The organism is Arcicella sp. BE140 (genome assembly GCF_031456255.1).
GTDB lineage: Bacteria > Bacteroidota > Bacteroidia > Cytophagales > Spirosomataceae > Arcicella > Arcicella aquatica.
Genome location: NZ_JAVDUE010000012.1, coordinates 115,344 through 173,014, shown reverse-complemented (window position 1 = coordinate 173,014; position 57,671 = coordinate 115,344). Strand labels below are relative to the sequence as shown.

Genomic DNA, 57,671 nt, shown 5'->3' with positions numbered 1-57,671 from the left:
GAAAAGCTGCTTTATCTGATTTCCCTTTGTTGAGATATAGTTTATTCGAAACCATATTTCCTGAAAAATAAATATCAGGTAGTCCATCATTATTTACATCGCCGATAGCAACTCCACTACCATTGTATAAATACTGATATTCTAATACATTTAATTGTTCATTTTCTTGAATTTCATTCACAAACGTTATTCCCGAATCTTCGGGTTTTATCAGATGAAACAAGGCTTCGTCTGAGGACGATTTGCAAGCATAAAAAAGAAAAAGTACTGACAAAAGAAGTAGTCGCTGTATCATGATGAAAAAGCCAGAATATTGAAAGAGGTTATCAAGAATTAACTTTATAGCATGTTAGTCCTTAATAACCTCTTTGATTAAATAAATTCAACTATTAAAACATTGAAGCTGTTTAAACTTTCCCTTTCGGGTTAAACTAAGTCTTTTAGAATAGCTTGTTTCAACATTTTCTCAGCGTAGCGATGCTATGCCTCGCAAATTTTGAAAAAATCAATTCAAAAATACAATACTTTCACCTCAGAAACGGAAAATTCAAACAGCTTCATTGAAATAATTACCAACCAGCTATTTGTTTAGCCGCTGGGTTTTTATCTATTTCAGATTGTGGAATCGGTAACACATATAATTTAGATGGGAAACTTCGTGTTTCAAAAGCATACTTTGTATAAGTAAGGGTATTACCAGTTTTAGTTACTTTCATCCCATACAAAGGCCCATTCAATAAGCTTTCAGCTATTTTCCATCGACGAATATCAAAGAATCTGTGTTCTTCGAAGGCTAGCTCTATTCTACGCTCATTTCTGATTTTAGCACGCATTTGTTCTTTTGAAAGTCCTGTTTCTAAATCTGGCATACCTGCTCTTTTTCTGATAGCGTTGATGGCATTATATACCGTAGCATCAGGACCAGACGCTTCATTTTTAGCTTCTGCATAATTTAACAAAACCTCTGCATATCTCATAAAAATCCAATCTTGGTCACTACTTTTTGTATAAATAACATATTGTTCCTCATGAAATTTACGCAGGATATACCCTGTTTTTGTATCTTCAGGCTTACCAGTCACATCTCCTCCACCAGGGAACAATTCTATTACTTTTCCACGGAAAGTAGAACCATTATGTACTACTGTTGCTTCAAAACGAGGGTCAAGATTTGTATAAGGATCAGTTGGTTTATATAAAGGAGAAGTAGTTTGAGACTTTCCATCAATCATCTCGTAAGAGTCTACGAAATTCTGAGTAGGTACATTACCACCCCATCCCGCATCACTACCTCCTTTGAATGAAGGCGGTGTATTCACAACGTCAAATCCGTTATTCAGTCCATAATGAACTTTATCAGGTGCTTGAAATTTCTTCGCAAATATTACTTCGTTATTGTTCTTTACAAGAAATAATGTTCTATAATCACTAAACAACGTATAGTCTGTATTAATTACTTTATTAGCAGCATCTGCCGCAGCAGCCCAACGTTCGGCATATAATAACACACGACTTTTTAACGCATTCGCCGCCCCTGATGTTGCTCTACCTGCTTCAATAGCTCCTTTTTTAGGTAATAATGAAGCCGCCTTATCCATATCGCTTAAGATAAAATCAACCACTTGGTCATAAGTAGCTCTCGGTAATTGAAAATTATCATTAAGTGTCAAGCTTTTACTGATTAATGGCACTCCTGTTGGTTCGCTACCTGTAGATTTCTGTCCGTATAATCTCAAAAGTTCATGATAAATAAATCCTCTTAAAAAATAGGTTTCACCCATAAGACGATTCCTAAGGGTTTCATCTTTTAGTCTACCAAGGTTCTCTAAGGCAACATTTGTTTTTCTGACTAAGGCATAATAATCACCCCATGTTTCACCCCAAGGAGTTCCAGAAGGCAAAAAATTACCCGATTGTAACTCGTTAGAATGCGTCCAAGGCATACACACTTCGCCATCATCCGAAACACCATCTAATAAATAAAGCCCCTTAGCCCAGCCTTGGTAGTTGCGGTCAAAGCCTGAAGGCATTCGCCCGTAAATGGCATTAACAAACTGTGTTGCTCCTTGTGGGTCAGTCCAAACGGTTTCTTCTGTAAGCGAATCTTTAGGCACTTGGTCTAAGATACCGCTATCACAACCTAAAAGTATTGAGATGCACGCCACTAGCGTACATTGACGTAATATTGTATTTTTAATAATTATATTCATCTTGATGTCTTCTAAAATTTAAAGTTTACTCCTGCATTCCATATTCTGAATTGTGGGTAATCCCACCCTCTACCACTTGCATTTTCAGGGTCATAATTTTTTATCTTCGACCACGTAGCTATGTTATTGGCATTGACATAAATGCGTAAGCCTTTAATGAATTTTTGCTTTAATTTATCTACAGGAAGATTATACGCCAATTCTATATTTTTAAGACGTATATACGAGGCATCTTTCATCCAGAATGAAGATTCACTGTGGTTAAGGTTGCTCACATCAATTAGTACACGTGGCTCACTGGCATTAGGGTTTGTTGGCGTCCAACGATCCAAATTTGATTGCAAAGCACCCGCCCCTACAAAAAATGGCCATGCACCTTCGCCTGCATAATATTGGTTAACATTGGTAGCTCCTTGAAATAGGAATGAAAATTCAAAGTTTTTGTATTGCACGTTACCGTTATACCCAAAAATAATTTCTGGCGTATTAGATTTTCCGATAGGTACTCTATCTAGGTCGTTTATTTTACCATCTTTGTTGATGTCTTCAAAACGAATATCGCCAGGGGCCGTCTTTCCTATTTGGGTTGGTGCATTGTCAACTTCTTGTTGCGTTTGGAATATTCCTATCGCTCTAAGTCCAAATTGCGTATTAAGCGGCTGACCTGTTCTCTTGATGTTTGGATTTTCTGAATCAGCTTCATCAATGAAAATAATTTTATTTTTCACAAAAGTGAAGTTTCCACTCATCGAATAACGCAAATCTTTGTTTACTCTATTCTTATGACCTACGGTTATTTCAATCCCTCCATTATTAACTTTAGCGAGGTTTTCAATCGGTAATCCAATACCCAAAAGACCCGGCACTGAAAGGTTTCTATCTGCTAGAATATCACTTCTTTTATCAAAGAAATAGTCGACACTGGTCGTCAATTTACCTTTCCAAAACGTTCCGTCAACACCAATATTAAGTTTTTTAACAGTTTCCCATGTTACATCTGGATTAGACAAACGACCTTCATCAATACCCGGTTGTACGCTTCCATTACCAAAAACGGCTGAACTATTTACATAGTAAGATTGTAAATAAAGGAATCTTTGGCTACCCAAACGGTCGTTTCCTAAAATACCGTAAGAACCACGAATCTTTAAGTAATCAATTGTTGAAGATTCTTTCAAGAATGACTCTTGCGATATTACATACCCTAGCGAAACTGAAGGGAAAAAGCCCCAACGTTTTCCTTTAGCAAACTGCTCTGAACCATCGGCTCTAAAACTACCTTCAATCGTATATTTGTCGTCATAAGACCAGTTAAATCTACCTACAATCCCTTGTCTTCCACTACTTCCCGAATAACCACTATTGTTACGGTTGGCGGCTGCACCAAAATTCAGCTCATCAATCCCTAAATTATAGCCATCTCTGGATGCCCATAATGAATTCCATGATTGTTTTGTTTGTGTATATAATAATAACCCTGATAATGCACTTAATCCAATCGTCTTTTTGTAGTTCAAGTGTGTTTCTAATGTTACCGATTGGTCATCATAATTTCTTTGTTCCAACAAACTAGCACCCTTTGCTCCTTCTACAAAAGTTCCGTCTGGGTTTCTGCTATAAAATGGAATTTTAGTAAAAGTCCAGTTTTTATCTGCCGTAAAAGTTTTGTCATAAGCTGCTATTCCTTTTATTGATAGACCAGGTATAAATGGCAATTGTTGCTCTAATTCTATTCTGCCTCTGAACGACTGTATGCCAGTTTTTCTGTATCCATTATCAGGTAATGTTAAATAAGACGGACCATTAGAATACTGTCCGTTCGACCATTGAATGGGTGCTCTATTGGGTGGCGTTCCAGACATCCAACGAAATACCTCTGTTGATGCCACATTATTAGTTTTTTCATCTCTACCAGAAATATCAAATGATAGCTTGGTAGTACTGGTAACATTAGCATCAATATTAGTTCTAAAATTGTATCTATCGAATACGTTTGAAGGAATGATACCCTCTTGTTTTAAATAACCAAAGGAAGTAGCATAGCGTATTTTATCCGACCCGCCTGAAGCTGATAGGTTGTAACTACGCATTAAAGCACTTTTTTTCAATACAGAAAACCAATCGGAATCTGGATGTGTATCAGGACTTGAATGCGTGCGATACTTTTGTAAGTCGTCTTCGGTATAAAGTGGAGATTTTCCTTCATTAGCCAAAGCTTCATTATATAATGATGCAAATTCGTATGAATTCAGAAATTGAGGGTTTCTGGTTCTTTCTTGTACCCCTATGTTAGAAGAAAAATTGATTTGCATTTTTCCTTCCGCACCTCTTTTGGTAGTCACAAGAATTACACCGTTACCCGCACGAATCCCAAAAACAGCAGCACTTGCGGCATCTTTCAAGATAGAGAAAGACTGTATTTCACTAGAATTTAACTGAGCAAAGTCGCTAGAAGAACGCACAATTCCATCAATAACAAAGATTGGTGAAGCATCTCCTGTAGTACCAATACCCCTGATATAAATATTAGAAGCATCTTTGCCCGGTTCCCCTGAACGTTGCGTAGCGATAAGCCCTGCGGTTTGTCCAACTAATGAATTACTAAGGTTTGGGGAAGGATTCTGACTTATTTCTTTGGGTGTTACGACAGATACTGCCCCAGAAATTTCACTTTTCTTTTGTGTACCATAACCTACTACAATTACTTCATCAAGATTGCCAATATCTGCCTTTAAAACTACATTCAGTGAAGTTTGCTTGCCAACAACAACTTCGCTTTTTAAATATCCCACAGAAGTAAATACCAAAACGGCTTGTTCATTGGGAATCGACAATTTGAATTTTCCACTTGGGTCGGTAGTAGTTCCTCTGCTTGTTCCTTTTATTAAAATACTTACTCCAACAAGTGCTTCCCCCTTATCATCCGTGACAGTACCCGTTATTACATCCTCAATTTTTTCGGACTCTTGGGCGGTACTGATTTTGTTTTCTGAGGGAACTTCGTTTTTTCTTTTTAAAAGAATTTGCTGTCCTGATACTTCATAATTAATACTTAATGGAGATAAAAAGTCAGTCAAAACCTCAGAAAGTGGTTTTCCTTCTGCATCAATTGAAACCTTTCTTTTTGATTCAATCAACTCGGGACTATACATAAAATTGATTCCCACTAACTTTTCAATTTTTTGTAAAACATCCTCTACTTCATTCTTTTTCAAATGGAGTGTCACTTTCTTGTTCAACAAATCTTGAGCTTTAGTATCATGAGCAAATGAGAAGCTCATGCACAAAACAGATAAAGCGATTTGCAGTAAACTGATTTTCATGATTTTTCGTAAAATTTGATACGATGGCAACTTTTTTTTCATACTTTTGAATAATTTGTTAGTTGGAAAGAATTGGCAAAGGAATCCCCTCATCCATTTCTGGATGTTTGTGTCGAAGCAAAGCGAAGGGGACATTTTAGGTGAACGATGCGTCAACATTGTTCACCTTTTTTATTGATTATGTAGTACTCATATTAAATTACTTGCAAGATTTACCAGAAATAATAATTTGCCCATCTGAAACCTCATAGCTAGCCTCCGTAATCGAACAAATCCATTTTAGTTTTTCAAAAAGAGGTTCATCACCAAGTTTTGCTGTAATGCTACATTTAGACATTACTTCTTCATCATAAACAATATCTACACCATACGATTTTTCAAGGATGCTAAATACCTCTGAAATAGGGGTTGCATTAAATTCAAACTTTTGGTTTTCAATAGGCAATGTTAATATCACAGGATTATCCACAATAGCTTTCACTAGCCTGATTTCCTGACGTTGGTAGATAGCCTGTTGATTAGCCGTTAAAACCATTCCCGTTAGTTCTCTATTGTTTTTAAGCTGTGAAGCGCTTTCATCATGTTGGGTAAAAACAGATACTTTCCCCGTTTTTACAATGACTCTTATATCTTGGTCTTTCCCAAAAGCCTTTATGGTAAAGCTTGTCCCTAGCACCTTGGTAATCAACTCATTGGCATATACAAAAAAGGGACGTTCAGGATTTTTGGCTACTTCAAAAAAGGCTTCCCCTATTAAATAAACTTCTCTTTTGGTACCATTAAATGTTTTCTGATAGCTTAATCGACTATCTTTTTGTAGCACAATGGAGCTCCCATCGGGCAACTGTACCAGCTTGCTTTTTTCTCCATCATTAATCACCTCCACAAGTTCACTATTCGCCTTTGCATCAGAGGTCTGTTTTTGATAGAGGGCATATTCTTGTTTTCCTTCATTTTTATTCAAGAAAAACCAACTTATGCCTATCAATACGATAATAGATGCTGCTACTGCCCAATATCTTCTCCAAAGCGGAACCACTTCGGTTATTTCTACTTCTTCTTCTGGTAAATGCTCTTGTTTTTTAGCTTCTGTGATTGCTTTCTGAATCTGAGAATCGATATACTGGTCTTCCAAATCAACAGCTTCCCCTTGAATCGACATTAAGAAATCTCGGGCATGTTCTACTAGTTCCTTTCTATCTATATCTGCTGCTATCCAAGATGTCCAGTAAGCACCATCTTGTGAATTTCTATCAAATACCCAAGTCCTGAAACTTGGATTTTCCAATAGCTCTTGAAATTCTTTATTAGTTATCATAAAATGCTTGAAATAGCTGTTCTAATGCTAACATCCCAAAAGAGGGCATTGGATACTCACAAAAAAGACAATTTTTTAATAAAATTATACAAATCTCTTTTTTGGATTCATATTTCGCTAATTATCAAGCCTTTCGGTTTGCTAAAAACCTATTTTAAATGCTATTACAATGAGATATAATGAGGGAGGAAATAAAATATTAGAAAGTCAACCAGCAGAATAGTAGCAATACAAGTTCCCAGTTTTCGCGAATAGTGGCTAAAGCTCTCTGGATGGTATTACTGACAGACTGTGGTTTTATTTGAAGTAATTGAGCGATTTCCTCCACCCGAAGGTCTTGGTAAAATCGAAGGTACAGGATTTCGCGTTGCCTTTCTGGCAACTGTTTTAAGGAAGACGATACTTTGCTATTGATACTTTTTGAGGACTCTTCGGCAATAAAAGATATTTCGGAAGAATCCTCCACATGAATATCGTTAAAATCATCTTCTAAAGGCACAGCCTTGAAGAGTTGTAAGGTTTTGAAAAGTTGGTTTCTGAAAGCCCTCAATAAATAAAACTTTACAGATTCTACTTCGTTAAGTGAAGCACGGCGAATCCATAGTTTTATCAATAGGTCTTGAATAGCATCTTCAATGATTTGATTGTTAGATGTAAACTTTCTGCCATAATGCACCAACGTTTTATAATACTGCTTAGATAATTGTGTAAAAGCCACTTCATCACCTGCTCTGAAATGATTCCAGAGCAATTGTTCTTGCGATAGTTGTGTACTTTTAATGGGGTTGGTCATTTTTCAAGCAATATTTACACGAAATAACCAACAATATCTAAAAATAACAATACTTTGTGTTATTATGTAGTTGGTTTTACGAATATTAAAGGTATTGTGGTAGCAGAAAATACTCTTGAAAAAATACTTCAATCTTTAATTCAGATGTCCTTCAAACCATTTTACTCTTGTCTTTAATTCCTCAATTGTTTCTCTGTATTCCTCACCTGCTTTCAAATACTCGTTTGGATATTCATCTTTTAAATATTCCATCGTTAAAAAGTAAATTGGTTTTAAGCGGTCTTTAAAATTAGCTTCTCTCGAACTTTCACTAAAGAATTGGTAGGCTGAGTGATATTGTTTTTTTGATAGGAGAATTAGAAAAAACTCTTGCAAAAATTCATCTGAAAGATTATTCTCTATATTTTTTTTATTAAACAACTTTAATGATTCATCTATTTTGTTTTCGACCAAATACATTAAAATATTTATTAAATCCTCATCAGCATACTTTTCAAATAGTTTTTTATATTCTTGTTTATTTTGATTAAGTATTTTATTATTAGAATATAGCCAAATCAAAATCAGACCAATTATAATAATTGTAGCAACACTTTTATTAACTGGTTCTAAAAAAATACTTGTCTTGCTTTCCTCACTTTTGTCTATCTGACTTGTTAATTCTTTTTCTTTACTTTTGAGGAATGTTTTTATTTCTTCATTTTGTTTTTCATCTGCAATCATATAACCAAACCCAAGTACTAATAACTTATCATCTGTTGATAAAAACTCATCTTTTAACATTAGAAAAGAGTTAAACCAATCATAAGCACTATTATCTGAAATAGTACCATTCCTAAATTTTTCAAAAAAGCTACCTAAAATCGTTAAAATCCTTTCTTTTCCACAACTGTCCTCTAAAAATTTAACAAACCAAACTATTCTGTTTTTTTGTTTTCTAGCAAATCTCATCAAATACCAAATATTAAAAAAACGTTCTTGCAAACGGTATAAATTTATACGCCCTTTGGTGCGTGGCTCAATTTCAATAATTTGGTTATCAACCAATTGCTTTAATTGGGCAGATATTTGGTTGGTTTTTAAGCCTTGTCTATCAGCACGAGCTATCTCAGCAATTTCACTTACCGTTACGGCATCCCAAGCTTTTGCTACTGCATCTACAATGAGTTGTTGCTGCGGTTTCAAATCGTCCATGCGATGCTTATAAAGAGGTGTTACTCTATCTAAAATCGCTTCTAAATCTTTAAAACTATCCTGCTTTTCATTATCAATAAAAACATCAAAAAGCATTACCATCGTACGAATAACCCCACCTGACAGCTTTCGCATCACATCTATGCGTGCACGTTCAGTTTTCAGTATTTCAGCAAATATTGCTGTTTTCCCTTCGTTTTCAGCTAGCCTTTCAAAGAGCAAAATTGTTTCATCAACATTCATTCCTTTAAGGCGAATTTGATAAAAGAAATCATAAAAAGGCTTATTGTAATTAGACGTATGTTCAAGCAAAGTTGCCGATGCTCCCACTAAGCGAATTTCTGATGAATTCATCAAAATATTCCGCAAACGATGGGTCGAAATCTTACCTATTTTCTCCAAAAACTGCCCGAAATTATCATGGAAAACAATGATTTTTTGCTGATTTTCTTTTAAACATGCTACAAGAATCTCGTATGCTTTTTGCTCATAATCCTCCTCGTATTCGTGTACTCGCATAGTATCCAACAGTTTTTCATACTGAGGATGGTCTTCGGCAAGAAGCTTTGCTATATGCTCAAAAAAGGAAGCCAAATCGGGCATAGAATATTGTTCCTCATTAAAAACAATGGGTAAAAGCCATGTGTTGAGGGTTGCGTCATCTTCAATAGCATACTTTAACCTTAAAAGCATGGTAGTTTTGCCCATGCCTCTTTGCCCCAAAAGCATATAATGCTGGGGTGGTTTCTGCATGGTATCCGACTGAATATCAGCAAAGATTTGCTCAAAAATAGCCGTCCTAACCACAAATTCTGCTTTCAGTATTTTGGGGTCTTTCTGTGGAGGGTTAAATAAGTAAGTATGTTTTCTATCAGACATTTTTCGACCACCATTGTTTAAGAATTGGAGAATAAAACCGCCATTTTTTTCCTACAAGCTCTACGATATATCCATCGTATTCAAGTGTAAGCAAGATATTTTTAAAGGAGCTTTCAAGATGATTTTTTACCGCTAAATCATACAATTCCAATTCATTAACAGATTGATTTTCGGTTAATTTCTTTAAAATTTCATGGACTAACGTTAATTCATTTCGATTGAAAACCTTGCTCAAGCGTCCTCGATAATGGTCTAGATAAATACCCCCATTCAAAATAAGTTCGTTGAAGGCTTGATCTATAAAAGCTTTATTCACCTCTTTGGCTTCTAGGCGATACAAATCACGAATTTCTTTGATAGATAGTTGAATATGAAAAGGAATAAGCCACTCTATTTTTTGTTGAAGCAGGTATTTTAAATTTTCTTCGTTGGCTTGTATTTGGTAAGTATTAAGGAGTTTTTGAGCTAATTCTAAACCTTCTCCTAAAGAAAGTGGACGAAGTTTATACGATAAAATATCATTAATATCTGCGGTTGCATCCAGTTTTTTAACAACCGAAAGCAACCCGATTGAACCTGTGTAGATAAACTTTATTTTTTGATTGTATTTATTATTTTGTCTGATTGCACGGTTTTGTTTTAGAAAGTTTCTAGCAGCGTTTTCTCCTTGTTCATCTTTGATATGCTCAATCGTTACTGGAAACTCATCAACCATCAATAATATTTTACGATTATCCAAATCAACTTTTTCTAAAAAGTCTTTAAACTTCTCATAATAATCAATGCTTTCATTGGCTTTTTCATTGAAATCTATTGAAAAGAAACCACCAACATCAATGTTATCAATACTACTCAAAAATCCCTTGATTTTCTTTCCTGCTTTTTCAATACTTTTTTGGTAACGACTTTTGTTTTCAATATCAAAAATAGCTTTCAGCAATACCTTAAAAAAGGTTTGACTATCTGTAACATCTTCTGTATCAACATACACACAATAATATTCCTCTGTGGGATTATCTTTAATATGGTGGATAATAGAAGTTTTACCCACACGCCTAGGAGCAGAAAGCAATAGGCTATCACTTTCGTTAAGGGCTTCGTAAATTTCGGCTACAATATCATCTCTTAAGAAGAAATCATCACCAGTTGCAGTTTTGCCAATGCTTAATTTCATTTTGCATTTTTTTTATTGCAAATATATATTGCATTTTTTTTATTGCAAAATAAAAACACTATATTTAAAGGAAAATTAAGTATTTGAAGAGTTAGATAACTAACGCTTCAAATATCGCTCATCAATAATCTGCAAATGATGCGTACAATGTCCTAAAATAGCATAACCTAAACCACGTACGGAAATAGTAAAACTACTAGCTACGCCCCTCTCTTCAAGCATTTTTCCATTGAAACTTTTGAACAAAGTAATAGTAGCTTTGCGGACAGCCGTAAATTCTTCTAGTAAATCTTGAATGGTTCTTTGACCAGCATTAGAAGTATCACCATATAATACTTCATCATAACCAGCCAAAGGAGTATTGTCTTGACGGGCAAAGCGTAAAGCACGGTAAGCAAAGATTCTTTCTGTATCAATCACGTGTCCTACCACTTCTTTGATAGTCCATTTGTTAGGCTGATATTGATAATTTAAGGTTGCTTCATCTAAAGAAAGCATCTTTTGAATCAGTATTGATTGGTTGTCTTCTAGTCCTTTTAGTAATTCGAGGGTATTTACTTTATTGATATAATTACTAAAAAGACCAAAATTTTCTTCGGGTGATGGAGGTAGGATTTGCATGTTACTAGTTGTGATTGAGTGAATGAGTGAGTTAGTGATTGTGAAATAAATATAGTGTTAACCTTAGCTTTGTCAACTCTTAAAGAATTGACAAAGCTAAAAAATTAATGAATTGTGATTAAGTAAATCAATTTTTAATAAATAATACTAAAGTTAATTGACTCAATATTTAATCACTCAATCACAACTCACTAATTCACAATTTAAAAACTCACTAACTCACAACTAATTTACTGATGTATTCTGGAACTGGTAAATCAAATTGCATTTTTGGATCGGGAATAGGATTTTGTGCCTGTAATTTTAAAGGTAAAACCCCTGCCCAAACAGGAAAATCATAATCTTCATCATCATCATTGGGTGGTCCTGTTCTTGTTTTTGCTGAAGCTTCTTCTAAAGGAAATGAAATAATCATTGTTTTCTGCATTTCACTTTTAGTGGGCAGACGAACATTATCCCAACGCCCTGCAATAAATTGTTCTGTAATAGCTACTAATGCATCCCATCGCTCGGTTTCGTCTGTAACCACCGTTCCTGGGGCAAACATAATTACAGAACGATAATTGACGGAGTGGCTAAAAGCTGACCTTGCTAATACTAATCCATCAATCAAAGATACACTAATACAAACGGTTCTGCCATCGGCAATGGCACGCATAAAATGGCTTCCCACTGAACCATGAATATATAATGTATTGCCGATACGACCATAGCCTGTCGGAATACACATGGGTGTTTCTCTTTCTACATAAGATACATGGCAGAAAAGCCCTTCATCTAAAATACTATGGATAGTTTCTTCTGTATAATCGCCTTTTTTTGCTGCACGACTAATTTTTGTTCTTTCGGTAATTGGTAATGTTGCCATATTTTTAATTGGGTTTACGGTCAATAATCTTTACAAATTTCTATCTTTGCTGGATTAGTTTAATGCTCCACAATTTCGCATACAAGTAGTCCAGATGGAAATACCTTATAAAACCTTACTTGACATCAGGAAGGATTCTTCTTTGCCTGTTTATGTGCAAATAGCCAATGAAATCATCAAGAATATCCAATCGGGAATATTGAAGACAGGTACAAAACTGTTGAGCTCCCGACAAATGGCAGAGCTACTGGCACTGCATCGAAAAACAGTTGTAGCAGCCTACGATGAATTGTATTCGCAAGGTTGGATTGAGGTATTGCCTAAAAAAGGCACTTTCATTGCTCAACATCTGCCTCATGTAAAGCCTATTCTATTATCGCAAAAAGACTTTCAGGAAGAAGGTAAAGATAATTTTTCGATGGATTTTCCTAAGAATAGCCACGTAAGAATTCCTATTGTTATTACACAACGACTAGCCTTTAATGACGGGCTACCTGATGTACGGTTAGCACCTAGAGACGAACTAGCTCGTTTATATGCGCATTATATTAAGTTTGGGGAACCCTCAGTACTTAATTACACCTCTGTATATGGCACATGGCGACTTCGTGAAACTTTTTCAAAAGTGTTAAATGAAACACGTGGCATGAATACAACCCCTGAACAGATTATTACTACTAGAGGAAGCCAGATGGCTATTTATTTGGTTGGCTTAGCTCTATTTGAAAAAGGAGATGAGGTAATTGTGGGTGCTTTAAATTACCCTGCTACTAATATGACCTTTGCTACGTTAGGAGCAAAACTCAATATTATTCCCATTGATGATGATGGTATTGTTGTGGATGCCATCGAGGATATTTGCCTACAAAAACCTATTAAGGCAATTTATGTTACATCACATCATTATCACCCTACTACGGTGACACTCACGCCTGAACGTAGAATTAAACTATTGGCTTTGGCAGAAAAGTATCGTTTTTATATTCTTGAAGACGACTATGATTATTATTTTCATTATGCGAATAGACCCGTATTACCCTTAGCAAGTGCAGACCGACATGGCTTAGTAGTATATATTGGTTCGTTTACTAAAAAAATTGCACCTACTTTTCGGGTAGGTTATGTTGTAGCAAACCAAGAAATCATTGAAGAATTAGCTAAGCTTCGCCGTATTATAGACCGACAAGGTGATACGATTCTGGAATTATCCTTAGCAGATATGTTAGAAAACGGCACACTAAAACGCCATGCCGCAAAAGTGTTGAAAATCTACAGAGAACGACGAGACTTTACTTGTGACTTATTGAAAAGGGAATTGGGGAATGTTATCGACTTTAAAATTCCTGATGGCGGTATGGCTATCTGGACAAAGTTCGACAAAAGTATTTCTTTGATAGACCTCGCTAAGAAGGTTGCCAAAAATGGACTTTATATCTCGGATGGGTCAGCATATCCGTCTGAGAATGCTTGTAGAATAGGTTTTGCTTCCATGAATTTTAAAGAAACTGAGGATGCAGTGAAGATTTTAAAAAATGCTATTTAAATATCTATTTGCTGTCACCAAACATTTGTTAATTAATTTCATTTTTATACAGTAGATTATCTAATAATTTAAGTATTTTGGATTATTCTTTTCACATCGTATTCACAAACTCGACAAACAAATGATTTATAAAAAATTACTATTCCTCTGCCTTTTTCTTTGTTCATTAGGTAGCTATCAAATAAAAGCACAAAATGAGGACGAACGCTTAAAAAATATTAAAGCTACTTTACCTCAAATAGACCAAATTTTCAAAGCTTATGCTGAAAAAAACCATTATCCTGCTTTTACGTATGGCTTGGTAGTAGATGGTAAATTAATACATTCGGGGGCTGTGGGGTATAGCAACCTTGAGAAAAAAATACCAGCCTCCATACAGTCAGATTTTAGAATTGCCAGCATGTCGAAAAGCTTTACGGCTATGGCTATTTTGAAATTAAGGGATGAAGGCAAACTAAAGTTGGATAATCCTGCGTATTTGTACATCCCTGAATTAAAAGGACAACATTTGTTAACAAAAGATGCCCCAGAAATTACTGTCCGTAATTTATTGACACACTCGGCAGGTTTTCCAGAAGATAACCCTTGGGGCGACCGTCAGTTGGCTATCAGCGACGAGGCTATGTTGAAAATGTTCAAAAAGGGAATCACGTTCTCTAATAATCCAAGTACTGCTTATGAATACAGCAACATGGGTTTTGCAATGTTGGGATATATCATCAAAAAAGTTTCTGGAAAGTCGTATCAACAATACATCAACGAGAATATTCTAAAGCCTTTAGGGATGAACCACACCTATTGGGAATATAGCAAAGTGCCTGCCGAGCAATTGGCACATGGTTACCGTTGGTTGAACGAAGAATGGGTAGAACAACCATTATTACACGACGGTGCTTATGGGGCAATGGGCGGGATGATTACAACGATAGAAGATTTTAGTAAATATGTAGCTTTTCATCAATCTGTGTGGCCAGCTAGCGACGGTATTGAAAAAGGACCTGTAAAAAGAAGTTCCGTTCGAGAAATGCAACAACCTTGGCAATTTATTGGTGTAAACCAAAATTATAAATATCCTACTGGTCGTAAAGTGGCAATAGCAAGTGCTTATGGTTATGGTTTAGGGCAATCTACTGATGCCGAAGGTAGGCGTTCGGTTGGGCATAGCGGTGGTTTACCGGGCTTTGGTAGTAACTGGCGTATCCTGCAAGATTATGGGATTGGAGTCATTTCATTTAGCAATCTTACCTATGCCAATGCTGGTTATTTTAATATACAAGTATTGGATACCTTGGTAGCATTAGCCAAACTAAAGCCTACACCAATTCCTGTTTCACCGATTCTGAAACAACGAATTAATGAGCTAACGGCACTATTGCCTACTTGGAAAAATGCAGAAACCAGCGGCATTTTCGCTGAGAACTTCTTCCTTGATTATTTCGTGCCAAGCTTGCAGAAAGAAGCAACACCCATTTTTGAAAATACAGGAAAGATTGTAGGAATAAAAGAAATTAAACCAGAGAATAACCTGAGGGGCACTTTTGTATTAGAAGGAGAAAAAGTCAATATTGAAATTAGCTTCACGTTGACGCCAGAGAATCCAGCTTTGATACAGGAATATCATATTAAACAGGTATCTAAATAAGTTTTTTACCCGCTAATTTTGCAGATAAAAAACGCTGATTTTCGCAGATATGATATATTCTGCGAAAATCAGCGATAAAAATCTCTGTAAATCTGCGGGTAAAGAAAGATAAAATTTACAATCAAAAACTGAGTTTATATTTACCCGCTGATTTGGCTGATTAAAAAAACGCTGATTTTCACAGACATATACTATCTGCGAAAATCAGCGATAAAAATCTCTGTAAATCTGCGGGTAAAATATTTAAATCTCTATCTCATTCTATCAGAAGATTTCACTAACATTTCATCCCTACGAATAAAACGGTTAGCAATCATGTTGGCTAACATTGCTACTACTGACGCTACAAAACCAGCACCATAGTTTCCTTGGGCTTCAGGCTCAAACATCGGTACACCTACTCTAAACACTTCATAAAAAGTAATTCCTAGCGTTATGGCAATCAATAGCGAATTGATTAAACCCAACGTCATTTGTAATACCCTTTTTTTGTATTGCGTAATAGAAAAAATCGCAATCGAAACAGCGATAATGGCTAAAATACCAATAACTGCCGTACTAGCAGTGCTGATACAAGCATTCTCTTTCCAATGTTCAAGGTTAAAAGCAGTTAACACTACCCTTTCATTCAACAAAGCACTATTTTTTTCCCAGATAGGTAAAACTGTTACTGATGCCATTGCTACGGCAACGACAAGTAATAATAAGGTTTGAATTCTTTGAAGCATCTCTTTATGTAATTCGTAAATTTTAAATTTGATAAGGCAAAGTTCTAAAACTTTACGAATGTACGCAAGATTACAATTTCAAATCCGCATTTTTATAATATTCATACTCTACCCGAAGGAAAGGAATTGGCTTCTGATTTTCAAATTTTACCCAATCAGCCATGATTAAGCGGTTTTTAGCATCATAAAATAATTGTTGACGACGCACCAATGCATTTTTCCAATAAACGCTTAGTTCAATAAGTTTTCCTATGTTATTATACACGGGGAACAATCTTTCGGTATGCCACATGGACGAAGAGGCATAATTTTGATTGATATCGTCTACATCTAAAACCTGCGGAATCTTACTATTGCTATCCACATAATTCAGCGTTACCTTTTTTACTACGATTCCGTTATTGTTTTTTAGTTTTCGTTTTTCAATTCGATTATAGATGTCGGCGGTTTCTTGCCAACGGGAAGACTTATCGCTTATCAGAAAATCAAAATCATAGTTCAGAATATTATCTTCAAAATAATTAATCAGTTCTTTGCTCTGGTTAGGCTTAATCGTCCCATCAATATCAAATTGAATATCACCACTGCCTTTGTTGTTATTAATAGGCACTACTCTGATGGTTTTTAAAAAAGCCATGGTAGAATCAATAGCAGCCATGTTTTTTTTGTACTTAGCTCCGATGCTTATCAGGTGTCCTCTGTCGTAATTAAGGATAATTACAGCATCAGCCCCTAATAACTGTGCCTTTTGTTTGAGCTGTACAAGGGCATCATTATAATCATTGCCATCAGTTTCAATCATCAATGTTTTGAAATAAGGCTCTTTAATGGGCAATTCATGCAAGAAAAAAATATCAACCTCATGCGTATGGGGTAAAGTCGGAACTTTCGTAAAAACGTTTTGTGCCGAAACCCTCACACAAGAAATCATCAAAACCAGTATAGCGATTAGTCTTTTCATATTTTATAAAGCTTTAGTTTTAAGCAAGACAAATGATACATTAAAAACCCCTAATTGATACGATTATTATTCTAAGCGTCGATATATTTACAAGCAATCTTAGCCGAGGAAATTGCCAAAGGAATACCTCCACCGGGGTGTACGCTTCCCCCTACAAAATATAGATTTTGTATCTTGGACGAAAAATTTGCGTGTCTTAAAAAAGCCGCATAACGATTATTGGATGAATTGCCATACAAAGCTCCTTGTGCCGACGACGTTTTCGATTCAATAGTTCGTGGGTCAAGAATTTCTTCGCATACTATTAAGTCGGAAATATCTACTTTTAATATCCTCGATACTTTCTTAATCACATTTTGGCGAGTATCAGCTATGATTTTATCCCAGTCTTGTCCTTCATTAGCTGGTGCATTGATGAGTACAAACCAGTTTTCACAGCCTGCGGGAGCATCATCCTTTTTTAATTTGGAAGTAATATTAATATAAACCGTAGGGTCGGATGTAATGGTTTTATCATTAAACATTGTCTGAAACTCTTTACGATAGTCGTCACTAAAGAAAATATTGTGTAGTCCTAATTCAGCAAATTGTTGTTTGATACCCCAATAAAAAATTACCCCCGAACTGCTCTTCGGCTGATTTAATAACCGTTCAGGATGCTGTTGGGTGGGCATAAGTTTGCGGTAGGTATGGGTTACATCCATGTTCGAAACCACTATGTCAACATCTTTCTCAATATGTTGCTGTAATGAATTACTAAACCGAATGCCCGACGCTTTTTTGTTGGTTACTAATATTTCTTCTACTTTGCTTTCATAGTTGAATGTTACACCCAAGTCTTCGGCTAGTTTCACCAATGAATCTGTGATAGAAACCATACCTTTTTTAGGAAAGAAAGCTCCGATATTATATTCTAAATGAGGAATAATATTGAGGGTAGCAGGGGTTTGATAAGGGTCTGACCCATTATAAGTAGCATAACGATTGAATAGTTGTACAATCTTAGGGTTCTTAAATAATTTTTCGTTTGCCTCGTTCATCGTTCCGAAAATACCAAGTTTAGGTAAATTCAGATAACCCTTCAAGGCTTTCAGCGATGTCCATGTAGAAAGTTTATGCAATGAGTCTTGTAAAAAGAGCCCGTCTAATACTTCATATTTAAAAGCACTGTCTTTCAAGAAATCCAGAATTTTCTGTGCAGACTCGCCCGTAATTTGCTCAACTTCCTTTGCAAATCGCTCAGTTTCAGCCCAAGCAGTAAGTTTTGTGTCATCTTCCCAAAAATAATGACAAATATCTGGCAACTTTACATAATCAAAATATTGGTTAGGATTTTTGCCTGTTAACTCAAAAAGTTCGTCTACCAAATGTGGCAAGGTAAACAAAGAGGGCCCCGCATCAAAACGATAGCCTTCGCGCTCAAAACTGCTCAATTTGCCTCCAGCATAAGTATTTGCTTCAAAAACAGCTACTTCAAAACCTTTATGAGCCAACCGAATGGCGGTTGAAATTCCCGCAATTCCTGCTCCAATTATTGCTACTTTTTTCATAAATCATAGCACGATTTTATAGAATCGTACCTAAAAATATTTAATTTATTCAATCTATTTTATCAATCATTCTATAAATACCAATCTTTAAACTCATCAAATAGTTTTCAAAACGTCTAATTTCTGTAATTTTGCAAAAAATAAAAACTTACCACAAGTTTCTGCCTATCTGGAATTGGAAAATTCCTATTGATTTTCGCAACAAAGCCTGTGGCAGGATATAAATTCTTTATGCTCAGAACACATAATAATGGCGAACTCCGCCTCACAAATGTAAACCAAACGGTTACCCTCTGTGGATGGGTACAGAAAACTCGTGACAAAGGCGGTATGATCTGGATTGATCTCCGTGACCGCTACGGTATCACGCAGTTGATGCTTGAAGAAGGCAAAACGCCTAAAGAAGTGTTAGATTTGGCTCGTACCTTCGGTCGTGAATTTGTAATTGCTGCGACAGGTAATGTAGTTGAACGTCTTTCTAAAAATGATAAAATTCCGACTGGTGATGTTGAAGTAAAAGTTACTTCTTTGGAAGTACTCAACCCAGCAAAATTGCCTCCGTTTTTGATTGAAGACGACACAGATGGCGGTGATGATATTCGTATGAAATATCGTTATCTAGATTTACGTCGTAATCCTGTAAGAGCTAACTTACAGTTGCGTCATCAAGTGGCACGTTTTACAAGAGATTATCTCGACAAACAAGATTTTATAGAAGTAGAAACTCCTGTATTGATAAAGTCTACTCCTGAAGGAGCAAGAGACTTTGTCGTTCCTTCAAGAATGAACCCAGGTGAGTTTTATGCTTTACCACAATCACCACAAACATTCAAACAATTATTGATGGTTTCGGGCTTTGACCGTTACTACCAAATCGTAAAATGTTTCCGTGATGAAGATTTACGTGCTGACCGTCAGCCAGAGTTTACTCAGATTGACTGCGAAATGTCGTTCATCGAGCAAGAAGACGTATTGAATATGTTTGAAGGCTTAATTCGCCATTTGTTCTTGAACGTAAAAAATATGGAATTGGGCGAAGTATCACGTATGACGTATGCACACGCCATGAAATATTATGGTTCTGACAAACCAGACATTCGTTTTGATATGAAGTTTGTGGAATTGAAAAGCGACGAAATCGACTTGACTTCTGGCAAAGATTTTCCAGTATTCGATGCTGCCGATGTCGTAGTGGGTATCAATGCCAAAGGTTGTGCGGAATATACACGTAAGCAAGTTGACGAGTTGACTGACTTTGTAAAGCGTCCGCAAATTGGTGCGAAAGGTATGATTTACCTTCGTTACAATGCTGATGGAAGCTTAAAATCGTCGGTAGATAAATTCTATGCAGAAGAAGATTTGAAGAAATGGGCTGAAGCATTCGGTGCTGAAAAAGGGGATTTAATCTTGATTCTTTCGGGTACTGGTGATAAAGTACGTAAGCAATTGAATGAATTACGCCTTGAAATGGGTAATCGTTTAGGTTTGCGTGACCCTAAAAAATATGCTGCTCACTGGGTTGTAGATTTTCCATTATTAGAATATGGCGAAGATGAAAACCGCTGGTTTGCGATGCACCACCCTTTCACTAGCCCTAAACCAGAGGATTTACAGTATCTGGAAACAGGAGAATTAGGAAAAATTCGTGCAAATGCTTACGATTTAGTAATCAATGGCGTTGAAGTAGGCGGTGGTTCTATCCGTATTTTCCAAAAAGAACTACAAGCAAAAATGTTTGAAGTACTCGGATTCTCGGATGAAGAAGCAAAACATCAATTCGGTTTCTTGATGGATGCTTTTGAATACGGAGCGCCTCCACATGGTGGATTAGCATTCGGTTTCGACCGTCTTTGTTCTTTATTTGGTGGTTCAGATTCAATTCGTGATTTCATTGCCTTCCCGAAAAACAATTCAGGACGTGATATCATGATTGACTCACCTTCAACAATCGATCAAAAACAATTAGATGAATTAAAAATTCGTACTGTGGTTTAGTATTCGGTCATGCAGAATGACATAAGGTCTAAATAACAATATAAAAGCGTTTTAAACAGTAGCAAACCTTCAAGGCTTGCTACTGTTTTTTTTTGCTCTTTTTGATAGTAAAGCCGATACTCTAAATAATTATATTGTACTTTTTGTGTATAATACATAAAAATATCGTTAATTTCGATATATAAAATGTCAAGATAATTTCATCTGGCAGATTGTTCTCCCTTTGATTTCAACAGGTGTTTTTTAGTAAAAAAAATGAAAAATATAGCTAACTAAAATATCATTTAATAATTTCTCATTGTTATTCGGCTAGATTGACAACATCGATTCACGCTTAAAATAAATACTTCTTACTATTCAATAAATACATGAATAATCAATTCATTGCCTCAATTAATCGCCTTTTTCTTTCCGTTTTAATCTTAACGGGATTGTATTCCTGTATAGACCCTTATGATGTTAATTTTAATCAGGAAAATAAAATACTGGTTGTTCAGGGACTGCTTACCAATGACATTGAAAACCCTGATACCATCAAAATTCAGTATTCTGTCTATACTAATGGTTACACTCGTGCAAAACCTGCTTGGCCTTTTGATGTCTATTTTTATCTGATTAATTCAAAACAAAAAATAGAACTGGTACAAACTGGAATAGGCATTTTCGTTCCACCTCCAAATTTCAGTATTGAACCTTCTGAAAAATATACGTTGAATTTTACTTTATATGATGCTGAAAAAGGTGAACAAAAGTATCAATCATCTCCTCAGCAGGCATCTATAACACCGCCAATCCTAAATATTCATGATAGTTTTAACCCTCAAAGTAGGCTTTCAGAAGATGGCAAAAAATTTGTCTCTTCCAACGATGTTTTTATAGACTTCCAAGACCCTGCTTCACAAAAAAACTATTACCTATGGAGATATATCCACTTTGAAAAGCTAGAAGAGTGTATTACCTGTTATTCTAGTATTTACAGCCCTTATACTGAAAGCTGTATTCCCATGCCAGGCTCAAGACAACCCTATTATGACTATACCTGTATGACCATGTGTTATGGGATTATGAAAAGTGACAAAGTAAATGTATTCTCAGATTTGGCATCAGACGGTCGCTTAATTACTGGTAAACGTGTGGCTCAAATACCTTTTTATTTTGTCTCTGGATGTTTGGTTGAAATTCAGCAGATGTGTATTTCTCCTGATGCTTATACTTTCTATAAAAACCTTGAATCGCAAACACAAACTAATGGTGGGCTTGCCGATACTCCTCCTACGGCAATTGTTGGTAATATTAGTAATATCACCAATCCCGAAGAAAAAATAGTCGGATATTTTAGTGTAGTTAATATTCAAAAGAAACGCCATTGGATAGACAGAGCAACCGCTACAGGTGAACGTTCTAATATCTTAGGGCACGTAGTAGTGCATGACCCTAGCCCGATGGCACCTTTAGCTACTTGTAAAAAAAGTGCAACCCGTACTCCTTTTAAACCTGAAGGCTGGCAATAACCTCTAAACGAATGAAAACAAAAATACTAATATTAATAACCATCTTTCTATTATTCCATTTCAACGGCTTAGCACAGGAAGCTGAAAAACAGCGTTTTGTAACAATAAAAATAACCGTTAGAGACTCAAGCGATAACAGTATTTTGAAAGAAGCTGCTGTAAGAGTTGATTTTCAAAAAGTCTATTTTTCTTCAGACAGTACGGGGGTGCATACTTTATATTTACGAAAGGGTAATTATTCTCTTTCTATCAATCACTTAGGGTATAGAGCTTTTAATGTGAAGTTATCTGTCAATACCCAAAATATCAATTTAAATGTCAACTTAGTAAATGTCTCTCGTGAGTTAGATGAAGTGGTAGTGAATAGCCAAGGGGGAAATAATAATGTAGCCAGACCATTATTAGGCGTAAACCCTTTGAGTATAAAGATGATTAAGCGAATTCCTGCTATGATGGGAGAAACCGATGTTCTACGAGGGTTACAAATGTTACCAGGGGTTACTTCTGTTGGTGAAGCCGCCAATGGCGTAAATATCAGAGGGGGTACAACAGACCAAAACCTTATTCTTTTAGACGATACTCCCATTTTTAATCCAACGCATCTTTTTGGGTTATTCTCAATTTTTCCTCCAGATGCCGTATCTGGTTTGGATTTATATAAAGGTGGAATTCCTGCTCGATTCAGTGGTAGAGCTTCGTCGGTGATTGATATTTTTATGATAAATCCATCTTTAGAAAAATTCAAAATGACAGGTGGTATTAGTCTGGTATCTAATCGATTGACAGTAGAACAACCTTTGATAAAAAATAAATTAGGAATAATGGTTTCTGGAAGAGCGTCTTTCAATGACTTTATGTTCAGATTGGGGCCACCCAGACTAGAGAATATCAAAGCAAATTTTTATGACCTTGCCACAAAAATATACTATAAAATAAACACTAAAAACACATTATCTTTTTCTGGATATTTAAGCAAAGACTTCTTTCAAACCGATTTATTAGGGACTATTGGAAACGTGAATGCTACCTCCACCCAGTATGATTATAGTACAATCAATGCTTCTCTGAAATGGTTTTATGCTTTCAATAATAAGCTAAATCTTCAAACTGTGGCAGTGTCTACCAACTATCAACCTAAAACTTTGTTGCCAGAATTAAATAGTAATAATAAAGTATCCATCGAATCAGGCATTAAATATCACCAGCTAAAATCAAGCTTAAGCTATAATACAGACCTACATAAAATAGAAGTAGGCATCAGTAGTATTTTATACAATATTAATCCGGGGACACTTAATCCTGGCACTTCCCAAAGTGTTAATTACATCTCTGCACCCGAAGAAAAAAGTATAGAATCGGGTATTTATATAGAAGATGAATATGCCTTGAGCAAGCGTCTTAATTTATCCTTCGGGCTTAGGTATTCTCAATACTGGGCAATGGGACCAACAACAGTCAGAGACTATGACCCATCATTACCTAAATCTGATTTTAGTGTTATTGATTCAACCTTTTACCAATCTGGCCAGTCTTCTGCAAATTACGGAGGCTTTGAACCACGCCTTGCCTTAAAATATACCCTTAGTGAACTAAGTTCTATTAAGTTTGGCTACAGTTTAATGAGGCAGTACCTACAGGTAGTATCTAATACAACAACACCCCTGCCCACCTCACGTTGGGCAACAAGTAATAAATATATTAAGCCACAAGTAAGTCAATTGTTTTCTATAGGTTACTTTAAAAATGCTAAAGACAATATTTATGAATTTTCATTAGAAGCATATTATCGTAATACTGAAAATATTATTGATTTTAAACCCGGAGCAGATTTCCTGTTTCAGCCTTATATAGAAACTCAAACATTACAAGGCAAAGGTAAAGCTTATGGTATCGAACTAATGCTTAGTAAGAAAAAAGGAGCAGCCACAGGTTGGATAAACTATACGTATTCTAGGGCCTTGAACCAAATAAAAATAGGGGAACGATTTGAAGAGCAAATCAATAATGGTAATTGGTATGCAACAAACTTTGACAGACCCCATAGTTTTAATGCTACCATCAGTATTGCCCAAGGCAAACACCATGAATTTGGTTTTACTTTTGTGTATAATACTGGTCGACCTTTTACCTTACCAAATGGATTTGTTGAATATAATGATGTGAAATATCCTTTTTATCTGGATAGAAATAATGAACGAATCAAAGACTACCATCGGCTCGACTTCTCTTGGACTATCCATAACCCTAGTCTAAAGAAAAAACGCTGGGAAGGCTCGTGGACTTTTGCAGTCTATAACTTGTACGGGCGTGCAAATGCATACTCAGTATACCTCAGACCAGAGAACGGTCTAAGAGCGTATCAACTAACTATCTTTGGCTCTCCTATCCCTTCACTGACATACAATTTTAAATTTTTGTAATGAGTCCCTAATTTTATCATCATCAAAATACAACAAAAAAAGACGAACAAAGCTGCTCGTCTTTTTTTCTATCTAGTCCCACCATCAGTGGCGTGGTAAAGATATAACATTTATTGCTATTAACAAATGATAATTTTTTACAATCTAGCATCTACTAAATTTTTATTCCATAAAGACTTAATATCGTACACTACTGCGTCTGGATTTTTAAGTTTTTCTAAATCCAATTGTTGAAATTCGTCATGCGAAACAGCTAGTAAAATACCATCATATTTTTCGGAAATTGTATCGATAAGTGTGATGCCATATTCTTCATGAACTTCTTTTTTATCAGCCCAAGGGTCATACACGTCGATTTTCACACCAAATTCCTTTAATTCCTGATATACATCAATCACTCTTGAGTTACGAATATCTGGACAATTCTCTTTGAAGGTAATACCCAAAATCAAGACTTTACTACCTTCAATTTTATGTCCTTTCTTGATTAATAATTTAATCAATTTTCCTCCTACAAAAATCCCCATGTTATCATTTACACGTCTTCCCGATAATATAACCTGAGGATAATAGCCCAAGCTTTCTGATTTATGCAATAGATAGTAAGGGTCTACCCCAATACAGTGTCCGCCTACTAAGCCCGGTTTAAATTTCAAGAAATTCCATTTGGTACCTGCTGCTTCCAATACTTCTGAAGTATCGATGCCCATTTTATCAAATATTAATGACAATTCATTGACAAACGAAATATTTACATCTCTTTGAGCATTTTCGATAGCCTTACTTGCCTCAGCAACTTTAATACAAGATGCCTTATAAGTACCCGCTTCGATAATTGAGCCATACAACTTATCAACAAACTCAGCAATTGCTTCATTAGACCCCGAAGTAACTTTCTTGATTTTAGTCAAGGTATTAATCTTATCTCCCGGATTGATACGTTCAGGTGAATAACCACAGAAGAAATCTTGGTTGAATATCAATCCACTTTCTTTTTCCAAGACAGGAACACAGTCTTCTTCTGTACAGCCCGGATATACGGTTGATTCATAAATAACAATGTCGTCTTTTTTTAGATACTTCCCAACCGTTTTACTGGCCGAAAGCAAAGGAATCAAATCAGGCTTTTTGTATTTATCAATCGGCGTAGGTACGGTTACGATAAATATATTACAGCTACTTAGCATCTCAGGCGTAGCCGAAAAAGTAAGTTTCTCAGAAGCTTTTAATTGTGCCGATGCTACTTCATGCGTGCGGTCGTGACCAGCATTTAGTTCATCTACACGTGTTTGATTAATATCGAAACCTAAAACATGGTACTTTTTCCCAAATTCTACTGCCAAAGGTAAGCCTACATAACCAAGGCCAATAATTGCGATTTTCGTTGCTTGTATATCCAAAATGAACTTCAATTTTAAAACTTTACTATTGTCAATTACTACCTCTTCAAAGACTCGCATTACTTTACTAAGTAGTGAATTTTTGAATTAAAACATAAAGGTAAGCTTATACTACATTTTTTTCAATGTTAGGCGAATGAATCATTACTAAAATGATTTTCAAGGAGAATTTTACCCGCAGATTTCAGAAATTCTAAACCGCTGATTTTCGCAAATTTTTAATGTATGCTGACAGCTGATGACCGAAATCTGTTTTTTTACCCGCAGATTTCAGAAATTCTAAACCGCTGATTTTCGCAGATTTTTAATGTATGCTGACAGCTGATGACCGAAATCTGTTTTTTTACCCGCAGATTTCAGAGATTCTAAAACGCTGATTTTCGCAGATGCTTAATCTATTCCAAAAGCTGAAAACAGATAGCCGATGACCGAAACTTGATAGCTCAAAGCTAAAAGCTTAATGAAAGAAAATATAACTTACCCAGATAGCCGTAATGATACTTACTAAATCGGCTGTTAAGCCCGCCCAAAGTGTATAACGAGTGTTGCGGATATTGACAGAACCAAAGTACAAAGCCAATACGTAAAAAATGGTATCAGAAGACCCTTGAAAAACACAAGACAAACGACCTGCGAAAGAATCAGCCCCAAAGGTTTTCATGGTATCAATCATCATTGCCCTTGACCCTCCTCCACTCAAAGGGTGCATCAAAGCTGTAGGCAACGCGTCGGTAAAGTCTGTATTCATTCCTGTTAACGCAAAGGCATATTTCATGCCATCCACTACCCACGTTAATGCTCCAGAATTTCGTAAGGCACCAATCGCAACAAGCATAGCCACTAAATAGGGAATAATTTTGACAGACGTTTCAAATCCGCCTTTTGCCCCTTCAATAAAGGCACTAAAAACATCTACTTTTTTTATTAATGCTCCTAAAAGGAATGATATGATGAATGTAAAGAGAATAACATTGGAAGAAATCTTTGAAACCACTTCAATTTGTTCTTTCGGAATACTTGAAAAATACCAAAGCACGAATCCGATAAATAATGAAATGCCCCCTAACCAAGTAAGTATTACCCTATCTAACAAATTGATTTTTTGACGAATGGCTACAAACAGTAATCCTGTAACCGTAGCTATATAAGTAGCTATCAAACAAGGAATAAAAATATCAGATGGGTCAGCGGCACCATAAATAGAACGCTGTGCCATGATACTAAGGGGAATCAGTACTGGCCCAGCACTATGCAACACCATAAACATGATTTGTGCATTAGATGCCACATCTTTACTCGGATTCAATTCTTGTAGACTTTGCATGGCTTTTAGCCCAAACGGTGTAGCGGCATTATCCAGCCCTAGCATATTGGCCGAGAAGTTCATAATCATCTGTCCATTGGCTGGATGGTTCTTAGGAATTTCAGGAAACAATCGGCTAAAAAAAGGACCAACTAAACGAGCTAAAAAATTGATAGCCCCTGCACGTTCGCCAATGTTTAATAAGCCCATAAAAAAAGTCATGACACCCGCCAAAGGCAAAGCTATTTTCATTACCGCCACTTCGGAAGAATCAAACATTCCATCAATAATTATTTTAAATATTTCGGTATCTCCCGTAAAAATGAGTTTGATTAATGCGACAATAAAAGCGACAATAAAAAAGGCAATCCAAAGGTAATTTAAGGCCATGTTATCATTAGGGTTTTATGAGCTCAATTTAAAAACTTGAACAGAAGTATTAAAAGCTAAAATTGCTTTATTTTCACTATTCAAAGCATTTCACCCTTAAATTTATGTTTTATTCTTTAATGACATCAACAATATGAGAAAACAAATTTTCTGTCTATTACTTTTCGTGATGCCTTATCTGGTAGTTTCAGCTAATGTGAAAGAAGCGAAAGTTGAGAAAAACGATCATAATCCTCCAAAGAACCTCAAGAAGAAGCTACAGACGGACTGTGAGTATGAGCAAAAAATGGCTCAACAAGGATTAGTCAATATTCAAGAAATTGACCCCTCTGTTTTAGTTGAATTGAAATACTCTACTACAGATAATTTTGTGGGAAAAGATGTCTATGGTTGTATCACCAATTGTTTTATGCAGAAGCGACCAGCGAAAATGTTGAAACAAGCCAATACTATTCTTCAACAGAAACACCCAAATTATCGGCTATTGGTATATGATGGCGGTAGACCGCATAGCATCCAAAAAATATTATGGAATACACTTTCGCAATATCCACCCAAAGAAAGAGCCAAATATGTAGCAAACCCTGCCGAGGGGTCAATTCATAATTACGGTAGTGCTGTTGATCTGACCATAGCTACAGCAGACGGTAAAGCATTAGACATGGGCACTAAGTATGATTACTTTGGGGCTTTGGCATACCCCATTAAAGAAGATTATTTTCTTGACCAAAAGAAACTTACGAAACAGCAAGTAGCCAATAGAATACTACTTCGCACTGTTATGAAATCAGCAGGTTTTACAGCAATTGATTACGAGTGGTGGCATTTTAATGCTGTTTCCAGAAGACAAGCAAAGCAGATTTATCAGATTATTGAATAGTTTTTTAGTAAAAAGCTGTAAATCGTTCGATTTTAATAAAAAAGTGTCCGAAAACGGACACTTTTTTACTTTATAAGTATCCATAAATATCTGTAAAACAATTGCTTATACCCAATGGCATATTCCTTGTGGTTTTGAGTTAATAAATATTTTAGGCACTAACTTCTACGAACACAAATTCTAGAGGATAATATCTATTTCCCTTTTATCACAGCATCATAGCCGTTTATCCTAAAAATTTTTAAAGCCCCAAAAATCATTCGTAACATTGAACCATAAATTATAAGAATTATGAAATTCTCATTACTAATCCTAACAGGCATTACTTTATTGACTTTTCAAGCAAAAGCTCAAAACGCAATCCAAGCAAGCTCAAATGATAAAACCAAAGTATCATTGCAAGATGCTGTAAACATTGCCTTGAAAAACAACATTTCAATAAAACAAAGTGAAAACCAAGTATTATTGAATGGCTTACAATTGAAACAATCAAAAGATAATCGTTTGCCCAACGCTAATGGTTCAATTAATGAATCGTTCAACTTTGGTCGAAGCCTTGACCCATTCACCAACACTTATGTTGAAAAGAACATCAATTACAACAGCTTAAGTGTTAATGCTAACGTTACTCTTTTCAACGGCTTTCTATTAAGAAATACGATACTTCAGAATGATTTATTGTTGAAAGCAACTGAATTAGATTTACAGGCAATGAAAGAAAACATTTCTTTGCAAGTAGTTTTAGCATATCTTAATATTTTGAATGCGCAAGACCTTCTACTGATTTCGCAGAGCCAGACACAAATTACGGCTTTACAAATTCAACGTACTGAAAAGTTAGTCAATGCGGGTTCTTTACCACAGTCTAACCTACTAGATTTAAAAGCACAATTAGCGACAGAAGAAACTACGGTTATCAATAACCAAAGTACTTTAGATTTAGCAAAATTATCATTAATACAATTATTGAATGATAAAAACATTACAGACGTAACCGTTGAAAGAATTGCATTACCTGTTCCTACTACTTCTGAAGGATACGATGCTACTGCTGCTAAAATATATGAAATTGCCGAAAAAGCACAGCCTACAATAAAAGCGGCCGACTTGAGAATTGAAGGTGCCATTAAAGGTATTGATATTGCTAGAGCAGGTTTTTTACCAACCATATCTGCAGGAGCTAGCTTAGGTGCTAACCAGTCTAACGCTCAGAAAGTTTACCGCCAAGATGGTGTAACTACTTCTAATTTAGGAAATGTAAATGTAAATGGAGTAGACTACCCATTGATTGTTTCTCAAACAAAATTTGTAGAAGACGGAACAGTAGCTTATTTTCAACAGCTAAAAAATACCGCCAATTATGGCTTTGGTTTTAATGCTACTATTCCTATTTTTAGCCGTTTCTTAAACAAAAACAGAGTAGCACAAGCTAAAATCCAAAAAAGCAATGCTGACTATACCGCCCAGTTAGCTCGCCAAACACTACGCCAGAACATCGAACAAGCCTACACAAACATGAATAACGCTGCTAAACGCTTTGATGCTTTAACGGTACAAGTAACAGCGTTGGAGGAATCTTTCAGAGCAGCAGAAAGTAGATTTGGAGCTGGAGCAATTGATTTTGTTAACTACAGTTTACAAAAAACAAACCTTGACAAAGCTCGTGGCAACCAAGTACAAGCAAAATATGACTTTATTTTTAGAACAAAAATCTTAGATTATTATCAAAATAAACCACTTACCTTTTAACTTGTGATTTGTGTATAGAACGATTACACATCATCACACAATTACCCAACATTATGGCAAAGAAATCTTCAAATAAAATCTGGTGGATATTAGGTGGAATCATCGTGGTATTAGTTATTGCATTAATTGTTGCAAAACAAAAAGGCCTCATTGGAAAAGAACCATCTACAGAAGTTGAATTCACTAAAGCAAAGAAAGCTGATATTATCGAAAGAGTATCCGCTTCTGGGAAAATTCAACCTGAGATTGAAGTTAAACTTTCGCCCGATGTTTCAGGGGAAATTGTAGGACTATATGTAAGCGAAGGTGACTCTGTAGTAGCTGGTCAATTACTTTTGAAAATTCGTCCTGATAATTATGAATCATTATTGGCTCGGGCAGAGGCACAAGTAAATTCATCTAAGGCATCAGTAGAGCAATCAAAAGCAATGCAATCTCAAGCAGAGTCACGTTTGTTGAAAGCTAAAATTGATTATGACCGTAATAAGAAATTACATGATGACAAAGTAATTTCAGATGCTGATTTTGACCAATTCAATTCGCAGTATTTAGTAGCAAAACAAGATGTAGAATCTACAAAGGCAAGTGTATTGGCTTCATCATTCAACGTTAAAAGTTCGGAAGCGGCTTTGAAAGAAGCAAGAGCTAACTTAACGAAAACAACTATTTATGCTCCGCAGAGTGGTACTATTTCAAAGTTGAATGTTGAATTAGGCGAACGTGTAGTTGGTACGTCTCAAATGGCTGGTACTGAATTACTTAGAATTGCCAATTTAAATAAAATGGAAGTACGTGTAAATGTGAACGAAAACGATATTACACGTGTTTCAATGAATGACACTGTAATTATTGATGTAGATTCATACAGTGCTTCTGGCAGAAAATTCAAAGGTGTAGTATATGAAATTGCTAGTTCAGCCAATGGCTTGGGCAGTACTTCTGCTACCACTGTTTCAACTGATGCAGTAACGGAATTTGAAGTAAAAATTAGAGTATTGCGTAAATCGTATCAAGATTTAATTGTAGGCAAACACTCATATCCATTAAAGCCGGGAATGACAGCGTCTGTTGAAATTATTACTGACCGCAAAAATGGCGTTTTATCTGTACCACTAGCATCAGTTACTACTCGTGACCCAAGTATGAAAGATGGCGAAGAGAAAAAAGAGGGTGATGCACCAGCAGAGGCTAAGGAAGATGAAAAAGTAATCAAGAAAGAGAAAGTTAAAGAAGTAGTTTTTGTACTAGGAAAAGACAGCAAAGCAAAAATGAAAGAAGTAAAAACGGGTATCTCTGACTTTGAAAATATTGAAATCCTTTCTGGTTTAACAGATGGCGAAACTATCATTTCTGGTCCTTATTTAACCGTTTCTAAAAAATTAAAAGACGGTGAATTAGTGAACAAAAAAGAAGTTAAAAAAGACAAAAAATAGTCAATAGATTAGTTTGGTTTAGGGTTTATGAAAAAGCCAGTCAGGAATGTTTTGACTGGCTTTTTTGTGTACTTACATGCCATATCGTGTTGAATTGTTTTGTATATTTATGTAAAACAAACTAAATATGACATCAAGACGAAATTTTCTAAACCAAGTTACTGCGCTTGCCGGTACTTCCTTACTCCCAACATTTAAAGGTTTATCTTCCAACGACTTACAGTCGATTAGTAGTTTTTCACCAGATAAATCAGCCACGTTAATGGCTTCTGATGAAGACTTTTGGTATCAAATTCAACAAGCCTATACGGTTTCTCCTCAAATCATTAATTTGAATAATGGCGGGGTTAGTCCAGCCCCAACGGTTGTGCAAAATGCCGTAGAACGCTACAACAAATTAGCCAATGAGGCCCCAAGCTATTTTATGTGGAGGATTCTAGACCAAGGTCGTGAACCACTACGCGAAAACCTAGCGAAATTTTCAGGTGTTTCTCCTGAAGAAATCGCCATTAATCGCAATGCTACCGAAGCCCTTGACACGGTTATTTTAGGCTTGCCCCTGACTCGTGGCGACGAAATCGTAATGAGTAGATATGACTACCCAAATATGTTACATGCTTGGCGACAAAGAGAACTCCGTGAAGGATTAAAAATCAATTATGTAAACATTGATTTGCCTTTGGAAGACAACGATTTGATTGTTCAAAAGTATGTTGAACAAATGACGCCCCGAACTAAAGTGGTACATATAACGCACATTGTTAATTGGAACGGACAAATTTTACCTGCTAAACGTATCGCTGAGGAAGCCCACAAACGTGGTATTGAGGTATTGATAGATGGGGCACATTCATTCGCCCATTTAGAATACAAAATTCCTGATTTGGGTGGGGACTATTACGGAACTAGTTTGCACAAATGGCTATCAGCGCCCATTGGCTCGGGTATGCTTTGGATTAAAAAAGAGAAAATCAGTAAAGTGTTTCCCTTAATTCCTAATGACAAACCTAATGGAGATAATATCAGAAAATTTGAAAATCTCGGTACTCGTCCCTTCCCTATCGAACAAGCGATTGGGCAGGCTTTAAACTTTCAATTAGCCATTGGGAATGCTCGAAAAGAGGCTCGTCTTCGCTTTTTGAAAAACTATTGGGCTAAAGAGGCTTCCTCAATGCCTAAAATCAAATTGAATACTCCTCTAAAATCAGAATACTCAGGAGCGCTATCACACTTTAGTGTAGAGGGAATGGATGCAGGCAAAATAGAAGGGGAATTGTTCGCTAAATATAAAATCCATACATCGCCTGTAAAATGGGAAAAATTAGATGGAGTAAGGGTAACGCCACATGTTTATACAAGTCTGCAAGATTTAGATAGACTCTTGGACGGCTTAAAGTATTTGTCGACTAAAGTTTAGTGGATTATATAAAATACAAAAGGCTTCCTTGAACAATCAGAGAAGCCTTTTGTATTTTGTTTGATATATTTTAGCCAACCAATTCTTTCAAATCTTCATCGTTCAATTGTTTACGAGCATCAGCCATCAACAAGAAACGGGTATAAAGTTTATCTAAATCTGGTTTTTCAAATTCAAATCCTAGTAACTGTAAACGGTGACGAAGGGCAGCACGACCCGAGCGAGAAGTCAATACGATAGCAGAAGAAGGAACACCCACATCTTCAGGGCTCATGATTTCGTAGTTCTGAGTATGTTTCAAGAAACCATCTTGGTGAATACCCGAAGAGTGTGCAAAAGCATTCGCTCCTACAATCGCTTTATTCGCTTGTACAGGCATTCCCATTAAATTAGAAACAAACTGTGAGAACGGATAAAGTTGTTTTGCATTGATACCTGTATGATAACCTAAATCTTTATGTGTATTCAAAATCATGGCAACTTCTTCTAAAGAAGTATTACCAGCACGTTCCCCTATCCCGTTGATAGTTACCTCTACTTGTCTTGCACCTGCCTGAATACCTGCAATAGTATTAGCAGTAGCCAATCCTAAATCGTTGTGATTATGCATTGAAATCACTGCTTTATGGATATTCGGTACGTTTTCAAACAAATAGTTGATGCGTTGAAACATTTGTTGAGGCAACAAATAACCAGTAGTATCAGGCAAGTTAACCACTGTAGCACCTGCATCAATCACAGCTTCTGTCAATTGTGCTAAGAATACTAAATCTGCACGACCAGCATCTTCTGCAAAAAACTCAACATCTTCTACAAACGACTTTGCGTATTTTACAGCCCAAACACCTCTTTCTAGAATTTCTTCACGTGTTGAGTTAAACTTATATTTAATGTGTGTATCTGATGAACCGATACCCGTGTGGATTCTTGGATATTTAGCATGCTTTAATGCCGCAGCAGCCGCATCAATATCTTCTTTCTTGGCACGAGTCAGCCCACAAACAGTGGCATTTTTAACTAATTTGGCAATTTCTTCTACCGAACGGAAATCTCCAGGTGAAGAAATCGGGAAACCAGCTTCGATAATATCTACCCCTAGTAGCTCTAGTTGTTCTGCAACTTGTAACTTTTCTTCGGTATTTAATTGACAACCCGGTACTTGTTCGCCATCGCGAAGGGTGGTATCGAATATTAAAATTTTCTGACTCATGGTTATTGCTTTTTGAAGGATTCTTAATCAAAAATAACACGTGATTATAGAAAAAACAAATTTTACAAATTCTCATCTTTAGAATTAAATTCTAAAAAACCATAAAAAACAAGTCTATATAGAATTAAATTCTACACATGGCACATGAAAAAGAATTAAAAACTAATCATTCAAGATTTAGTATATTAATTATTTCTTCACAAAATTTATTAATAAAATAATTATAGATATAGTAGTAAACTAAAATCCGTAAAAAATCCTATTTTTAGATACATTTCAAAACACAAAAAGGCTTGTCAATTTGTCAAACCCAAAATCCATGTTTAATTTTGATTAATTAACATAAAGCGAATAAAAATCGCCAAGATGATACCATGATAAAAAATAATTGGACTAGAGAGGAAATCGAAGAAATTTATAATCTCCCTTTCATGGAATTAGTGTACCGTGCAGCTACTGTACATCGCCAATTCAATGACCCTCAGGAGGTACAAATCAGCACATTGCTTTCAATCAAAACAGGCGGTTGTCCTGAAGATTGTTCTTATTGTTCTCAAGCAGCTCGTTATCATACCGACGTGAAAGTTCAAAAACTAATGGAACTTGATGAAGTATTGGCAGCAGCTGAAAGAGCTAAAAATGCTGGTAGCTCACGTTTTTGTATGGGTGCTGCTTGGCGTGAAGTACGTGACAACAAAGATTTTGACAAAGTATTAGGGATGGTAGAAGGCGTAAACGCTATGGGTTTAGAGGTTTGCTGTACTTTAGGGATGTTGACAGAATCTCAGGCTGAAAAACTAAAAAATGCTGGTTTATATGCCTACAACCATAATGTTGATACAAGCGAAGAACACTACGAAGATGTAATTTCTACCCGTACTTTCTCTGATCGTTTGAATACAATTGATAATGTCCGTAAGGCAAAAATTTCTGTTTGTTCAGGCGGTATTATCGGCTTAGGTGAATCTGACGGCGACCGTATCGGTATGTTGAAAACATTGGCTAATATGCCTCAACACCCTGATTCAGTACCTATCAACAACCTTGTGCCTATCAAAGGAACACCGCTAGGTGACCAAGAGCCCGCTTCTATTTGGGATATGGTAAGAACTATCGCTACTGCTAGAATTTTGATGCCAAAATCAATGGTAAGGCTGTCGGCTGGACGTATGGATATGACTTACGAAGGACAAACACTATGTTTCATGGCTGGGGCTAATTCTATTTTCTCAGGTGATGTGTTATTGACTACGCCAAACCCTGCGGTTAAAAATGACCAAGAATTATTCCAGATTCTAAGCATCAAACCACGTGAAGCTTTTAAAGGTACTAAGAAGGCTGGCGTTGAATTTCAAGTAATCCCTACTGCTGGAAAAGCATTAGGCATTGAAGAAGTAACTGTATAAATTTTATTCATACATTTTATAAGATACAAAATGGCTTTACAAATTGGTGATATAGCTCCAAATTTTACTTTATTTAATACGGTAAAAAAAGAAATTAGTCTGTCGGACTATAAAGGCAAAAACGTTGTTATCCTTTTTTTCCCTTTAGCTTTTACAAGTGTTTGTACAGCAGAACTTTGTGAAATGAGAGATAATATTGCTACCTATTCAGCACTAAATGCTGAGATTATAGGGATTTCAGTTGACTCTCTTTTTACTTTAGATAAATTCAAGGCAGAACAAAGCCTTCCGTTTGATTTATTATCTGATTTTAACAAAGAAGTATCAACGGCTTACGAAAGCATTTATGAGAACTTTGTGTTAGGAATGAAAGGTGTTTCAAAACGTTCAGCTTTCGTAGTAGATGGCAATGGCACTATTCAGTATGCAGAAGTACTAGAAAGTGCTGGTGATGTTCCGAACTTTGATGCAGTAAAGGAAGCGCTAGCAAAAATATAAATATCAAAGAGGCTGTCTCAAATAAAAGCAGACCAAATATTCTTTGCCTTACAACCTCACCCCCGGCCCCTCTCCTTCAGAGATGGGAGCTTTTGAGCTTAATAAGCCCCTTCTCTGAAGGAGAAGGGGTTGGGGATGAGGTTATTCGCAGAATATTCTTTGGCGAACTTTTATTTGAGACAGCCTCTTTTTTGTTTAAAACAAAATCCAATAACTCAGGTTGTTTAAGAAACCCTTATCAACATGAAAACTTCCTTTTTCGTTTTTCTCTTCTTTTTATTATTTTCAAAAACTGCTTTTGCACAAGAAAATCCCATCATTACCTTTCAGCAAGAACGCATTCATTTAAATCAACATGGCATGAAGGTACTTGGCAGTTGGGCAGGGGTCAATTTAATTACTAATGGTATCTTAAGGGCTAATACTACTACTGGCAGTAATCGGTATTTTTATGAAATGAATATTTATTGGAATGTAGTAAACGGCACTTTAGCAGGATTGGGCTTATTACAAAATAAGACTCAAGATTACAGTAACTCGGGAGTATTACTGAGCTTGGAAGAACAGCATGCTATAGAAAAAACATTTTTGATTAATTCAGGCTTGGATGTAGCTTATGTAATGACGGGAGTATATTTATTAGAGAAGAGCAAGACCTCAACAGACCAAGAAGAAAGGTTAAAGGGATATGGACAGTCCGTAATATTACAAGGAGGTTTTTTATTACTTTTTGATGGTATTATGTATGGTGTACATCGCTCTCATTATACTAAAAACAAGCGCATTTTCCAGCATATGATTTTTACGGGCAATCAATTAGGGTTAGTCTGGAAATTTTAAAGAAAACCTCCAGACTAATTTCTAAACTATCTGTTAATAATAATTCTTTTCGTAATTAAAAGCGAATCGGTATTTAATCTTAACATATATTGTCCTTCGGGCAAGTCAGTTAAATTCATTGTTCTGCTGGCATCTAATGACGAAATTGTCCCCCTCTGTAGCAAGCCTCCTAACAAATTATAGACTTCATACGTAGTATTATTCCAAGGGTCTCTGGCTTCAATTTTAAATACTCCATTACTTGGATTTGGATAAATTGACACGCCATTATCATTAAAGAATTTAAAGGCATACTGGTTTGAAACAGGAGAAAAGCAAACCTTGTCTCCATAAAATAATGTAGGATAGACGTTTTTAGCTATAACACTCAGATTGGCTTCCTCGGTAAATCTTATTGAGCTTCCCGATAGATTATTGTTGGCTACCCCATTCACCTGCCAAACGTATTGGTCAGCCCTAACAGCATTTACTCCCACGGTATAAGGGCTTAAACGAACGATAGAGTCCACTCGTGGAGGATTCGCTTTTACGGATACAAATACAGTGGGCGAAATTGGTGATTTACAGTCATTCCCATCAGTCTGATAAGCACGAAACCCTCCAGACTGTGTAATAGTTAGGTTTTGAATACCAAAATTTGTAACTGTACCATTCTGACTAGCAAGCCACGTGGGTCTATTGCCTGCGATTAAGCTCATTTGTAACGTAGTATTATCTCCATCACAAAACACAGTATCTTTCGTTGATAAAATAGTAGGCGTGGCAGGTAAAGGATTCACCGTTATTTTTTGCGCTGCTGATGCCATTGAAAAACAATTATTACCATCAATGGTTCTGACAGTATAATCACCCGAAGTATTTATTCTTATATTTTGAGTGCTTGTTCCTGTATTCCACAAATACCTATTGGCCGATACATTAGATGAAGTAAGCGTTACATCAGTATCTGCACAAAAAGTTGTTGGGCCACTCGCTACGATAGTTGGAGTGGGTGGTAAAGGATTTACTATAATCTGAATGCCGTCTGAAATCGGAGAAGAACAACCTTGAGGACTAATCGTTGTTACTCTGTAAGTACCCGAAGTATTTATTCTCAAGTTCTGACTATTAGTTCCTGTACTCCACAAATAACTCCCTGCCTGTGTATTCGATGAGGTTAATGTTACATCAGTATCAGCACAAAAAGTTGTTGGGCCACTCGCTGCAATAGTTGGTTTTGGGGGTAAAGGCTTATTCGTTGTAGTAACGGTTGGTGAAAAATCAGATTGGCAACCATACTGATTAACTGTTCTTACGGCAAAACTTCCTGAGGTAGAAACATTAATAGACTTCGCAATACTTCCGTTGCTCCATTCATAGATAGCTGCGTCGTTAGCATTTAATGTAACACTATTACCATCACAAAAACTAACATCGCTACTAGCCGTAATAGATGCCGACGGAACAGCGCTCCCTACAAAAGATATGTAAGGTACTTGAATAACATTGCCTACATTATCACGAAAACGAGCATAATACTTTTTATCGGTTCCAACTGAAAGTCTAGTTAATTTCTGGCTTGAAAATACACCACTTGAAAAATTACTACCATTATTTGACCATTGATAGTTTGAGTAGCCATCTGGCAAGTTTACATCTACCTGATTGTTTCCACAATAGAAATCCAAATTACCAATTGTCATCGGTAGTTGTGGTCTTGAGTTTCCAAAAAAGTTATCATTCAACGCATTACTCCATGCATTTGCTAGTTGCTCCAAGCCTACTCCATTGAAATGTACACCATCTTGACGCCCCGTAACCTGAATTTGGTCGGTATTAGGGCCAAAAAATACATTATTGTTGGCTTGGTTAATTACTGCCAATTGTCCATTGATAATATTCTGGTCAGTAACGATGGGTGTACCGCAAATACCACTACATGGGGTAGCAGACCCTCCAGAAGTCAAAGAGACTACCCAGCTTATATCTTTACCAGAGTCTGACCTAGACTTATTGATAATTGTTTGAAGATTTGAACGATATACCTCGCTATTGGTAGCTAGTTTTTGATTAACCAAAAAATTATCAGACTCCCCCTGACACCATAAAACAGCACGAATGCCTAATTGAGCAACGAAATAATGAAAGGAATCTGAAAGGTCTTGATATGGTAACTTGTTTTGATAGGTTCCTCCAATATATGGATTGGGGGCATTGTTTCCATTCGCAGAAATTGCCCAAGTGCTACTTGAGGTACCCTCAAAAGCAGCATTAAAAAACATTACTGGTACATTTAATTTATTTACGAGTAAATCGCCTAGTCTTCCCCAACACCAACCATTCATTCCTCTTGGGGCAATCCTACTATTAGCTTCTAATTTTGAAAATGGAGACAAGGAAATATAAAAATCTCCTCCTGAATCTGTATTTGTAGCAGACCCAAAACAGTTTACACGATCATTTGTTGCCCCAATTCCCGCAATTTGGGGCATACCTTGGGCATTAGATTGCCCAGCTATTACAAAAACTTCCCCAACTCCTACTCTTTCCAGTCGTGTAGTACCTTCAATGAGGGTTCCATACAAACTACCCCTCAACTCCAAGCTATACCACCCTTGTTTAACTCGCATGACGGTGCTGAAATTGCCATTAAGGGGCAGTACTTTTATGACTGTCCAATCTACATATTCACCTTGTCCGGCTTCAACAGGGATTAATCTAGCTTCTATTTTATCAATCTGTTTTTCGTATGTACCTGAAATGGTAATTTGTGAAAAGCCTTCTTGGTTTCGCTGATAGACAGCTCTGTTTTGAGGCGAAGTAATCTTTATCTGGCAAAAAAGTATAGTTGGAATACAAAGATTTAATACCAACAAAAGAATTCTTTTGGGAAATAACATCAGAATTATTGTTTAAACTTTATCTCAACAAGATAAAATAAGTAAGGAGGTAATTTTTTAGCGTAACCCTATTCGTAAAACTTTTAACGTAATAAAAATATACAAAATTCACGTAAAGTGAATCTTATGATATATTTATCTAAAAATACTTATCTTTCGATAAGTATTTTCTTCGAAATTTTAAAATTGTTATTCGTTGCTCTTAAGATATAAGTACCATCTACTAGCGTACTCAAATCAAGCACTTTTTGTGCATCTAACACATCTATTTTACCCTGATACATTAGTCTTCCATCTACTGTATAAATAGCGATAATTGTATTTTCTAAATTATACCTACTCTCTAAAGTAAATCTACCATTTCTTGAAGGATTCGGGTATACCGATAGCCCTTTATCATCATAAGATACCAAACCATAAGTGGCTATTTCTGAAATACATACCAATGGATTCACATATCCTTGAATCTGATAAATATTTCTAGCCTGCACTGTATAATTACCTGCATCTATTGCTCTGATGATAGTATCTTTAGGAGCCGTAGCCAATGTTTTTCCTTCATATTTCCAGACAAACTCAGTAGGCAACTTTGCCGTTTTTACCCCTAAAGTGTAAGTCCCTTTTTGTACGATACTTACTGACGTTGGGTTATCTTTTAATGTCGTTTGAACAACATTCGATGCTTTTGATAAACAGCCTTTTTCGTCTCTTACAAAACCTTTCACTAATTCCGTGCCAGAGACTTTAATCAGTGAAGGATTGTTATTGGTAAGAACTCCGTTTCTTTCCCAAGTAAAAGTGTACTTTTTGGCATCTGGCGACGTAAGGTTGATGTTTACACTTGAACCTTCGCAAAATACAACATCGCTTAAAGCATTGATGGTTGGAGGCTTAGGTAACGGGTTTACAAATGTTGTAATATTGTCTTTTGACGTAGGTGATAAACAGTTATTTGTGCCACGCGTTTGAACAAAGAATGTTCCCGCTTTTTTAACGACAATACTTTGAGTTGTTTCTCCTGTATTCCATAAATAGCTTACTGCTCCTTCATTAGAGGATACCAGCGTGACACTCTGTTCATCACAAAACTCTGTTGAACTTGTGAATGAAATGGTGGGTGCTACAGGACGAGGTTTTACCGTCAATTTTACTTCATTTGAAATAGGTGACTGACAGGCATTTTTATCTACTACTCTTAATGTATAACTTCCTTCATTGCTTACAGAAATATTGCTAGTAGCAGCTATATTAGAAGTAGGTGCACTCCATTGATAAATAGGGTTTTCTGCTTCTGTAGTACTTTGTATGGTGACACTCGTACCTATACAAAAATTAACATCGTCGATAGCCTTGATAACAGGGGCTTTAGGCGGCAAATTTGTTTTTACTGTAAAGCTAGGTACTTGAACGATATTACCATTAGCACGTGTCACTTTAACCACGTATGAACCCGCAGGAACATTTACTGTTCGGGTATTATATTCTTGAAAGGTTGTTTCATTTACCCATCGATATTGTTGATACCCTGCTGGCAAACTCAATCTCACTAAATCTGTAGAAACACATTCAAGGGAAACACTAGGAATAGTGTCTGCTGAAATAGGCTCTACTGTTTCAAAAAAGTTTTTATTATCTACTGTCAGCGCCCTAATCCATGCATCGGCAACATCTGTTAGTCCTTTGCCAGTAAAGTGCACACAGCGGTCTCTTTCGCCGATAAAATCTACCTGAATATTATCTGTAAATGGCCCAGGGAAAATGGGTCTGAGTGCATCAGTCGTTATCGCTTGGTTCTGTGCATTTACAATGATTGGCGAGGGCTTGGGTGGTGATAAAATAGAATCACAACCACGCTGACTTGAATAGGAAGTACGTGCAACTACCCAAGCTAGTTTATTAGTCCCTAAATCTTGGCGACTCTTTTTGATTAAACGCTGAAGATTATCCAAATAATTATCAATCGTTACCGGAGCAGGCTTGCCTTGTGCAATAGCTTCAAGGTTCACTAGGTTTTGGGTTTCTCCTTCCATCCACAGTACGGCTCTTACTCCTAGGTTTATGCCATAGTAGCGTAATACAGAATTTAGGTTTTCATAAGGATAACCTACAGGAAAATATCGAAGTGGCATGCCTACGTCTTGAAAATCTCCTAAAGTAGGAACCGTAGGATTTTCAGCACTTTCTCGCCAAGTTCTTACTGACGAACCTCCCCAGCCTGTATTGAAAAACATAATAGGAACATTCAGCTTCGCAGCAAGAGCATCTCCTACTTTTCCCCAATAATAAGGTCCTAAACCTAAAGGACCAATCGTTACATTTTTGCTAAGTTGAGAGAATTCAATAAGCGAATAATTACTTGTAGTATATGTTACATAACTTGTATTCTTGGGGTCAAATTCTTTTTTGTAGCCGTTCTCACTATAATCTTTTAAAAAGTTGGCACAGTTTACTCTATCATCTCCAGCAGCAGTTTCTGCATCAGACCGAAGCCCGCTTCCTCCAGCATTAGACTGCCCTGCAATCACAAATACTTCACCTACTCCTACTCTCTCGATACTAGCAACATCACCAACCACTTTCCCTCTTAATAAGCCTCTTACTTCCATTTTATACCAGCCCCCTTTTACCGTAACCGACCCTTTGAATAATCCACCGAGCGGATTAGCCTTTAGGACAGTCCAGTCTATCGCAATACCTTGCCCACTTTTCACAGGGCTCATCCTTACTTGTAGTGTATCAATCGGTTGTGAGTAAGTTCCGGTTATCGTAACAATGGCTTCGTTACTCAAATTACGTTGAAATATTTGTCTGAGTACAGGCGAAGTGAGTTTGATTGTTGTTTGACTAAACAATAAGTTATGGGTGCTGATGAGCAACAAAATCAGTAACAATCTCTTAAGCATATTCACTGAATTTAAGTAAAGTACAAGTGTTTGTGAAGTATAAGACGCCAATAGTCTAAAAAGCGTTGCTTTTTAAGCTAATAATAAGTGGATAATCATAGAAAAATCCTACAAAAATAAAGAAAGCATCCCAGAATCTGAGATGCTTTCTTTATTTTATTTAAATAATTTATCAAACGGTAGTTAACCATTTATGGATAAATAATTAGTCAGCTACTACGGTGAATTTCACTTTGTGCTTCACTTCTTTGTGTAAATCAAGTGTTGCAGTGTAATCACCAACAAATTTCACTTCAGAATCCAAAGCGATTTTCTTTCTATCTACCTCAAATCCTTTTTCTTTCAAAGCTTCAGAGATTTGGATAGTAGTAACACGACCAAAGATTTTACCGCTTTCACCTACTTTAGCAGCAATAGCTAATGTAATATCACCGATAGATTCAGCCAAAGCCAAAGCATCTAATTTCACTTTTTCAGCTTTGTGAGCTACTTGCTTGATATTTTCAGCAAGAATTTTTTTGTTTGATCCCGTCGCTTGAACTGCGAAACCCTGTGGAATCAAGTAGTTACGTCCATATCCTGGCTTTACATTAACTACGTCATTTTTATAACCGAGACCTGCGATGTCAGTCTTTAAGATGATTTCCATTTTTTTATTTTATTAAGATATTAGGGCTTTATTTAAAGGCAACAGTTAAAACCATCAGCCCATTTCTTATTACCTAAAACCTATTATCTAAAACCTTATTTATAATAACTATTTCAATCCGTCAGCCACGTAAGGCATCAAAGCCAAGTGTCTTGCACGTTTGATAGCTACAGCTACTTTACGTTGAAATTTCAAAGAAGTACCAGTAAGACGACGAGGAAGAATTTTTCCTTGTTCGTTTACTAACTTCAATAAAAAGTCAGGGTTTTTGTAGTCGATATATTTAATGCCTGATTTTTTGAAACGGCAATATTTTTTGCGGATTACGCTTTTGTCAACTGGTTCGTTTACTAATGTCATGATTTCAAAATGTTGAATTTCGTGAATGTCTTACTTATTCTGCTTTTGCTTCTGCAGCTACTGGTTTTTTACCTACCAAACCTTTTTGCTTACGCTCGTTGTATGCTACTGCGTGCTTATCAAGAACAGTTGTCAAGAAACGAATCACTTTTTCGTCACGCTTGTATTCAAGTTCCAATTTAGCTACTAGAGTTCCTTCTGCTTTGAACTCAACGATATAATAGTAACCAGTTTGTTTGTTTTGAATAGGATACGCCAGCTTACGTATTCCCCATGCTTCTTCATTAATGATCTCAGCATTGTTGTCCGTTAGGACTTTTTTGAACTTTTCAACGGCATCCTTTGTCTGCTGTTCAGACAAAACGGGAGTTAAGATGAATACCGTTTCATAATTACGTAATTCCATAAGTATGTAATGTTGTTTTAAAAATTGGAGTGCAAAATTACACATTCCCTTTGTAATTACAAAACATTACAGATAAAGTTTTTGATAATCAGGAAGATAGAGTTATATAAAGACCTCACTAGGTATCAATAGCTAAATTATCTTCAATTTTTGGCACCCGAAATAGCCCCTGCCTTTTGTAGTTTATTTATATTTTCACTGTTTTTATACCCTAATACCTTTACCTCTGTTCGCCTATTAATGGCATGTTCTTTCTCCGAACATACTACGCCATCCTTACATTGATTCAGCAACTGGGTTTCACCATAACCTTTGGCAATAATTCTTTCTTGGGCAATCCCGCCTTTGATAATAATGAAATTAACCGCTTGGGCTGCGCGTTTCTGCGACAAGCTCATGTTATATTCCTCATCTGCCCTACTATCAGTATGTGACCCTAGCTCTACCTTAATATCAGGATTGTCTTTTAGAATTTGTATTAATGTGTACAATCCTTGAAAGGCTTCTTTCTTGATTTCCCATTTATTAAAATCATAATGGATATTATCAATCCTGTAAATATCATTGAGGTTTATTTTTTGCATATTAATAGTAGCCTCTATTAATTCATTTTGGTTAGCCAAAGTAGTTACATTTTCAATCATGATGCCCGACACACAAAAAGCTTTTTTGGAATCAAGCAAATAACAAGCAGCATTAAAGTTGGCACGGCGTGTTAAATATTCATCAAATCGTGCAATGATATCGTAGTCATTCCCTTTTTCAAGTTTGATTTTTGCATATCCATTCTGTACTCTGACAGAGTCTACTAACTGCTGTTTGGTCTTATTAAATACTTTCACAAATGAGCCTTCCAGATTTCCACTTGTCTCGCTATCCACTACTTTCAGTTTCAGGAGGTAAAATCTTGGTTCTTTAGCTGGGGTTACCTGAGCAAAAAGGCTTGTACAAAAGCTACAAAACATAAGCAATAGAAGTGTTTTCATTGGATTTACTGGTTACAATAATATATCATGTTGAATGCCTTTTAGCCTACACTTTTATGACTTTTGTCGAAAATCAAAGATGACAGAGAAAAATCAGAAAAAATTTTCAGCTTTTAACAAAAAAAAATGCCACGTTTATTTAAGATTTATAACGAAAAACACTGATTTATCTTTCTTATGGGAATCATAAAATTTCAAAAGCCTGTCAGCATGACAGAAGCCCTTTGAAATCTCAATGTAGCAACTATATTTGTAATGAATTTAACCGCCATTAAATTTAATGAGAAAACCATTTTTATTGATCATCTCAATACTGAGTATTGGGCTGATGACTAGTTGCAACGAAAGTATTACGCCTTTAGAAAAGGTAGTTCCTGCAAGCAGTGCTAAGAGCACTAATAGCGTTAAACAAACGCTTCTTAACAGTTTTTGGCAATACGGAGAAATTAATATTCAAGGTGGCTCAAAAACTAAACTTGTGTTTTCAAGACAACAAAATGTTGGCTTGAACAATACAATTTCTAAAATCCAAATCAATTTCAAGACTGATGGTACTATTGTAAGCCTTCAAGAAGGTTTAGTTGTACAGAAAGGTAAGTGGAAATTGCTCAATAATGACAAACAATTAGAACTAGCTATTGAAAATAGTCCGGTAGAAGTGTTTAATATTGTTCAGTTCAATAAAGATGTTATTGAGTATAATTCTGTGTTAAAACCAAATGGTTCTCAGGATGACGCTTGGACGATGACTTTGGCTTTTTTAGGCGCTTCACCGTCTTCTGTTACCGAAATTACAACAACGTATAAACTATCACCGATATAATATTTCAGTGAAATTACGGACTAATTTAAAAGACCTGTGACGTTTTAAATCGTCACAGGTCTTTTTGTTGTATCTTTACAGCCTATTTTCGTTAAGGTATTTAAAGAGAAAACCCTAAAATATATTATGCAGCACGATATTATCGTAATCGGAGGAGGAATCGTTGGGCTTGCTACCGCTCTAAGAATCAAGGAACAACGCCCAGAAATGAAAGTTTTGGTACTTGAAAAAGAACGTGAAGTAGCAGTTCATCAAACAGGTAATAATTCTGGTGTTATTCACTCGGGGCTTTATTATAAGCCCGGTTCACTGAAAGCAACCAATTGTATCCGTGGATATCATCAGCTAATAGATTTTTGTAACCAAGAAAATATCCCTTATGAACTAACAGGGAAAGTAGTAGTAGCTACCAAGCACGAACAACGCCAACAGTTAGAGAACCTTTATGTGCGGGGACAACAAAATGGATTAGAAGGATTGCGTAAAATTTCGCCCGCAGAAGTAAAAGAATATGAACCTTATGTTACTTGTGTAGAAGGTATGTGGGTTCCACAAACTGGAATTGTTGATTACAAAGTAGTATCGCAAAAAATGGCGGATAAATTAAGAAGCCTTGGTGCTGAGTTACTATTTAATGAAAAAGTAATAGGCGTTACCAAAGGGCATTCATTATCAATCATTAAAACTGAAAGAAATACCTACGAAACTAAATTGGTGATTAACTGTGCAGGACTGTACTCTGACAAAGTAGCACAGATGTCACAAGATTATCCAATTGATGTGCGTATTGTCCCTTTCCGTGGCGAGTATTTCAAAATTCGTCCTGAGAAACATTATTTGGTTAAAAACCTAATCTACCCTGTTCCAGACCCAAATTTCCCATTCTTAGGTGTACACTTTACTAGAATGATGCGTGGGGGCATCGAAGCGGGGCCAAATGCGGTACTGGCTTTTAGAAAAGAAGGATATAAAAAATTAGACATTGACCCAAAAGAACTGTGGGACACCCTCACATGGGGTGGTTTTCAGAAAGTAGCAGCCAAATATTGGGAAACAGGCTTGGGCGAAATGTACAGAAGTTTTTCAAAGGCTGCTTTTACAAAAGCTTTACAAGAATTAATTCCAGATATTCAAGAATCTGATTTGATTGAAGGCGGTGCTGGCGTAAGAGCACAGGCTTGCGACCGTACTGGAGGGTTATTAGATGACTTCTCTATCATCGAAGACGAGAAAGTAATCAATATTTTGAATGCACCATCTCCTGCTGCAACTTCCTCATTGTCAATCGGACAAACAGTTTCTGAAATGGCTTTAAAGCGTTTTTAGATAAACTTAATATTAATAAAATAGCCTCAGAACTAAATTTAATAGTTTTGAGGCTATTTCTTTTATGGTTAAGTAAGTTGTTTAGAACTTATTTTTTTTTGTTTCAGTTAAATAAGTAATCCCATAATTCAGCGATCAATCCACATGAGAATACTTTACCGTTATTTAAAAAAATACCAAGCTACCGTACTTGGTGCCTTAGCCTTGGCGGCTATTAATCAAATTTTTTCACTGCTCGATCCTTTTATTTTCCGTAAAATCATTGATGATGTCGCAACGGTTTATAATTCAGACAATCATACTGTTCAAGAGTTCTTGTATGCTATTCTCCCCCTCTCTGGTGCTTCTGTAGGCGTAGCATTTGTAAGTAGAGTAGCTAAAAACTTTCAAGATTATTTTATCAGTACTGTTACACAACGGGTAGGCGCACAGATTTATGCCGATGGTATTAGCCATTCTTTAGAATTACCTTACGAAAGTTTTGAAGACCAACGCTCTGGAGAAACCCTTGGTAAGCTTCAAAAAGTAAGAGTGGATGTAGAAAAGTTGATTTCTGTAGGTATCAATATCCTTTTCCAGTCGGTAATTGCCCTGATATTTATCTCAATATATGCCTTTTCGGTACATTGGATGATTCTGCCTTTATTTTTAGTAACAGGACCACTGATTGCTTGGATTAGTTCGGTATTGAGTAAAAAAATAAAAACGATTCAAATACAAATTGTTCGAGAATCAACGGGTTTGGCAGGCTCTACGACAGAATCTTTAAGAAACATTGAATTAGTAAAATCACTTGGTTTAGCCAAACAAGAGGTGGCTCAATTGAATGCTACGACTCAGAAAATCCTAGCCCTTGAACTCAAAAAGGTGCGTTATGTCCGTTCAATGTCTTTCGTACAAGGTACGTGCGTGAATTTAATTCGTGCATTAATGGTACTGGTATTGATTTACCTGATATATGAAAAAAAGATAACCATTGGTGAATTTTATTCATTGAATATTTACTCGTTCTTCCTTTTTGGTCCATTACAAGAAATTGGGAATGTCGTAAATACTTATCGTGAAGCAGAAGTTTCTTTACAGAATTTTGAAGATATTTTTAAAATTCCAGTAGAAGTAAAACCTGCTAACCCGTACCCTGTTATTAGTATTGATACGTTGGCTTTTGAAGATGTACAATTCCGTCATCAATCTGCTACGAAAGATGCCTTGCGAAAAATTTCATTTGAAGCGAAAAAAGGTGAAACCATTGCTTTTGTAGGGCCTTCTGGTTCTGGAAAATCTACTTTAGTGAAATTGCTGGTAGGTTTGTATCGACCAAAAGATGGTAAAATTCTTTTCAATGGACATAACTACAATGAGATTGATTTCGACCAGCTACGTGAACGCATCGGTTTTGTAACACAAGACACTCAGCTTTTCTCGGGAACAATCAGAGAGAATTTACTATTCGTCAATCCATCTGCCACTGATGAACAATGTTTGGATGTATTGAAAAAAGCAGCTTGTAATACGCTTTTAGAACGTGCTGACAAAGGACTCGACAGCGTCATTGGTGAAGGCGGCGTAAAAGTATCAGGGGGTGAAAAACAACGCTTGAGCATTGCTAGAGCTTTATTGCGTAATCCAAATTTACTGGTATTTGATGAAGCTACTTCATCGTTGGATTCACTAACAGAAGAAGAAATTTCGGAAACCATTCGTGAGGTTTCGGAAGGGCATACTCATCTTACCATCGTAATTGCCCACCGACTTTCTACCATTATGCATGCCGATAAGATTTTTGTATTGGAAAAAGGGAAAATCGTAGAAAATGGCTCACATACTGCATTATTAGACAACAAAGGATTGTACTATGCGATGTGGAGGCAACAAGTTGGTGAAAAGGATTCGATAGAAATAGACTAGACAAGTAAAAGTTGTGAATTGTGAGTGATGAGTTTTGACCCATTACTTAGTTCTTTACATAAACAGTGATTTAGTATGTTGACATATTAAATCACTGTTTATTCACGTTCCATGCTTCTCTTTACATCCTTTTCTTTGATTGAATCACGTTTGTCATAAAGCTTCTTACCTTTCGCCAAAGCAATATCTATTTTAGCAAAACCTCTGTCAGAAATATACATTCTGGTCGGAACAATGGTCAGCCCTTGGTCTTTCAGTTTGTTTTGTAACTTCTTAATTTCTTTCTTCGTCAACAGTAATTTACGGTCTCTAAGTGGCTCGTGGTTATAATGAGTCCCTTCGTTGTACTTAGAAATATTCATTTGTCTGATGTACAATTCTTCATTCAGAAACAAACAGTAGGCATCTGTAAGATTTACTTTCCCTTGACGAATCGACTTAATTTCAGTACCCATCAGCATTACTCCTGCCGAGAATTTTTCAATAAAAAAATACTCAAACGAAGCCCTTCTATTCTTAATTTCTATATTTTTTTCTATGCTCTCCTTTGCCATTTTCTGTAAAATTTAATACTTGTTGATAAAAAGTGTAGGATTAATTCTTGCTAAAAAAAGCCATACAGCAAATCTGTACGGCTTTTCTTTCGCAAAATTATAAAAACTTTAAAGAATAATCTTTAATTATTTCTTTTCAGGTCCTTTTTTCTCAGCATATTCTTTGTTTAAGCCTTCAACAATCTCTTTTGTTCTGTCTGCACTATCGTCAGCGAACAAAATTCCACCGCCACTCAAAGTATATCCTAATACAAATTCAAATTTGTTTTCAGCATTGTGCTTCTTGATATATTCACGAATGTTAGCATACAATTCTTGCATTTTTTTGCCTTGCTCTTCGGCTAAAGCTGCTTGTTTTTGTTGGCTGTATTGCTGTAATTCAGAACCTTTTTTCTTCAACATCATATCAGCAGCTTGCAAGTCTGCTTGTGTCATTGTTTGTGCTCTTTGTTGAATTGCTTGTAATTCACCTTGTAAAGCTCTTTCACGTTGACCCAAATCTACTTGTAAACGATAACCCTTATTTTCAAATTCTTTTTGGGCATCTTTATAGAATTGATAATTTGCCAATAATGAATCTGTGTTTACATAAACTGTTTTCTTTTCGCCGCTAGTAGTTGAGGTTGAAGAGCTTGATGTTGCGTTTTCCTTGTTGGCAGATTTATCACACGAGAAACATCCAATTGCTAATAAGCCACTGCACAAGATTAGGGATAATTTTTTCATTTCAGTTAAAGCCCCTGCCCCAAGGGATAATTTTTGAATTATGTTAGTCTTCGGATGGGGTAATTAGAAGATAAAAATTTAACAAATATACTAATTTTGTATCAATTTGAAAATGTGATATTTTGATTAATATTATACTGATAATCAAACAGTTATATTTTTTATCATTTTTCTATGCTACACAATTTAATCGAGGCATAGCTGGCTTGCCTCATAAAATTCTATGCTAAAAGGTCAAAAGCCTGTCTTAATTATCTAAAGACTTCCTTACTAAGTAGCCACTCATTCCTGCAAAACCGCCTACTAATCCACCAATCAATACCGTTACGGCTATTAAAAGCCCAGCATTTCCACCTAAAGGAAGGATTGAGGCAATTTTGGTAGAAAGTATTCCATCTGTAGCTATATGATAATATAATGTTACTAAAAGCCATAGTACTGCAATACCCGCTGCACTTTTACGAAAGGCTTCCCCACTAGATTTTGCTTGTAAATAACAAACAGCAAAGGCTGCTAAGGCTATTACCCACCAATCAAAAAAATACTGACTCACAAAAGCCACCATAATAATGATTGAAGTAAGCGGACTAAAAAACGAAGAACCTATTTTGCCTAATAATGATGATTCTTTTTCTGTGGTTGAAATATTATTTGCCATTTTTTAAAATTTTAACGCTACTTATTATTTGGTTAGCTTAATTGTCTTTTTAATTCTAGCAGACTTTTCATCTTTGCTTTGAAGGAATAATAATTCATTCAATTTACCTTGTCGCCACGTTTCAATCATATCGTCATAATGAGGACTACCCGGATTTCCTGACTGTCCCCCTGGAATTACGCCATATCCTTTAAAAGTATTGTTCTTTCCTAGTTGTACAATCATTCTCCACGAAGGTCCAGTGCGTTCGGTTGTAGCATTTACGATACCTTTACCTCCTCCGATTTTTACATCCATTTTACTAAATGAATTCAACCCTGGAATCAAGTGTTTTATATCCGTTGATTTATAATTTGCCCATGCCCAACTATTGCCCATATCTGCTTTTTGCCATTTTGTCAAACTATCCATCGTAGCTGTCAATGACGCACTTGCTAAGTCTTCGAGCGTCTCAACCTTATTCTTAGTTTTTACATTATCAAACCATTTAACTGTTGGAGTTTGGTTTATTAACTGTGCTGTTTTATCCCAAGAAGGATACATCATTGGAATATTTCCGTCATAACCAAATTCATCTTCCCAAATAGACTCATACAATAAGTTCGACCATGTTTCAAAAATTGACGGTGCAATCTCCTCTGGGTCATTTTTCTTATTCCACGTTTGTAATACTTTAATGGCTTTGGCTTGTTTAGCTGTTGGTGTTTTTACCAAACTAATTAGTTTATCCAACATACCATTGGCTTTTAGGTTATAATTATCATTCTGCAAATCTCTTAAACTATCTACCGTAACGTTAGTCATACTTTCTAAACGCTGATTGATGCGTCTGCCACGTTCAGAAGGAGCAAATTCCCAGTTGATGTAATATGGATAGCTAGGGTCAGTAGATGATTGATTAGCCGAACTTACAAATCCCCTCGCTGGATTTTTGACATGAGGGTTATGTGCATGAGGAATAAAGCTTTGCCAATCAGCGGCTTTGTCACTTCCATCTAAAATGTATTTGCCTTGTAGTTTGGCTTTCAATGGAAACTTGCCATTTACCCACAGCGCAATATCGCCTTGATTGCTGGCAAACACAAAATTTTGTGCTGGAGCAGAATAAAAGCTTAGGGCTTTTACATAATCGTCATAGTTTTTAGCACGATTTAAGCGATAAAATGTCGTTAATTCTTGCGATTTATCGTGTGCCACCCATCTGAGTGCATGTCCTGTAGGAATGTTTTTCTTGAAAGGCTTTTCGTTGTCTAAATATACAATTGGGCCGTGGTGGGTAAATAAAACGGTGTCTTTTACTACGTCACCATTTTTCATGATATACTGTTCAAAACGTCTGGTGATTTTCTTCCACTGTCCATCATGCCAATATTCTTCCATCTTAGCATCCTTGAATTTTACCTCATACCAATCTACAATATCAGCACCTACGTTGGTAACTCCCCAAGCGATATCACGATTAAAACCTCCGATAACATTGGGTGTTCCGGGCATTGTTGCACCATATACATTTACATTGGGCGCCACTAATTGCATCTGATACCAGATAGAAGGCAAACTTAAGGTAAGGTGTGGGTCGTTCGCTAACAATGGTAAACCCGAAGCTGATTTACTACCACTGACTGCCCAGTTGTTCGAGCCAATTCCTTTATCGCGTTCCGTACTCGCTTTCATACTTCCTATTCCTACAAAATCAGCAGGAGCTTTAGGCAAAGGAAGTGGCGTAAAATCAAGGGGAGTTCCTGTGGGAATAATAGGACTTTCTTCAAAAGGATAATTAGGGAAAAGTTCTTCGGCAACTTCTCTGCCATATTTTCTCAAAATGTTCGTCATGCGTAAATCATCTGTGCCAGAAGCTAGTACGAATGACATATTTTTTAAGAACAAGGCACTTTTCAAGGGTGTCCATAGCTCTGGGCTATACCCTAAAAGTTTGTATTCTACTGGTAATGTTCTTGCTTTTAGTTGATTGATATAGGCATTTACACCTGCTGCATAGGCTTCGATGGCTACTTTAGCCTGTGGGTCTTCTAGCATTCCTGCTAAAGATTTTTCTGCACCATAGACAGACCCCATCCTACGATTGTATTTGTCAGATTCTAATGCTTTTTCTCCTACTATTTCTGTCAAACGCCCTGCTGCATAATGTGTTTGAAACTCCATTTGCCACAATCTGTCTTTGGCTGTAACATATCCCTGTGCTAGGTACAAGTCGTGGTCATTGTTGGCAAAAATGTGCGGAATACCTAATTCATCATACTCAACGGTTACTTCATCGGTTAGTCCTTCAATTTTTAAAGAGCCTTGAACAGCTTTATCGGTCAAAGGTTTTTCTGCATTCACCCAGAAACCTGTAAAAGGACTTAGAAAACGGCCAAAAGCTGGGGCAGTTCCCCAATTTGTACTAAGGGCATAACACAAAGCAAAGGTGATAACCAAGGAGACAATTGCTTTTACTCTAGGATCTTTCATTGACAGTAGGAAATGTTAGTTCGACGATAATTGCACTAATTTAGAGAAATTTTATATTAATCTTAGTCATCAAAGAAAATTAAGCGAGTAAAGAATTTTATTTAATATTCAGTACTTTTTAAAATTAATATAGGATATATTTAATTGACTGGTTTTGAGCAGTTTGGTTTAGTCTGGTGCACTTACCATTGATACTTCAATATATTAAGGCATTCTTTGGTTAAGAGCACTCTTTAGTAAACTACTTTAAACATAGATAGAATATTAGTGGGTTGATAATTCCTTTATTTTTGTTAAAATACCTAACCATTCTAAATTTTATAAGCCCAACCTCATCTCAATCATGTGTTTGCTGAAACCAATTTTTTCGTAGGCTTTTATAGCGGATATATTATCATGGTATACGTCTAAACGAAGTTCTGAGATGTTTTGTGAACGTGCCCATTCTTTCAGCGCTTGAATAATTTTCATATTTACTCCTTTTCCACGGTGGTTAGGGTCGACATACATAAAACCCAAATAGCCATGCTTAGGATGTTGGAGATAAGGCTTTGCATCTTCGATACGGGCATAACCTGAGCCTATTAATTCGCCCTCTAAATCAGCTACTAATAATTCAATGTGCGAGGCGGTAATCATGCCTTCTAAATCGTAATAATGAATAAGTCCGTTTTTTAAGGTTTTATCGAAAGGTCTTTCGGCTTCGATAACGCCTTGTTCAAAGCGATAAAGCGTTTCTAAATCATCAAAAGTAGCTTTTCTTATGATAATATGGTTCATGGGTTTTGTGTCTTGAATATGCAAAAGGAATGGATTAAAACTTTTCTAAATTTCTTTTGAAGATAATAAAAGACTAATGATTAATAAGAAACATTTGAATATCGTTAATATAGATTATCTCCAAAAACAGCATTAGCGTATTTATTGGCACAAAATACCAACAAATACGCTAATAAAATCTTAATTTTTTGCATAATGATTCCTTTCTAGCGGGTGACTTAAGTCCTACTGATTACCCACATCTTTTAAAAAGTTGAAATGAAGAGGTGATTATTGATAAAATTGGTTTAAATAAGCTTAAATCGCCTTTCAAACCGAGCTTTGGTCGCCTCATTTCATAGCCTGACTACGTGAAACTCTTATTCCTAGCGAGGGACTTAAGTCCCTCGCTAGAGATAAAATTATTGATTACCAGGTATTAATACACTTGTGGGTAATCAATAGGACTTAAGTCACCCGCTAGAAAGGAATCGTTTGGATTTACTTTAATCTAAACCTGTTCTGAATCATATACCACTACTCTCTCCCAAAGATGTGAGTAATCTGCTATAAACTTTAAGTGAATAGGGTGTGTTTGATAAACTTCTTCTTCTTGCAGATTATCAAAAAATAGCATCCATGAAACTGAATAGCTACGGTCAATCACACTACGATTGGTACTGGCAGGCAAGCCAATATGATGGAAACGAATAGTAGGTACTTTTGATAACGTCGTTAATCCTTCAATAAGCTTTGTCCTGTCAGCTTCGTTCGATGGATTTTTCAGCCAAAAATATACGTGATGTACAAATTTTTTGTCTTTAGGCTTTGCTTCTGATGGTAAGGCAACGGTAACTAGCGCCGAAGTAATTGCCACATTGGCCAAGAATGAACGTCGTTTTATCGTTTTCATATTATTATTTATTGGAAGTTTAAGGAATGAATAATTTTCTATTTAAATAATCCTTCATACATTTTAGGCATAGCAGTCAATGGCTTTATACGGATGTCACGATAAAATGTTTCAGCTGATTCGCTTTGCAGTTGAATCTTACCACTAGTCATTGGCACCTCTTTACCATCTGAGGTAATATATCGTGAGTTTTTTAGGACCATTACAACGTGTCCATTGACTATATGAAGGCTTTTGCCATTGAAACAAATCAGCTCAAGCGTTGTCCATTCTCCTTTAGGACTTTCGTAATTATCAGAACGCATACAATAGTAATCACCTCCTTTTTTGAATGTACCGAATGGTTGTTTTTCATCGGCAATGCTACTCATAACACCTTCTGAAGGGAAAGAACGTATATCAATGGCTGAATTAGCTTGACACCAGTAATCGCCCATGTGTCCTTCCATAATTTGAAACTCCTGAGAAAGCATCCACGAACGCCAATATTCTGCCCCTGCTTCTCCAATAGAATGATAAAGTATTCCCGAATCTCGCAAACTGTTTTTCCTTGGCTCATATTTTTGTTTACCCCACTTTACTTGAAGTTTAAGGTGATAATTTTCGTATGACTTGCGTGTGAACAGACAGCCATATATTTCCCCACTTACTTTTAAAACAGGGCCGCTTGGTTCATTCAAAATAGAAAATACATGTGTATCGTCTTTATTATAACCAATAGGCTGAATAGGATTTCCTAATGAGTCTTTCGGTATTTTTCCATTATAATCATTTTTATGGCGATAGCTTAAGTAGCTTTCCCACTGTGTAAGGTCTTTGTCTAAAAGTGATTCCCATTCATCAGGTTTACTCATGGATGGAAGCAAAATAATACACAATAACAGCGTTATTGATAGGAATATACGTTTCATAGTTATTTTTATTTTATTTGTATGTTGGTTATACAGCTGTAAAACTACTTCAAAGCAAATCGGCATATGTTGTAAAAATCTAATATTTTTCGGTACTTTTATGGCTTTATTAATAAGATGATTATGAAACGATATGTACTGCATACCCCTTTTAATATTTATCATTTCGAGACTACTAAATGGATGCACTCGGTACATAAGCATACCTACTTTGAGATTATTTTTATCCTAAAAGGAAATGGTATTCATAACATCAATAGAAACACTTTTCAATATTCAGAAGGAGACGTTTTTCTGTTAGGCCCAGAAGATTATCATGATTTTGAAATTAATGATTTAACAGAGTTCTGTTTTATCCGCTTCAATGAGTCATTTCATCAACAAATAGGAGAAAAAGACAGTGCTTGGCAACAGATAATAAAAACATTGTTGTATACCTCCTCCCAAAGCCGTGGGTCTATCGTAGAGGACAAACAAGAGAAGCAAAAATTACACAATCTGTTAATGGTATTGGAAAGAGAATATGAGGCTCGCCAATCTCAATACTTTGAAATCATTCGTGATAGTTTAATGAGAAGTATGATGATGATTCTTGCCCGAAATTTATTTGGTCAGACTCCCGTCAAGCCAGTCCTTCAAGATTCTGTGGAAGCTATCCTGATGTATATCAAAGAACACATCTATAAGCCAACCGAACTCAGTGTAGAACATTTAGCGGAGGTATTCAATTATGCTCCTGCTTATATTAGCATCTTTTTCAAAAAGCACACTGGCGAATCGTTGAAACAATACATCATCAAGCACAAAATCAAACTCATCGAAGCCCGCTTATTATATAGCCAACTAACCCTAACAGAAATTGCTGATGAATTTGGCTATACCGACGAAAGTCATTTTTGTAAACAGTTTAGGAAATACACAGGGAGTACGCCCACTACTTTCAGGAAAATTTCTTTACCTTAATTCTTTCAAAATGATTTTATATAGTAATTTTTTAATAATCAATCAGTTACAAAAACCAATCATCAATAACTAATTTTTAAACACTATTTATGCAACAGAAAGCATTTGAAATAGAAGGTCATAGAGGTTGTAGAGGGTTAATGCCCGAAAACACTATTTTAGCTTTTAAAAAAGCATTGGATTTAGGTGTTGAAACATTAGAGTTAGATGTTTGCATTA

The 57,671-nt window shown here is 36.1% G+C and carries 45 protein-coding genes (2 of these 45 cut by a window edge); 17 read left to right on the top strand and 28 right to left on the bottom strand.

Features of this window, described 5'->3' with window-relative positions:
• The 9 genes from J2Y60_RS17160 to J2Y60_RS17120 all read right to left on the bottom strand — a co-directional run.
• Positions 1-295, bottom strand: partial view of a VCBS repeat-containing protein gene (locus J2Y60_RS17160; protein ID WP_309920731.1) — the 5' end (the start) only. 3,071 nt of this gene lie to the left of the window's left edge; only the first 295 of its 3,366 coding nucleotides appear in the window; it begins with the start codon at positions 293-295; its stop codon lies beyond the left edge, outside the window.
• A gap of 274 nt (positions 296-569) precedes the next feature.
• On the bottom strand, positions 570-2,210 hold the full coding sequence (locus J2Y60_RS17155; RefSeq protein ID WP_309920734.1) for a RagB/SusD family nutrient uptake outer membrane protein: 1,641 nt from the start codon (positions 2,208-2,210) through the stop codon (positions 570-572).
• Between the two features lie 11 nt (positions 2,211-2,221).
• Entirely contained in the window at positions 2,222-5,533 is a 3,312-nt protein-coding gene (locus J2Y60_RS17150) for a TonB-dependent receptor (protein WP_309920736.1), read from the bottom strand.
• Between the two features lie 199 nt (positions 5,534-5,732).
• Positions 5,733-6,851, bottom strand: a complete 1,119-nt coding sequence (locus J2Y60_RS17145) for a FecR family protein (RefSeq protein WP_309920738.1) — start codon at positions 6,849-6,851, stop codon at positions 5,733-5,735.
• Between the two features lie 199 nt (positions 6,852-7,050).
• Entirely contained in the window at positions 7,051-7,644 is a 594-nt protein-coding gene (locus J2Y60_RS17140) for a sigma-70 family RNA polymerase sigma factor (protein ID WP_309920743.1), read from the bottom strand.
• Between the two features lie 135 nt (positions 7,645-7,779).
• On the bottom strand, positions 7,780-9,717 hold the full coding sequence (locus J2Y60_RS17135) for a hypothetical protein (protein WP_309920746.1): 1,938 nt from the start codon (positions 9,715-9,717) through the stop codon (positions 7,780-7,782).
• On the bottom strand, positions 9,710-10,891 hold the full coding sequence (locus J2Y60_RS17130) for a hypothetical protein (RefSeq protein ID WP_309920750.1): 1,182 nt from the start codon (positions 10,889-10,891) through the stop codon (positions 9,710-9,712). The genes J2Y60_RS17135 and J2Y60_RS17130 overlap by 8 nt, the downstream gene beginning before the upstream one ends.
• Positions 10,892-10,990: 99 nt before the next feature.
• Entirely contained in the window at positions 10,991-11,512 is a 522-nt protein-coding gene (locus J2Y60_RS17125; RefSeq protein ID WP_309920753.1) for a DinB family protein, read from the bottom strand.
• Between the two features lie 214 nt (positions 11,513-11,726).
• Positions 11,727-12,380 (bottom strand): pyridoxamine 5'-phosphate oxidase family protein, encoded by a 654-nt coding sequence (locus tag J2Y60_RS17120; protein ID WP_309920757.1) that lies wholly within the window; start codon positions 12,378-12,380, stop codon positions 11,727-11,729.
• Between the two features lie 94 nt (positions 12,381-12,474).
• Between J2Y60_RS17120 and J2Y60_RS17115 the strand changes: the two genes are divergently transcribed.
• Positions 12,475-13,923: a PLP-dependent aminotransferase family protein gene (locus tag J2Y60_RS17115; RefSeq protein ID WP_309920760.1), complete on the top strand. Its 1,449-nt coding sequence runs from the start codon at positions 12,475-12,477 to the stop codon at positions 13,921-13,923.
• 121 nt (positions 13,924-14,044) lie between these two features.
• On the top strand, positions 14,045-15,565 hold the full coding sequence (locus J2Y60_RS17110; RefSeq protein ID WP_309920762.1) for a serine hydrolase domain-containing protein: 1,521 nt from the start codon (positions 14,045-14,047) through the stop codon (positions 15,563-15,565).
• A gap of 251 nt (positions 15,566-15,816) precedes the next feature.
• Here the strand turns inward: J2Y60_RS17110 and J2Y60_RS17105 are convergent, their stop codons facing one another.
• The 3 genes from J2Y60_RS17105 to crtD all read right to left on the bottom strand — a co-directional run bounded on the left by J2Y60_RS17105 (position 15,817) and on the right by crtD (position 18,804).
• Complete coding sequence (locus tag J2Y60_RS17105) at positions 15,817-16,293, bottom strand: DUF4293 domain-containing protein (protein ID WP_309920765.1); 477 nt, start codon at positions 16,291-16,293, stop codon at positions 15,817-15,819.
• Positions 16,294-16,363: 70 nt separating this feature from the next.
• Positions 16,364-17,254 carry a hypothetical protein gene (locus J2Y60_RS17100; RefSeq protein ID WP_309920767.1) on the bottom strand — a complete coding sequence of 297 codons (891 nt, stop codon included), beginning with the start codon at positions 17,252-17,254 and terminating at the stop codon, positions 16,364-16,366.
• A gap of 71 nt (positions 17,255-17,325) precedes the next feature.
• Positions 17,326-18,804, bottom strand: a complete 1,479-nt coding sequence (gene crtD, locus J2Y60_RS17095; RefSeq protein WP_309920770.1) for a 1-hydroxycarotenoid 3,4-desaturase CrtD — start codon at positions 18,802-18,804, stop codon at positions 17,326-17,328.
• 231 nt (positions 18,805-19,035) lie between these two features.
• Between crtD and aspS the strand changes: the two genes are divergently transcribed.
• The 3 genes from aspS to J2Y60_RS17080 all read left to right on the top strand — a co-directional run bounded on the left by aspS (position 19,036) and on the right by J2Y60_RS17080 (position 24,730).
• Complete coding sequence (gene aspS, locus J2Y60_RS17090; RefSeq protein ID WP_309920772.1) at positions 19,036-20,799, top strand: aspartate--tRNA ligase; 1,764 nt, start codon at positions 19,036-19,038, stop codon at positions 20,797-20,799.
• A gap of 368 nt (positions 20,800-21,167) precedes the next feature.
• Positions 21,168-22,310 carry a DUF4249 domain-containing protein gene (locus tag J2Y60_RS17085; RefSeq protein ID WP_309920774.1) on the top strand — a complete coding sequence of 381 codons (1,143 nt, stop codon included), beginning with the start codon at positions 21,168-21,170 and terminating at the stop codon, positions 22,308-22,310.
• Positions 22,311-22,321: 11 nt separating this feature from the next.
• Positions 22,322-24,730, top strand: coding sequence for a TonB-dependent receptor domain-containing protein (locus J2Y60_RS17080; protein ID WP_309920776.1), 2,409 nt, complete (start codon positions 22,322-22,324; stop codon positions 24,728-24,730).
• 137 nt (positions 24,731-24,867) lie between these two features.
• Here J2Y60_RS17080 and J2Y60_RS17075 read toward each other — a convergent pair whose 3' ends face one another.
• Positions 24,868-26,190: a nucleotide sugar dehydrogenase gene (locus J2Y60_RS17075; protein WP_309959212.1), complete on the bottom strand. Its 1,323-nt coding sequence runs from the start codon at positions 26,188-26,190 to the stop codon at positions 24,868-24,870.
• Positions 26,191-26,587: 397 nt separating this feature from the next.
• The gene (locus J2Y60_RS17070) at positions 26,588-27,823 is read right to left on the bottom strand and encodes a nucleoside recognition domain-containing protein (RefSeq protein WP_309920779.1); all 1,236 of its coding nucleotides are present in this window, start codon (positions 27,821-27,823) and stop codon (positions 26,588-26,590) included.
• Between the two features lie 133 nt (positions 27,824-27,956).
• Between J2Y60_RS17070 and J2Y60_RS17065 the strand changes: the two genes are divergently transcribed.
• From J2Y60_RS17065 to J2Y60_RS17050, 4 genes are all read left to right on the top strand, one after another.
• Positions 27,957-28,703, top strand: coding sequence for a M15 family metallopeptidase (locus tag J2Y60_RS17065; protein WP_309920782.1), 747 nt, complete (start codon positions 27,957-27,959; stop codon positions 28,701-28,703).
• 291 nt (positions 28,704-28,994) lie between these two features.
• A complete protein-coding gene (locus J2Y60_RS17060; RefSeq protein ID WP_309920784.1) occupies positions 28,995-30,452 on the top strand; it encodes a TolC family protein in 1,458 nt (485 codons plus the stop codon).
• Between the two features lie 53 nt (positions 30,453-30,505).
• Complete coding sequence (locus J2Y60_RS17055) at positions 30,506-31,885, top strand: HlyD family efflux transporter periplasmic adaptor subunit (RefSeq protein WP_309920788.1); 1,380 nt, start codon at positions 30,506-30,508, stop codon at positions 31,883-31,885.
• Between the two features lie 127 nt (positions 31,886-32,012).
• Positions 32,013-33,302 (top strand): aminotransferase class V-fold PLP-dependent enzyme, encoded by a 1,290-nt coding sequence (locus J2Y60_RS17050; protein ID WP_309920792.1) that lies wholly within the window; start codon positions 32,013-32,015, stop codon positions 33,300-33,302.
• Between the two features lie 70 nt (positions 33,303-33,372).
• On the opposite strand, the gene J2Y60_RS17045 is transcribed toward J2Y60_RS17050, so the two are convergent.
• Positions 33,373-34,512, bottom strand: coding sequence for a 2-isopropylmalate synthase (locus tag J2Y60_RS17045; protein WP_309920796.1), 1,140 nt, complete (start codon positions 34,510-34,512; stop codon positions 33,373-33,375).
• Positions 34,513-34,886: 374 nt separating this feature from the next.
• Here J2Y60_RS17045 and bioB point away from each other — a divergent pair, with 374 nt between their 5' ends.
• The 3 genes from bioB (at position 34,887) to J2Y60_RS17030 (ending at position 37,256) form a co-directional block, all read left to right on the top strand.
• On the top strand, positions 34,887-35,918 hold the full coding sequence (gene bioB / locus J2Y60_RS17040; protein WP_309920799.1) for a biotin synthase BioB: 1,032 nt from the start codon (positions 34,887-34,889) through the stop codon (positions 35,916-35,918).
• A 30-nt stretch (positions 35,919-35,948) separates the two neighbouring features.
• Complete coding sequence (locus tag J2Y60_RS17035; protein ID WP_309920801.1) at positions 35,949-36,416, top strand: peroxiredoxin; 468 nt, start codon at positions 35,949-35,951, stop codon at positions 36,414-36,416.
• A 243-nt stretch (positions 36,417-36,659) separates the two neighbouring features.
• Positions 36,660-37,256 (top strand): DUF6992 family protein, encoded by a 597-nt coding sequence (locus J2Y60_RS17030; RefSeq protein WP_309920804.1) that lies wholly within the window; start codon positions 36,660-36,662, stop codon positions 37,254-37,256.
• Positions 37,257-37,282: 26 nt separating this feature from the next.
• Here J2Y60_RS17030 and J2Y60_RS17025 read toward each other — a convergent pair whose 3' ends face one another.
• The 6 genes from J2Y60_RS17025 to J2Y60_RS17000 form a co-directional block, all read right to left on the bottom strand.
• The gene (locus tag J2Y60_RS17025; RefSeq protein ID WP_309920807.1) at positions 37,283-40,135 is read right to left on the bottom strand and encodes a T9SS type A sorting domain-containing protein; all 2,853 of its coding nucleotides are present in this window, start codon (positions 40,133-40,135) and stop codon (positions 37,283-37,285) included.
• A 149-nt stretch (positions 40,136-40,284) separates the two neighbouring features.
• Positions 40,285-43,038, bottom strand: coding sequence for a T9SS type A sorting domain-containing protein (locus J2Y60_RS17020; protein WP_309920810.1), 2,754 nt, complete (start codon positions 43,036-43,038; stop codon positions 40,285-40,287).
• A gap of 205 nt (positions 43,039-43,243) precedes the next feature.
• On the bottom strand, positions 43,244-43,687 hold the full coding sequence (rplI, locus tag J2Y60_RS17015) for a 50S ribosomal protein L9 (RefSeq protein WP_309920813.1): 444 nt from the start codon (positions 43,685-43,687) through the stop codon (positions 43,244-43,246).
• Between the two features lie 108 nt (positions 43,688-43,795).
• Positions 43,796-44,047 carry a 30S ribosomal protein S18 gene (gene rpsR / locus J2Y60_RS17010; RefSeq protein WP_184137058.1) on the bottom strand — a complete coding sequence of 84 codons (252 nt, stop codon included), beginning with the start codon at positions 44,045-44,047 and terminating at the stop codon, positions 43,796-43,798.
• A 34-nt stretch (positions 44,048-44,081) separates the two neighbouring features.
• Positions 44,082-44,453 (bottom strand): 30S ribosomal protein S6, encoded by a 372-nt coding sequence (rpsF, locus tag J2Y60_RS17005; protein ID WP_309920816.1) that lies wholly within the window; start codon positions 44,451-44,453, stop codon positions 44,082-44,084.
• A 143-nt stretch (positions 44,454-44,596) separates the two neighbouring features.
• Positions 44,597-45,439 carry an OmpA family protein gene (locus tag J2Y60_RS17000; RefSeq protein ID WP_309920819.1) on the bottom strand — a complete coding sequence of 281 codons (843 nt, stop codon included), beginning with the start codon at positions 45,437-45,439 and terminating at the stop codon, positions 44,597-44,599.
• Positions 45,440-45,719: 280 nt separating this feature from the next.
• Here J2Y60_RS17000 and J2Y60_RS16995 point away from each other — a divergent pair, with 280 nt between their 5' ends.
• The 3 genes from J2Y60_RS16995 (at position 45,720) to J2Y60_RS16985 (ending at position 49,496) form a co-directional block, all read left to right on the top strand.
• A complete protein-coding gene (locus tag J2Y60_RS16995) occupies positions 45,720-46,262 on the top strand; it encodes a hypothetical protein (RefSeq protein ID WP_309920821.1) in 543 nt (180 codons plus the stop codon).
• 126 nt (positions 46,263-46,388) lie between these two features.
• A complete protein-coding gene (gene lhgO, locus J2Y60_RS16990) occupies positions 46,389-47,588 on the top strand; it encodes an L-2-hydroxyglutarate oxidase (RefSeq protein ID WP_309920824.1) in 1,200 nt (399 codons plus the stop codon).
• Between the two features lie 144 nt (positions 47,589-47,732).
• Positions 47,733-49,496 carry an ABC transporter ATP-binding protein gene (locus J2Y60_RS16985; protein ID WP_309920827.1) on the top strand — a complete coding sequence of 588 codons (1,764 nt, stop codon included), beginning with the start codon at positions 47,733-47,735 and terminating at the stop codon, positions 49,494-49,496.
• A gap of 98 nt (positions 49,497-49,594) precedes the next feature.
• On the opposite strand, the gene smpB is transcribed toward J2Y60_RS16985, so the two are convergent.
• The 7 genes from smpB to J2Y60_RS16950 all read right to left on the bottom strand — a co-directional run bounded on the left by smpB (position 49,595) and on the right by J2Y60_RS16950 (position 56,489).
• Positions 49,595-50,050, bottom strand: coding sequence for an SsrA-binding protein SmpB (gene smpB, locus J2Y60_RS16980; RefSeq protein ID WP_184137047.1), 456 nt, complete (start codon positions 50,048-50,050; stop codon positions 49,595-49,597).
• Between the two features lie 126 nt (positions 50,051-50,176).
• Positions 50,177-50,776 carry an OmpH family outer membrane protein gene (locus J2Y60_RS16975; RefSeq protein WP_309920830.1) on the bottom strand — a complete coding sequence of 200 codons (600 nt, stop codon included), beginning with the start codon at positions 50,774-50,776 and terminating at the stop codon, positions 50,177-50,179.
• Between the two features lie 247 nt (positions 50,777-51,023).
• The gene (locus tag J2Y60_RS16970; protein ID WP_309920832.1) at positions 51,024-51,434 is read right to left on the bottom strand and encodes a hypothetical protein; all 411 of its coding nucleotides are present in this window, start codon (positions 51,432-51,434) and stop codon (positions 51,024-51,026) included.
• Between the two features lie 24 nt (positions 51,435-51,458).
• Entirely contained in the window at positions 51,459-53,906 is a 2,448-nt protein-coding gene (locus tag J2Y60_RS16965; protein ID WP_309920835.1) for a penicillin acylase family protein, read from the bottom strand.
• A 318-nt stretch (positions 53,907-54,224) separates the two neighbouring features.
• Positions 54,225-54,686 (bottom strand): GNAT family N-acetyltransferase, encoded by a 462-nt coding sequence (locus J2Y60_RS16960; protein ID WP_309920838.1) that lies wholly within the window; start codon positions 54,684-54,686, stop codon positions 54,225-54,227.
• 490 nt (positions 54,687-55,176) lie between these two features.
• Positions 55,177-55,578, bottom strand: a complete 402-nt coding sequence (locus J2Y60_RS16955) for a Dabb family protein (RefSeq protein ID WP_309920841.1) — start codon at positions 55,576-55,578, stop codon at positions 55,177-55,179.
• A gap of 38 nt (positions 55,579-55,616) precedes the next feature.
• Positions 55,617-56,489: a DUF1080 domain-containing protein gene (locus J2Y60_RS16950; RefSeq protein WP_309920844.1), complete on the bottom strand. Its 873-nt coding sequence runs from the start codon at positions 56,487-56,489 to the stop codon at positions 55,617-55,619.
• A 123-nt stretch (positions 56,490-56,612) separates the two neighbouring features.
• Here J2Y60_RS16950 and J2Y60_RS16945 point away from each other — a divergent pair, with 123 nt between their 5' ends.
• Both J2Y60_RS16945 and J2Y60_RS16940 read left to right on the top strand, forming a co-directional pair.
• Positions 56,613-57,452, top strand: a complete 840-nt coding sequence (locus J2Y60_RS16945; protein ID WP_309920848.1) for an AraC family transcriptional regulator — start codon at positions 56,613-56,615, stop codon at positions 57,450-57,452.
• Positions 57,453-57,541: 89 nt separating this feature from the next.
• Positions 57,542-57,671, top strand: partial view of a glycerophosphodiester phosphodiesterase family protein gene (locus J2Y60_RS16940; RefSeq protein ID WP_309920851.1) — the 5' end (the start) only. It continues 716 nt past the right edge of the window; only the first 130 of its 846 coding nucleotides appear in the window; it begins with the start codon at positions 57,542-57,544; the stop codon falls past the right edge of the window.

Bases quoted from the DNA above. Each gene is read 5' to 3' on its own strand.
- J2Y60_RS16945 (WP_309920848.1), top strand. From the start codon at position 56,613: ATGAAACGATATGTACTGCATACCCCTTTTAATATTTATCATTTCGAG.
- J2Y60_RS17125 (WP_309920753.1), bottom strand. From the start codon at position 11,512: ATGCAAATCCTACCTCCATCACCCGAAGAAAATTTTGGTCTTTTTAGT.
- J2Y60_RS17110 (WP_309920762.1), top strand. From the start codon at position 14,045: ATGATTTATAAAAAATTACTATTCCTCTGCCTTTTTCTTTGTTCATTA.
- J2Y60_RS17140 (WP_309920743.1), bottom strand. From the start codon at position 7,644: ATGACCAACCCCATTAAAAGTACACAACTATCGCAAGAACAATTGCTC.
- J2Y60_RS17150 (WP_309920736.1), bottom strand. From the start codon at position 5,533: ATGAAAATCAGTTTACTGCAAATCGCTTTATCTGTTTTGTGCATGAGC.
- crtD (WP_309920770.1), bottom strand. From the start codon at position 18,804: ATGAAAAAAGTAGCAATAATTGGAGCAGGAATTGCGGGAATTTCAACC.
- J2Y60_RS16955 (WP_309920841.1), bottom strand. From the start codon at position 55,578: ATGAAAACGATAAAACGACGTTCATTCTTGGCCAATGTGGCAATTACT.
- J2Y60_RS16960 (WP_309920838.1), bottom strand. From the start codon at position 54,686: ATGAACCATATTATCATAAGAAAAGCTACTTTTGATGATTTAGAAACG.
- aspS (WP_309920772.1), top strand. From the start codon at position 19,036: ATGCTCAGAACACATAATAATGGCGAACTCCGCCTCACAAATGTAAAC.
- J2Y60_RS16970 (WP_309920832.1), bottom strand. From the start codon at position 51,434: ATGGCAAATAATATTTCAACCACAGAAAAAGAATCATCATTATTAGGC.
- J2Y60_RS17020 (WP_309920810.1), bottom strand. From the start codon at position 43,038: ATGCTTAAGAGATTGTTACTGATTTTGTTGCTCATCAGCACCCATAAC.
- J2Y60_RS17065 (WP_309920782.1), top strand. From the start codon at position 27,957: ATGAGAAAACAAATTTTCTGTCTATTACTTTTCGTGATGCCTTATCTG.
- bioB (WP_309920799.1), top strand. From the start codon at position 34,887: ATGATAAAAAATAATTGGACTAGAGAGGAAATCGAAGAAATTTATAAT.
- J2Y60_RS17085 (WP_309920774.1), top strand. From the start codon at position 21,168: ATGAATAATCAATTCATTGCCTCAATTAATCGCCTTTTTCTTTCCGTT.
- J2Y60_RS17135 (WP_309920746.1), bottom strand. From the start codon at position 9,717: ATGTCTGATAGAAAACATACTTACTTATTTAACCCTCCACAGAAAGAC.
- J2Y60_RS17030 (WP_309920804.1), top strand. From the start codon at position 36,660: ATGAAAACTTCCTTTTTCGTTTTTCTCTTCTTTTTATTATTTTCAAAA.
- J2Y60_RS17155 (WP_309920734.1), bottom strand. From the start codon at position 2,210: ATGAATATAATTATTAAAAATACAATATTACGTCAATGTACGCTAGTG.
- J2Y60_RS16975 (WP_309920830.1), bottom strand. From the start codon at position 50,776: ATGAAAAAATTATCCCTAATCTTGTGCAGTGGCTTATTAGCAATTGGA.
- rpsR (WP_184137058.1), bottom strand. From the start codon at position 44,047: ATGACATTAGTAAACGAACCAGTTGACAAAAGCGTAATCCGCAAAAAA.
- J2Y60_RS16985 (WP_309920827.1), top strand. From the start codon at position 47,733: ATGAGAATACTTTACCGTTATTTAAAAAAATACCAAGCTACCGTACTT.
- J2Y60_RS17100 (WP_309920767.1), bottom strand. From the start codon at position 17,254: ATGAAAAGACTAATCGCTATACTGGTTTTGATGATTTCTTGTGTGAGG.
- J2Y60_RS17105 (WP_309920765.1), bottom strand. From the start codon at position 16,293: ATGCTTCAAAGAATTCAAACCTTATTATTACTTGTCGTTGCCGTAGCA.
- J2Y60_RS16965 (WP_309920835.1), bottom strand. From the start codon at position 53,906: ATGAAAGATCCTAGAGTAAAAGCAATTGTCTCCTTGGTTATCACCTTT.
- J2Y60_RS17075 (WP_309959212.1), bottom strand. From the start codon at position 26,190: ATGCGAGTCTTTGAAGAGGTAGTAATTGACAATAGTAAAGTTTTAAAA.
- J2Y60_RS17045 (WP_309920796.1), bottom strand. From the start codon at position 34,512: ATGAGTCAGAAAATTTTAATATTCGATACCACCCTTCGCGATGGCGAA.
- J2Y60_RS17050 (WP_309920792.1), top strand. From the start codon at position 32,013: ATGACATCAAGACGAAATTTTCTAAACCAAGTTACTGCGCTTGCCGGT.
- lhgO (WP_309920824.1), top strand. From the start codon at position 46,389: ATGCAGCACGATATTATCGTAATCGGAGGAGGAATCGTTGGGCTTGCT.
- J2Y60_RS17115 (WP_309920760.1), top strand. From the start codon at position 12,475: ATGGAAATACCTTATAAAACCTTACTTGACATCAGGAAGGATTCTTCT.
- smpB (WP_184137047.1), bottom strand. From the start codon at position 50,050: ATGGCAAAGGAGAGCATAGAAAAAAATATAGAAATTAAGAATAGAAGG.
- J2Y60_RS17025 (WP_309920807.1), bottom strand. From the start codon at position 40,135: ATGTTATTTCCCAAAAGAATTCTTTTGTTGGTATTAAATCTTTGTATT.
- J2Y60_RS17055 (WP_309920788.1), top strand. From the start codon at position 30,506: ATGGCAAAGAAATCTTCAAATAAAATCTGGTGGATATTAGGTGGAATC.
- J2Y60_RS16950 (WP_309920844.1), bottom strand. From the start codon at position 56,489: ATGAAACGTATATTCCTATCAATAACGCTGTTATTGTGTATTATTTTG.
- J2Y60_RS17035 (WP_309920801.1), top strand. From the start codon at position 35,949: ATGGCTTTACAAATTGGTGATATAGCTCCAAATTTTACTTTATTTAAT.
- J2Y60_RS17130 (WP_309920750.1), bottom strand. From the start codon at position 10,891: ATGAAATTAAGCATTGGCAAAACTGCAACTGGTGATGATTTCTTCTTA.
- J2Y60_RS16995 (WP_309920821.1), top strand. From the start codon at position 45,720: ATGAGAAAACCATTTTTATTGATCATCTCAATACTGAGTATTGGGCTG.
- J2Y60_RS17060 (WP_309920784.1), top strand. From the start codon at position 28,995: ATGAAATTCTCATTACTAATCCTAACAGGCATTACTTTATTGACTTTT.
- J2Y60_RS17145 (WP_309920738.1), bottom strand. From the start codon at position 6,851: ATGATAACTAATAAAGAATTTCAAGAGCTATTGGAAAATCCAAGTTTC.
- J2Y60_RS17070 (WP_309920779.1), bottom strand. From the start codon at position 27,823: ATGGCCTTAAATTACCTTTGGATTGCCTTTTTTATTGTCGCTTTTATT.
- J2Y60_RS17000 (WP_309920819.1), bottom strand. From the start codon at position 45,439: ATGAAAACACTTCTATTGCTTATGTTTTGTAGCTTTTGTACAAGCCTT.
- J2Y60_RS17120 (WP_309920757.1), bottom strand. From the start codon at position 12,380: ATGGCAACATTACCAATTACCGAAAGAACAAAAATTAGTCGTGCAGCA.
- J2Y60_RS17080 (WP_309920776.1), top strand. From the start codon at position 22,322: ATGAAAACAAAAATACTAATATTAATAACCATCTTTCTATTATTCCAT.
- rplI (WP_309920813.1), bottom strand. From the start codon at position 43,687: ATGGAAATCATCTTAAAGACTGACATCGCAGGTCTCGGTTATAAAAAT.
- rpsF (WP_309920816.1), bottom strand. From the start codon at position 44,453: ATGGAATTACGTAATTATGAAACGGTATTCATCTTAACTCCCGTTTTG.